At 59.6% G+C, this 57671-nt stretch carries 53 protein-coding genes (1 of these 53 running past the window's edge); 26 read left to right on the top strand and 27 right to left on the bottom strand.

Going from position 1 to position 57671, the window contains the following annotated elements:
- The 3 genes in view from ASC90_RS14735 to dnaQ are tightly spaced (each overlapping or abutting the next) and all read left to right on the top strand, a layout consistent with a single transcriptional unit that may run on beyond the window.
- Positions 1 to 294, top strand: partial view of a shikimate dehydrogenase gene (locus ASC90_RS14735; protein WP_056541737.1) — the end only. 564 nt of this gene lie to the left of the window's left edge; the window shows 294 of its 858 coding nt (coding positions 565–858); the start codon falls outside the window, past its left edge; its stop codon occupies positions 292 to 294.
- Entirely contained in the window at positions 294 to 905 is a 612-nt protein-coding gene (gene coaE, locus ASC90_RS14730; protein ID WP_056541734.1) for a dephospho-CoA kinase, read from the top strand. Before ASC90_RS14735 ends, coaE begins: the two co-directional genes overlap by 1 nt.
- On the top strand, positions 898 to 1608 hold the full coding sequence (gene dnaQ, locus ASC90_RS14725; protein WP_056541732.1) for a DNA polymerase III subunit epsilon: 711 nt from the start codon (positions 898 to 900) through the stop codon (positions 1606 to 1608). Before coaE ends, dnaQ begins: the two co-directional genes overlap by 8 nt.
- A gap of 51 nt (positions 1609 to 1659) precedes the next feature.
- Here dnaQ and secB read toward each other — a convergent pair whose 3' ends face one another.
- Positions 1660 to 2136, bottom strand: coding sequence for a protein-export chaperone SecB (gene secB / locus ASC90_RS14720; protein WP_056541729.1), 477 nt, complete (start codon positions 2134 to 2136; stop codon positions 1660 to 1662).
- 98 nt (positions 2137 to 2234) lie between these two features.
- Positions 2235 to 2738, bottom strand: coding sequence for an FxsA family protein (locus tag ASC90_RS14715; protein ID WP_056541726.1), 504 nt, complete (start codon positions 2736 to 2738; stop codon positions 2235 to 2237).
- A 127-nt stretch (positions 2739 to 2865) separates the two neighbouring features.
- Here ASC90_RS14715 and ASC90_RS14710 point away from each other — a divergent pair, with 127 nt between their 5' ends.
- The 5 genes from ASC90_RS14710 to gyrB all read left to right on the top strand — a co-directional run bounded on the left by ASC90_RS14710 (position 2866) and on the right by gyrB (position 8184).
- Positions 2866 to 3567, top strand: a complete 702-nt coding sequence (locus ASC90_RS14710) for a Tim44/TimA family putative adaptor protein (protein ID WP_056541723.1) — start codon at positions 2866 to 2868, stop codon at positions 3565 to 3567.
- Entirely contained in the window at positions 3560 to 4678 is a 1119-nt protein-coding gene (locus ASC90_RS14705) for a murein transglycosylase A (RefSeq protein ID WP_056541721.1), read from the top strand. Before ASC90_RS14710 ends, ASC90_RS14705 begins: the two co-directional genes overlap by 8 nt.
- A complete protein-coding gene (locus tag ASC90_RS14700) occupies positions 4678 to 5241 on the top strand; it encodes a Smr/MutS family protein (protein ID WP_056541718.1) in 564 nt (187 codons plus the stop codon). Before ASC90_RS14705 ends, ASC90_RS14700 begins: the two co-directional genes overlap by 1 nt.
- Positions 5238 to 5615: a helix-turn-helix transcriptional regulator gene (locus ASC90_RS14695; protein ID WP_056541715.1), complete on the top strand. Its 378-nt coding sequence runs from the start codon at positions 5238 to 5240 to the stop codon at positions 5613 to 5615. Before ASC90_RS14700 ends, ASC90_RS14695 begins: the two co-directional genes overlap by 4 nt.
- Before the next feature lie 133 nt (positions 5616 to 5748).
- Positions 5749 to 8184, top strand: a complete 2436-nt coding sequence (gene gyrB / locus ASC90_RS14690; protein WP_056541713.1) for a DNA topoisomerase (ATP-hydrolyzing) subunit B — start codon at positions 5749 to 5751, stop codon at positions 8182 to 8184.
- 86 nt (positions 8185 to 8270) lie between these two features.
- Here the strand turns inward: gyrB and ASC90_RS14685 are convergent, their stop codons facing one another.
- Entirely contained in the window at positions 8271 to 8864 is a 594-nt protein-coding gene (locus ASC90_RS14685) for a nitroreductase family protein (RefSeq protein ID WP_056541709.1), read from the bottom strand.
- Between the two features lie 341 nt (positions 8865 to 9205).
- On the opposite strand from ASC90_RS14685, the gene ASC90_RS14680 reads away from it, so the two are divergent.
- From ASC90_RS14680 to ASC90_RS14640, 9 genes are all read left to right on the top strand, one after another.
- The gene (locus ASC90_RS14680; protein WP_056541706.1) at positions 9206 to 10048 is read left to right on the top strand and encodes a fumarylacetoacetate hydrolase family protein; all 843 of its coding nucleotides are present in this window, start codon (positions 9206 to 9208) and stop codon (positions 10046 to 10048) included.
- Between the two features lie 202 nt (positions 10049 to 10250).
- Positions 10251 to 11528: a polyhydroxyalkanoate depolymerase gene (phaZ, locus tag ASC90_RS14675; protein WP_056541704.1), complete on the top strand. Its 1278-nt coding sequence runs from the start codon at positions 10251 to 10253 to the stop codon at positions 11526 to 11528.
- 142 nt (positions 11529 to 11670) lie between these two features.
- Entirely contained in the window at positions 11671 to 12105 is a 435-nt protein-coding gene (locus ASC90_RS14670; protein WP_056541702.1) for a DUF2852 domain-containing protein, read from the top strand.
- Positions 12106 to 12189: 84 nt separating this feature from the next.
- Positions 12190 to 12951 (top strand): SprT family zinc-dependent metalloprotease, encoded by a 762-nt coding sequence (locus ASC90_RS14665; protein WP_056541699.1) that lies wholly within the window; start codon positions 12190 to 12192, stop codon positions 12949 to 12951.
- Positions 12952 to 13027: 76 nt separating this feature from the next.
- Positions 13028 to 13696 carry a phosphoribosylanthranilate isomerase gene (locus ASC90_RS14660; protein WP_056541696.1) on the top strand — a complete coding sequence of 223 codons (669 nt, stop codon included), beginning with the start codon at positions 13028 to 13030 and terminating at the stop codon, positions 13694 to 13696.
- Between the two features lie 2 nt (positions 13697 to 13698).
- Positions 13699 to 14919, top strand: coding sequence for a tryptophan synthase subunit beta (gene trpB, locus ASC90_RS14655; protein WP_056541693.1), 1221 nt, complete (start codon positions 13699 to 13701; stop codon positions 14917 to 14919).
- Positions 14920 to 14922: 3 nt separating this feature from the next.
- Positions 14923 to 15762 (top strand): tryptophan synthase subunit alpha, encoded by an 840-nt coding sequence (gene trpA / locus ASC90_RS14650; RefSeq protein WP_056541691.1) that lies wholly within the window; start codon positions 14923 to 14925, stop codon positions 15760 to 15762.
- 39 nt (positions 15763 to 15801) lie between these two features.
- On the top strand, positions 15802 to 16707 hold the full coding sequence (gene accD / locus ASC90_RS14645) for an acetyl-CoA carboxylase, carboxyltransferase subunit beta (protein ID WP_056541689.1): 906 nt from the start codon (positions 15802 to 15804) through the stop codon (positions 16705 to 16707).
- Between the two features lie 28 nt (positions 16708 to 16735).
- Positions 16736 to 18088: a folylpolyglutamate synthase/dihydrofolate synthase family protein gene (locus ASC90_RS14640; RefSeq protein WP_056541686.1), complete on the top strand. Its 1353-nt coding sequence runs from the start codon at positions 16736 to 16738 to the stop codon at positions 18086 to 18088.
- 46 nt (positions 18089 to 18134) lie between these two features.
- Here ASC90_RS14640 and trxA read toward each other — a convergent pair whose 3' ends face one another.
- The 12 genes from trxA to ASC90_RS14580 all read right to left on the bottom strand — a co-directional run bounded on the left by trxA (position 18135) and on the right by ASC90_RS14580 (position 35765).
- On the bottom strand, positions 18135 to 18455 hold the full coding sequence (trxA, locus tag ASC90_RS14635; protein ID WP_056541683.1) for a thioredoxin: 321 nt from the start codon (positions 18453 to 18455) through the stop codon (positions 18135 to 18137).
- Between the two features lie 75 nt (positions 18456 to 18530).
- Complete coding sequence (gene addA, locus ASC90_RS14630; RefSeq protein ID WP_056541681.1) at positions 18531 to 22082, bottom strand: double-strand break repair helicase AddA; 3552 nt, start codon at positions 22080 to 22082, stop codon at positions 18531 to 18533.
- Positions 22075 to 25260, bottom strand: a complete 3186-nt coding sequence (addB, locus tag ASC90_RS14625; RefSeq protein WP_056541676.1) for a double-strand break repair protein AddB — start codon at positions 25258 to 25260, stop codon at positions 22075 to 22077. Before addB ends, addA begins: the two co-directional genes overlap by 8 nt.
- Positions 25261 to 25263: 3 nt before the next feature.
- The gene (locus tag ASC90_RS14620; RefSeq protein ID WP_056541673.1) at positions 25264 to 25995 is read right to left on the bottom strand and encodes a nucleotidyltransferase family protein; all 732 of its coding nucleotides are present in this window, start codon (positions 25993 to 25995) and stop codon (positions 25264 to 25266) included.
- Positions 25996 to 26007: 12 nt separating this feature from the next.
- On the bottom strand, positions 26008 to 27522 hold the full coding sequence (gene tsaE, locus ASC90_RS14615; RefSeq protein ID WP_056541672.1) for a tRNA (adenosine(37)-N6)-threonylcarbamoyltransferase complex ATPase subunit type 1 TsaE: 1515 nt from the start codon (positions 27520 to 27522) through the stop codon (positions 26008 to 26010).
- A complete protein-coding gene (locus tag ASC90_RS14610; RefSeq protein ID WP_056541669.1) occupies positions 27519 to 30101 on the bottom strand; it encodes a PAS domain-containing sensor histidine kinase in 2583 nt (860 codons plus the stop codon). Before ASC90_RS14610 ends, tsaE begins: the two co-directional genes overlap by 4 nt.
- A gap of 201 nt (positions 30102 to 30302) precedes the next feature.
- Positions 30303 to 31703 carry an adenosylhomocysteinase gene (ahcY, locus tag ASC90_RS14605; protein WP_056541666.1) on the bottom strand — a complete coding sequence of 467 codons (1401 nt, stop codon included), beginning with the start codon at positions 31701 to 31703 and terminating at the stop codon, positions 30303 to 30305.
- A gap of 165 nt (positions 31704 to 31868) precedes the next feature.
- Positions 31869 to 32147: an HPr family phosphocarrier protein gene (locus tag ASC90_RS14600; protein WP_056542606.1), complete on the bottom strand. Its 279-nt coding sequence runs from the start codon at positions 32145 to 32147 to the stop codon at positions 31869 to 31871.
- A gap of 14 nt (positions 32148 to 32161) precedes the next feature.
- Positions 32162 to 32563, bottom strand: a complete 402-nt coding sequence (locus ASC90_RS14595) for a PTS sugar transporter subunit IIA (RefSeq protein ID WP_056541663.1) — start codon at positions 32561 to 32563, stop codon at positions 32162 to 32164.
- A gap of 153 nt (positions 32564 to 32716) precedes the next feature.
- Positions 32717 to 33169, bottom strand: a complete 453-nt coding sequence (locus tag ASC90_RS14590) for a serine/threonine protein kinase (RefSeq protein ID WP_082519925.1) — start codon at positions 33167 to 33169, stop codon at positions 32717 to 32719.
- Positions 33166 to 34929 carry a sensor histidine kinase gene (locus tag ASC90_RS14585; protein WP_244480393.1) on the bottom strand — a complete coding sequence of 588 codons (1764 nt, stop codon included), beginning with the start codon at positions 34927 to 34929 and terminating at the stop codon, positions 33166 to 33168. Before ASC90_RS14585 ends, ASC90_RS14590 begins: the two co-directional genes overlap by 4 nt.
- A gap of 107 nt (positions 34930 to 35036) precedes the next feature.
- Positions 35037 to 35765, bottom strand: a complete 729-nt coding sequence (locus ASC90_RS14580; RefSeq protein ID WP_200950916.1) for a response regulator transcription factor — start codon at positions 35763 to 35765, stop codon at positions 35037 to 35039.
- A gap of 341 nt (positions 35766 to 36106) precedes the next feature.
- On the opposite strand from ASC90_RS14580, the gene ASC90_RS14575 reads away from it, so the two are divergent.
- The 3 genes from ASC90_RS14575 to ASC90_RS14565 all read left to right on the top strand — a co-directional run bounded on the left by ASC90_RS14575 (position 36107) and on the right by ASC90_RS14565 (position 38862).
- Positions 36107 to 37717, top strand: a complete 1611-nt coding sequence (locus ASC90_RS14575) for a phosphoenolpyruvate carboxykinase (protein WP_056541652.1) — start codon at positions 36107 to 36109, stop codon at positions 37715 to 37717.
- 97 nt (positions 37718 to 37814) lie between these two features.
- Positions 37815 to 38249, top strand: coding sequence for an alternative ribosome rescue aminoacyl-tRNA hydrolase ArfB (gene arfB / locus ASC90_RS14570; protein WP_056541650.1), 435 nt, complete (start codon positions 37815 to 37817; stop codon positions 38247 to 38249).
- A gap of 1 nt (position 38250) precedes the next feature.
- Positions 38251 to 38862 (top strand): alpha-ketoglutarate-dependent dioxygenase AlkB, encoded by a 612-nt coding sequence (locus ASC90_RS14565; protein WP_056541647.1) that lies wholly within the window; start codon positions 38251 to 38253, stop codon positions 38860 to 38862.
- Here the strand turns inward: ASC90_RS14565 and coaA are convergent.
- The 7 genes from coaA to hisB are packed head-to-tail and all read right to left on the bottom strand — an operon-like array spanning position 38859 to position 43516.
- Complete coding sequence (gene coaA / locus ASC90_RS14560) at positions 38859 to 39854, bottom strand: type I pantothenate kinase (protein WP_056541644.1); 996 nt, start codon at positions 39852 to 39854, stop codon at positions 38859 to 38861. The two genes, ASC90_RS14565 and coaA, sit on opposite strands and share 4 nt — an antisense overlap.
- On the bottom strand, positions 39854 to 40174 hold the full coding sequence (locus tag ASC90_RS14555; RefSeq protein ID WP_056541641.1) for a phosphoribosyl-ATP diphosphatase: 321 nt from the start codon (positions 40172 to 40174) through the stop codon (positions 39854 to 39856). Before ASC90_RS14555 ends, coaA begins: the two co-directional genes overlap by 1 nt.
- Positions 40175 to 40190: 16 nt before the next feature.
- Positions 40191 to 40979 carry an imidazole glycerol phosphate synthase subunit HisF gene (gene hisF, locus ASC90_RS14550; RefSeq protein ID WP_056541640.1) on the bottom strand — a complete coding sequence of 263 codons (789 nt, stop codon included), beginning with the start codon at positions 40977 to 40979 and terminating at the stop codon, positions 40191 to 40193.
- Positions 40976 to 41725, bottom strand: coding sequence for a 1-(5-phosphoribosyl)-5-[(5-phosphoribosylamino)methylideneamino]imidazole-4-carboxamide isomerase (gene hisA, locus ASC90_RS14545; protein ID WP_056541637.1), 750 nt, complete (start codon positions 41723 to 41725; stop codon positions 40976 to 40978). Before hisA ends, hisF begins: the two co-directional genes overlap by 4 nt.
- Positions 41726 to 41751: 26 nt before the next feature.
- On the bottom strand, positions 41752 to 42402 hold the full coding sequence (hisH, locus tag ASC90_RS14540) for an imidazole glycerol phosphate synthase subunit HisH (protein WP_056541635.1): 651 nt from the start codon (positions 42400 to 42402) through the stop codon (positions 41752 to 41754).
- On the bottom strand, positions 42402 to 42884 hold the full coding sequence (locus ASC90_RS14535) for a DUF2628 domain-containing protein (RefSeq protein WP_056541632.1): 483 nt from the start codon (positions 42882 to 42884) through the stop codon (positions 42402 to 42404). Before ASC90_RS14535 ends, hisH begins: the two co-directional genes overlap by 1 nt.
- A gap of 23 nt (positions 42885 to 42907) precedes the next feature.
- Positions 42908 to 43516 (bottom strand): imidazoleglycerol-phosphate dehydratase HisB, encoded by a 609-nt coding sequence (hisB, locus tag ASC90_RS14530; protein ID WP_056541629.1) that lies wholly within the window; start codon positions 43514 to 43516, stop codon positions 42908 to 42910.
- 178 nt (positions 43517 to 43694) lie between these two features.
- On the opposite strand from hisB, the gene hslV reads away from it, so the two are divergent.
- From hslV to ASC90_RS14505, 5 genes are all read left to right on the top strand, one after another.
- Entirely contained in the window at positions 43695 to 44222 is a 528-nt protein-coding gene (hslV, locus tag ASC90_RS14525; protein ID WP_056541626.1) for an ATP-dependent protease subunit HslV, read from the top strand.
- A 33-nt stretch (positions 44223 to 44255) separates the two neighbouring features.
- Positions 44256 to 45563 (top strand): ATP-dependent protease ATPase subunit HslU, encoded by a 1308-nt coding sequence (gene hslU / locus ASC90_RS14520; RefSeq protein ID WP_056541622.1) that lies wholly within the window; start codon positions 44256 to 44258, stop codon positions 45561 to 45563.
- Between the two features lie 189 nt (positions 45564 to 45752).
- Positions 45753 to 46700, top strand: coding sequence for a DUF1402 family protein (locus tag ASC90_RS14515; protein WP_056542603.1), 948 nt, complete (start codon positions 45753 to 45755; stop codon positions 46698 to 46700).
- 50 nt (positions 46701 to 46750) lie between these two features.
- Positions 46751 to 48163, top strand: a complete 1413-nt coding sequence (locus ASC90_RS14510; protein WP_056541619.1) for a cytochrome P450 — start codon at positions 46751 to 46753, stop codon at positions 48161 to 48163.
- Between the two features lie 92 nt (positions 48164 to 48255).
- Positions 48256 to 50427, top strand: a complete 2172-nt coding sequence (locus tag ASC90_RS14505; protein WP_056541616.1) for a malate synthase G — start codon at positions 48256 to 48258, stop codon at positions 50425 to 50427.
- Between the two features lie 78 nt (positions 50428 to 50505).
- Here the strand turns inward: ASC90_RS14505 and ASC90_RS14500 are convergent, their stop codons facing one another.
- Positions 50506 to 51192, bottom strand: coding sequence for a L,D-transpeptidase (locus tag ASC90_RS14500; protein WP_056542602.1), 687 nt, complete (start codon positions 51190 to 51192; stop codon positions 50506 to 50508).
- A gap of 181 nt (positions 51193 to 51373) precedes the next feature.
- Between ASC90_RS14500 and ASC90_RS14495 the strand changes: the two genes are divergently transcribed.
- Complete coding sequence (locus ASC90_RS14495) at positions 51374 to 51868, top strand: MmcB family DNA repair protein (RefSeq protein ID WP_056541613.1); 495 nt, start codon at positions 51374 to 51376, stop codon at positions 51866 to 51868.
- A 2-nt stretch (positions 51869 to 51870) separates the two neighbouring features.
- Here the strand turns inward: ASC90_RS14495 and ASC90_RS14490 are convergent, their stop codons facing one another.
- The 4 genes from ASC90_RS14490 to ASC90_RS14475 form a co-directional block, all read right to left on the bottom strand.
- On the bottom strand, positions 51871 to 52446 hold the full coding sequence (locus ASC90_RS14490; protein WP_056541610.1) for an ActR/PrrA/RegA family redox response regulator transcription factor: 576 nt from the start codon (positions 52444 to 52446) through the stop codon (positions 51871 to 51873).
- Positions 52447 to 52515: 69 nt separating this feature from the next.
- Positions 52516 to 53826 (bottom strand): ActS/PrrB/RegB family redox-sensitive histidine kinase, encoded by a 1311-nt coding sequence (locus ASC90_RS14485; protein WP_056541606.1) that lies wholly within the window; start codon positions 53824 to 53826, stop codon positions 52516 to 52518.
- 26 nt (positions 53827 to 53852) lie between these two features.
- Complete coding sequence (gene hrpB / locus ASC90_RS14480) at positions 53853 to 56309, bottom strand: ATP-dependent helicase HrpB (RefSeq protein ID WP_056542600.1); 2457 nt, start codon at positions 56307 to 56309, stop codon at positions 53853 to 53855.
- A 5-nt stretch (positions 56310 to 56314) separates the two neighbouring features.
- A complete protein-coding gene (locus ASC90_RS14475; RefSeq protein WP_056541603.1) occupies positions 56315 to 57259 on the bottom strand; it encodes an ornithine cyclodeaminase family protein in 945 nt (314 codons plus the stop codon).
- Between the last annotated feature and the right edge of the window lie 412 nt (positions 57260 to 57671).

Raw genomic sequence — 57671 nt, 5'->3', positions numbered from 1 at the left:
ATGAAAGGCGCGGGCCTGTTCATCAATACGACGTCCCTTGGGATGGACGGCGACGAAGCACCACGGATAGACTTTACGCCGCTAGCTGACAGCGCCGTCGTCACCGATATTGTCTATGTGCCTCTTAAGACGCCGATACTTGCCCAGGCCGAAGCACAAGGGTTTTCTATCGTGGACGGACTAGGCATGCTGTTGCACCAGGCGGTTCCAGGCTTCGAGAAATGGTTCGGATATCGGCCGGCCGTCGATGAGACGCTGCGTGCGGCGGTTATCGCTGATATGGAACGACACTGATGTTGAGGATCGGGCTGACAGGCTCTATCGGCATGGGAAAATCGACCATGACACGGCTGTTTGCGGAAGCCGGGATTCCGGTCAGCGATTCCGATGCGATCGTCCATGACCTTTATGCGGGTGAGGCGGCACCGCTCGTCGATGCTGTATTTCCCGGTACCCTAAAGGCTGGGGCGGTGGACCGACAGGAGCTCGGACGCCAGCTGGCTCTTCGGCCGGAGGGTTTCAAGCGCCTCGAGGAAATCGTTCACCCCCTAGTGCGAAGACGTGAGGCCGAGTTTGTTGCTCGCGAGGAGAGCCGCGGCGCGGAGATGGTTCTGCTCGATATCCCCCTGCTGTTCGAGACAGGAGCCCAAGAAAGAGTCGATGTCGTTGTCGTTGTAAGCTGCGATCCACAGATTCAGCGTCGGCGGGTACTTGCGCGGCCCAACATGACGGAGGAAAAATTCAATATGATTCTCGCGCGTCAAACGCCCGATGCGGAAAAACGTGCGAGAGCCGATTATCTGATTGATACCGGTCACAGCATCGAGACGGCCAGAGAGCGAGTCGCTGAAATCGTAGCAGACCTGAAGCGGCGGCTCGCCAGTGGAGATTTTCTGAATGCGTGAGATCATTTTTGATACGGAAACCACGGGTTTGGACAATCGCGTGGACCGCATCATTGAGATTGGCGGCATCGAGTTGGACAACCATTTCCCAACCGGACGGACGATCCATCTCTACGTCAATCCATCGAACCAGAAAGTCCACCCCGATGCGCTCGCTGTGCACGGCATCACAGATGAGTTTTTGAAGGACAAGCCACTCTTTGCGGATCTCGCGCAGCAAATTCTTGATTTCTTCGGCGACGCCAAGTGGATCGCACACAACGCCACCTTCGACATGGGCTTTATGAACGCCGAGTTTGCGAGAATTGGGCTTCCGCCAATTCTTCCCGAGCGTGTAACGGATACCCTCTCCATGGCGCGCCGCAAGCACCCCATGGGTCCCAATTCACTCGACGCGCTCTGCCGTCGATATGGTATCGACAACTCACACCGGGCAAAGCATGGTGCGCTTCTCGATTCCGAGCTGCTTGCGGACGTTTACATCGAAATGATCGGGGGGCGCCAGGCAGCCCTTGGCCTTGGCGTGGCATCGAGCAATTCAAACGGGCAGGAAACGGCAATCGAGGAGATCATCGTTGGCACGATCACACGACCGCGGCAACTTGCGGCGCGTCTGAGCGGCGAAGAGCAGCAAGCCCATGACGCGCTGATCGCGAAACTTGGTCAAAAGAGTATCTGGGCAAAATACGATCTGCCAAATTGAAAATGCCCGGGCTTGTCCCGGGCATCGAATCTCACTCACAAGGATATTGGTTCAGTTTGCCTGAACCTTGGCGCGAGTCTGCTCTTCGGCAACGCGCTGCGCGAACATCTGGGAAAAGTCGATCGGATCGATCATCAGCGGCGGAAAACCTCCATTGCGGGTGACGTCGGCAATGATCTGGCGCGCAAACGGGAACAACATGCGCGGGCACTCGATGAAGAGAACCGGTAGCATGTGCTCCTGCGGGAAGCCGGCGATCCGGAAAACACCGCCATAGACAAGCTCGGTATGAAAAACCGTCTTGTCGTCGTCCTTGGCTTCGGCGTTGAGCGAAAGAACCACGTCGAAGTCCGTGTCGGAAAGCGGATTGGCGTTGACATTGACGTTGATATTGATGGCCGGAGCCTTGTCACGAGCCTGCAACGAACGCGGAGCTCCCGGGTTTTCAAAGGAAAGATCCTTCGTGTACTGGGCAAGGATGGTTAGGCTCGGGCTCGTCGCACCGTTATTGCTGTCTTCGTTGGCCATTGGCTTTTCCTCGAGAGGCTTTGGATAGATGCGGCATCTATCATTTCGAGGGTAGTGTTACAACCCTGAGCCCCTGCCGTCGCAAGGGAGGTCACCCCTTATTCTCCAAGGTTTTTGCCGGACCACGGAGATTTGCCGTCGGATGTGCGCCGGTAGTCCTCCTCGTCCAGATCAACGACCTTTATATCGGGACTCCCACGGTCGGAGCGCTGTGACGATCCGCTGAACCCCTTGGGCTGGCCAACGACGACGAATCGTCGGCTGATATACTTCCAGGCGAGATCGCGCACGGCCGGAATAAAAATGAGAATGGCCAATATATCCGTGATGAACCCCGGGACGATGAGCAACAGCGAGGCGATAACGAGCATCGCCGGACGCAGCAACTCACGGCCAGGCATTGCCCCGGTTCGTCCCTCTGCCGACATGCGACGCAGTATGCCTATACCCTGGCGCTTCAGCAGCGCCATCCCGAAGATAAAGCTCAGCATGACCAGTGCCAGGGTCGGCCAGAGTCCGAGTGCCCGTCCGACCAGCACAAAGCCGGCAATCTCGCCGAGCGGTAATAGTAGCAGGAAAGCGGGTAAGATTTTAAGGGGCATCGTATCCTTCCGGGATTCGTCGAAATCGATTGTAGCAAGCTACACTCGCTGAGCCATTTGAATCATCTGTCTATGAAGACTATATGGGAGTACAAATCAGGGATGCTAACAGCGATTGCGGCGGGATATGGGTTCAAACGACTTCATCACATTGTTTTTTCTCGTGGCGGCAGTGCTGATTTTTTTCCAGCTGCGCAACGTTCTTGGTCGTCGCACAGGAAATGAAAAGCCGCCGCGCGACCTCTATACGCCGCGCGATGCTGCGGGAGCGGACACGCCGGACGCCAGCAAGGTGGTAACACTTCCGCGTCGTGACACTGCCGTAGAGGAAGATCGCTTTGCGGCGATCGATGCGTTCGCGCCGGTTGGCACATCCCTCAACGCATCGCTGCGCGAGATGAACAAGGCAGATTCCTCGTTCAGTCCAAAGGAATTCGTCGACGGCGCCCGTATGGCCTATGAAATGATCGTCATGGCCTTTGCTGACGGTGACCGGAAGGCCCTGAAAAGCTTGCTATCACGCGAGGTTTACGATGGTTTCGATGCTGCCATCTCCGATCGTGAGGCCAAGGGCGAGAAAGTGAAATCGACCTTTGTTGGTATCGACAAGGCCGAAATCACAAATGCAGAGATCAAGGGCAGCGAAGGCCAGATTACGGTCCGGATTATCAGCCAACTGATTTCTGCGACCTACGACAAGGCCGACAAGCTGATAGATGGCGATGCGGAAAACGTAGCTGAGGTCAATGACCTCTGGACTTTTGCCCGTGACACACGCTCGCGCGATCCGAACTGGAAACTCGTGGCCACAGAATCGGAACATGAGTGACGATGTGCGGGGCTTTGCGCTTCAAGCGATAAATTTCGATAAATTGGAAGGCTGGATGGATGATGATCCTTCCAGCCTTTTTGAAGCGATGGCAGCCTGCCTTCGGCAGATCGAGATGATCAAGCCATATCGAACCGGTTCACTCGGGTTGACTGTGGAGGACCTCCTTCCGCTGCTCAGGGCAGCGCGCGACGTCAAGCCATCGACGGCGGCCGATGCCCGCCAATTCTTTCAGGAGCACTGTCGACCCTTCCGCGTTCAGCGTGCTGATGGACATCAGGGCTTCGTTACAGCCTTCTACGAGCCGGAAATTGCTGTATCGGCCGAGGCAGATGGCCTCTACCGTTTTCCCTTCTATCGCCGGCCCGATGATCTGATCGATCTCGATGACGGCAATCGACCCTCGGCATTGACGGCGGACTACGCGTTCGGTCAACTCCGCGACGGCCAGATCGGTGCCTATCCTGATCGACGCGAGATCGACGAAGGTGCGCTCGCCGGCCGGGAATTGGAGATCGCCTGGGCCAAATCGAAGGTCGATGTCTTCTTTGTGCACGTCCAGGGCGCTGCACGCTTGCGTTATCCGGACGGGACCGTTGGACGCATTACCTATGCTGCGAAGGCGGGCCACGCCTTTTCGGCCATAGGCAAGCTGCTGATCGATCGCGGCGAAATCGACCGGTCGGAGATCTCGATGCAGACGATCCGACGGTGGTTGAACGCCCACCCGGACAGCATCGATGAGGTTCTCTGGCACAATCGATCTTATATTTTTTTCCGTGAAATGTTACCCGGCAACCTCGACAAAGGCCCCGTTGCAGCCGCCAAGGTGCCGTTGATCGCCGGTCGCTCGCTGGCCGTTGACCGTCTCATCCATACTTTTGGCACGCCGTTCTTCGTTCGCTCGGACAGTCTTGTTCACCTCGATGACGGGAAGCCATTCCGGCGGCTGATGCTGGCCCTCGATACGGGATCCGCGATTGTCGGTCCCGCGAGGGGAGACATCTTTACCGGATCCGGTGACGAGGCCGGCGATGATGCGGGAACCGTGCGCCATGACGCCGATTTCACGATCCTTCTCCCGAAAGACGTCGCGACGAGGTTCATTTGATGGCGAAGGACCGCAAGCTCAGCACGGACGAGCGCGTCCTCTGGGGGAAGGTGGCGCGGAGCACGCGACCGATGCAGGGAAAGCAGGGGCAACTGACTGAACTTGATATCTTTTTGGCAGCGGAGCAGGCGGAGATAGACAAGGTTGCCGCCCCAAAATCGGGGTCCGAAGTGATATTCCAAACGGTCGTGCCGGCCACACCCAGAGCGCCATCGGGTGTGCACCATCCGTTCGAACGCCCGGTCAAGCGCAAGATCGCGAAAGGTCGTCTGGCGCTGGAGGCACGCATAGACCTGCACGGGCTTGTACAGAGTGAAGCCCATATCATGCTGTTGGAGTTTTTGATGCGGGCTCATGATCGCGGCATGAGGCACGTATTGGTGATAACGGGGAAGGGCAGTTCGCTCGGCAGCGAAGGCGCGCTCAAGCGTGCTGTGCCCATGTGGTTCTCAAAAGCGGAATTTCGTTTCCTGATATCATCGTACGAAACCGCGGCGCAGCACCACGGAGGTGAAGGAGCGCTCTATGTCCGCCTTTCACGCCGTCATGGAGAAAGGGCATGACCCCATTCGGTCAAGCGGTTCGAAAGCTGCGCGAGCGCAAGGGCGTGACGCAGAAGCAGATGGCGGCAGCCCTCAACGTGTCGCCCGCCTATCTATCGGCTCTCGAACATGGAAAACGCGGTCTGCCAACCTTTGATCTTCTTCAGCGCATTGCCGGCTACTTCAACATCATCTGGGACGAAGCCGAAGAACTCTTCCTCCTCGCCCGCGTTTCTGACCCTCGTATCGTGATTGACACGTCTGGTTTGTCGGCCGAATACACGGCATTCGCAAACCTTTTAGCTGGCCGCATTCGTGACCTCGACCCTGCTATCCTGTCGCAACTCACCGCAGTCCTCGAAAATGGCGAAAAAGCGGACGGAAAACGGTCATAATCCCCTGTTTTATGACGAGCTTAAGGGCGCTGGCATTGGGAACCTCGATCAAAAACCCTATATTCTGCCGTGAATAAGGCCGGTGATTCGCAAGTCTCCCCAAGGCTATGACAACAGGGAAATTCTCGACAATATGACCGACATACCCGCGACGGAAAACGGCGTTAGCACCGAATATGGCGCAGACTCGATTAAGGTTCTCAAGGGCCTTGATGCCGTGCGGAAGCGCCCGGGCATGTATATCGGCGACACCGACGACGGATCGGGCCTTCACCACATGGTCTACGAAGTCGTTGACAATGCGATCGACGAGGCATTGGCCGGCCATGCCGATATTGTCACCGTCACGCTCAATCCCGATGGTTCGGTCACAGTCACCGACAATGGCCGAGGTATCCCGACGGACATACACACCGGCGAAGGTGTGTCGGCGGCCGAGGTCATCATGACCCAGCTTCATGCTGGCGGCAAGTTCGACCAGAATTCGTACAAGGTGTCTGGCGGTCTGCATGGCGTTGGCGTTTCGGTTGTCAACGCTCTCTCCGTCTGGTTGAGGCTCAAGGTCCGCCGTCAAGGCAAGGTTCACGAGATGAGCTTCACCCACGGTGTCGCCGACGCCCCACTGAAGGTCATCGGCGATGCAGGCGGTTTGACCGGCACCGAGGTCAGCTTCATGCCGAGCTCGGAAACCTTTACCATGATCGAGTTCGACTACGGTACGCTTGAGCATCGTCTGCGTGAGCTGGCGTTCCTCAATTCCGGCGTTCGCATTCTTCTATCGGACAAGCGACATTCTGATGTGCGTGAGCAGGAGATGCTCTACGATGGCGGCCTCGAGGCATTCGTGTCCTATCTTGATCGCTCCAAGAAGCCGTTGGTCGACAAGCCGATCGCAATCCGCAGCGAAAAGGATGGCATTACCGTCGAAGTCGCGATGTGGTGGAACGACAGCTATCACGAGAATGTGCTCTGCTTCACCAACAATATCCCTCAACGCGATGGCGGCACGCATATGGCCGGCTTCCGTGCCGCGCTGACGCGACAGATCACCTCCTATGGCGACACATCAGGCATTACCAAGAAGGAAAAGGTCACGCTGACCGGGGAGGATTGCCGCGAGGGCCTGACGGCGGTCTTGTCGGTCAAGGTGCCCGATCCGAAGTTCTCGTCTCAGACGAAAGACAAGCTGGTTTCGTCTGAAGTACGCCCGGTTGTCGAAAATCTCGTCAGCGAAGCGTTGAGCACCTGGCTGGAAGAGCACCCGACTGAAGCCAAGGTTCTGGTTGGCAAAGTGGTTGAGGCTGCAGCTGCGCGCGAGGCCGCTCGCAAGGCGCGAGAACTGACGCGCCGAAAGGGAGCGCTCGATATCGCATCGCTGCCGGGCAAACTCGCTGATTGCTCCGAGCGTGATCCCTCGAAATCGGAAGTTTTCCTGGTCGAGGGTGATTCTGCGGGCGGTTCGGCCAAGCAGGGGCGTTCGCGCGAAAATCAGGCGATCTTGCCGCTGCGTGGCAAAATCTTGAATGTCGAGCGGGCGCGCTTCGACAAGATGCTCTCGAGCCAGGAAATCGGCACGTTGATCACCGCGCTTGGCACGGGCATCGGCAAGGATGAGTTCAACGCCGACAAGCTTCGCTATCACAAGATCATCATCATGACGGATGCTGACGTCGACGGCGCCCACATTCGTACTTTGCTGCTGACCTTCTTCTTCCGGCAGATGCCGGAACTGATCGAGCGCGGCCACCTCTACATTGCGCAACCGCCACTCTATAAGGTTTCGCGCGGCAAATCGATCCAGTACCTCAAGGATGAGAAGGCGCTCGAAGAATATTTGATCGCTCAGGGCCTGGAAGATGCGGCGCTGAAGCTCGGCACCGGAGAGGTTCGTACCGGTCAGGATTTGCGCGAAGTCATACTGGATGCTCTTCGGCTGCGTGCCCTGCTCGACAATCTTCATTCGCGCTACAACCGTGCTGCCATCGAACAGGCTGCTATCGCCGGTGCTCTCAATGCGGAGGCGGTCAGCGATCGAGGACGGGCAGAACTGCTCGCAGTCGAGGTTGCCAGGCGGCTCGACATAATTGCCGAAGAAACCGAGCGCGGCTGGGAAGGCGCGATCACCGGCGAAGGCGGTCTTCGGCTTGAGCGTATGGTCCGTGGGGTCAAGGAGGTGGTTGTGCTGGACATGGCGCTCATCGGCTCGCAAGACGCCCGGCTCGTCGATCAGTTGTCAACGCGTCTGAAAGAAATCTATCAAACCCCGCCAGCACTGGCGCGTCGTGATGGCGAGCTTGAGATTGCCGGGCCACGGGCGCTGCTCGACGCCGTATTCGCGACCGGTCGAAAGGGCCTGGCGATGCAGCGCTACAAGGGTCTGGGCGAAATGAATGCCGAGCAGCTCTGGGAAACGACACTCGATCCAAATGTCCGCTCGCTCCTGCAGGTCAGGGTTCCCGACGCAACGGATGCCGATGGTCTTTTTGCGCGCCTGATGGGCGATGAGGTCGAGCCTCGACGCGAGTTCATTCAGGACAATGCATTGAACGTTGCCAACCTGGATATCTGATCACTTGCGCCTGACGAGCCGCAAGTGTGCGTTCTGTCTCTTTGGAAGCTCCGGCATTTCGCGCCGGAGCGTTTGTGTTTAGGCAATCAGTCTGCGATGAACTTGCCTTTGAATGCGACGTCGGAGAGCGACTTGCGCTGGCTCGGAAATTCGCGCTCCTGATTGCGGAGTGACAGCACGCCCTTGTCAGCAAGACGACCAAAAGCGATGCCGGCTTCGACCCGGTAGCCCTCCGGTATAGCAAAGGCTTCCCGGATCTCGTCGTGTTTGATCCCCCCCATGCCATGGGCATAGAAGCCAGAAATGCGGGCCTGCATAGCGAAATAACCCCAGGCGGCCCCTGAATCGAAGGAATGCGTATAACTTTTCCGCCCCTCGGCGAAGTCGCCGCTAAACCCCTTGGAAACGACAAACAGCAGGGCCGACGCGTTCCTCGCCCATTCCTGATTGGAGTCCACCAGCAGGTTGACGAACTTGTTCCAGTCTTCGGAACCGTTCAGGGCATAGATGAACCGCCACGGCTGCTGATTGGCGGAGGACGGCGCCCAATGCGCTGCTTCGAGCACCGCGAGCAGGTCTGCTTCGGCAATCACTTCGCCGGTAAAAGCACGGGGCGACCAGCGATCCAGGAAGATGGGATCGATCGAATAATCGGATTCACGGTTGTTGCTTTTTGTCATCGTTTCTTTCGGCCTGCGTTGTCTTGTTCGAGAGGTGGTGTCAATTTTTCGTGGAACTGTGTGCCGTGGAGGCAGAAAGCGCAAGGCATATCGCCAGTTGCCTTGGAGCTATCTCTTTGCCTCGATTGCACGTTGGAAGACTGCGAGCCGGAACCCGCGGCGGCGGTGAGTTGGTTTCGCAAGCAGGTCACCGGTTGGGGGAGGAATTCAGCCCGAAAGGATCAGGCGCGAGGTGCGAATTTTCTGGCGCCGACGTACTGCTTCGGCGAAAACACGTATTCACACCGGTGAATAATTCGTTCATAGGTGATTGAATTTGATGCCGCTGAGGAGGAAATTCAATGAAGCTGATGCGCGTAGGCCAGATAGGCCACGAGAAACCAGCCATTCTCGACAAAGACGGAAAGATCCGTGACCTGTCGGCCCACTTCGCGGATATCGGCGGTGATGCCATCTCGCCCGCCGGGCTTGCGAAGATCAAAGCGCTCGATCCTCAAAGCCTGCCGGAGCTTGCGCCAAGCCGCATCGGTGCTTGCGTCGCCGGCACCGGCAAGCTGATTTGCATTGGCCTCAATTTCTCCGATCACGCCGCCGAAACCGGCGCGACAGTGCCGCCTGAGCCTGTGATTTTCATGAAAGCGACGTCTGCCATCGTCGGTCCGAATGACAATGTGCTTATCCCGCGCGGTTCGGAAAAGACCGACTGGGAAGTGGAACTTGGCGTCGTTATCGGTAAGACGGCAAAATACGTCAGTGAAGCGGATGCGCTCGACTATGTCGCCGGCTACTGCGTGTCGCATGACGTGTCGGAGCGCGCGTTCCAGACCGAGCGCTCAGGTCAGTGGACTAAGGGCAAATCCTGCGACACGTTCGGCCCGATCGGGCCGTGGCTCGTCACGAAAGACGAAGTCGCCGACCCGCAAAGTCTCGGCATGTGGCTGAAAGTCAACGGCGATACTATGCAGAACGGCTCGACGAAGACCATGGTCTATGGCGTCGCGCACGTCGTCTCCTACCTCAGCCAGTTCATGTCGCTTCATCCGGGTGATGTAATCTCCACCGGCACGCCTCCCGGCGTCGGAATGGGCATGAAGCCGCCGCGGTTCCTCAAGGCCGGCGATGTTGTCGAACTTGGCATCGAGGGATTGGGCATCCAGAAGCAGACATTTTTGGCCGACGGCTAAGGCCGCTTTGGGGCTCAAGAATACGAGAGCATGACCATGTCGGAGGTCAAATCTCCGGCATTTTCCTTTTGCGACGCAGGTGGCGATGTTGCTGCGCAACAAAAACCTGTTAGTCTGCATTGAGGTGCCAGCACGTCGTTGGAAAGAATCCGATGCCTCTCAATCGGCATCATCTTCCAGATTAGAGAAAGGTGGCGCACTCGTGTTCTATCAGCTTTACGAATTGAATCATGCCGCAATGGCCCCCTACCGGGCCATGGCCGACGTGATGCGCATGGCCTATGCAAATCCGTTCAATCCGATATCCCAGACGCCTTGGGGCCGAACAATGGCTGCCAGCTTTGAGATGTTCGAGCGCACCACGCGTCGCTACGGAAAACCGTCCTTCGGACTGAACGAGACTGCCATCGGCGAGCGCAAGGTTGCAGTAAGAGAAGAGATTGTATGGTCGCGCGCCTTTTGTAATCTGCTTCATTTCGCACGTGGCGTTCCCGCCACCCACACGCCTGACCCGCGTTTTCTCATCGTGGCGCCGATGTCCGGCCACTACGCTACGTTGCTGCGCGGAACGGTCGAGGCGCTGCTGCCGAACGCCGATATCTACATTACCGATTGGATCGACGCCCGTATGGTGCCGATGACCGAGGGCACCTTTGATTTCGACGACTACGTCGACTACGTCGTCGAGATGTTGCATTTCCTGGGACCGGATACCCATGTCATTGCCGTCTGTCAGCCCTCCGTTCCGGTGCTTGCCGCTGCGGCGGTGATGGAGGAAGCCAAGGATCCACTGTCGCCGTCATCGATGACGCTGATGGGCGGACCGATCGACACACGGATAAATCCGACCGCTGTCAATAAACTGGCCAAGGACAAGCCGCTCGAATGGTTTGCAGACAATGTCATCATGAATGTGCCATGGCCGCAGCCGGGATTCATGCGCCCGGTCTATCCCGGCTTCCTGCAGTTGTCCGGCTTCATGTCGATGAACCTCGACCGGCATGTGGTTGCCCACAAGGAATTCTACATGCACCTCGTGAAGAACGACGGTGAACCGGCTGAAAAGCACCGTGACTTCTACGATGAATACCTGGCCGTCATGGATTTGACCGCTGAGTTCTACCTCCAGACTGTCGATCAGGTGTTCATCAAGCATGCGTTGCCGAAGGGTGAGTTGGTTCATCGGGGCAAGCTGGTCGATCCTGCTGCTATCCGCAACGTCGCCCTGCTGACGGTCGAAGGCGAGAATGACGATATATCCGGCGTTGGCCAGACGAAGGCGGCACAGACGATTTGTGTCAACATCCCGGATAACATGCGTATGCACTATTTGCAGCCAGACGTCGGCCACTACGGTGTCTTCAACGGCTCGCGATTCCGTCGGGAGATTGCACCGCGTATCGTAAATTTTGCGCGCGAGCATGCGCGGTCGGGAAGGCCCGCGGTGAAAAGGGTCATCAAGGGCGGAAAATCGGCCTGATTAGAGACAGCTGAATTAGCGAAGTCAGTTCAAGGCTTTGTGCGATTTGGGCACAGCCCGCCTTGAAGCCATCGTGACCGGTTACCACATCGATTGTTGCGGCCGGCATTTCGCCGGTTCGATATCGGGAGGATACCGCACGATGAATCAATCAGCTTTGCTTCGCCCGGATTGGACTCCGGCTACCATTGGCCTGATGATCCTCGGCTTCGTGGTTTTCTGGCCTCTTGGTCTTGCCATGCTTGCCTACATCATCTTCGGAGATCGTCTACGTGGCTTAAAGCGTGACGCCAACAACGCTGCCGACGGATTCTTTGCCAGTTGCCGGCGTTCGCATGGACGTTATCGCCCTCATCCTACAACGGGTAACGTCGCATTCGACGATTGGCGCAAGGCCGAACTTGATCGTCTCGAAGAGGAACGCCGCAGGCTCGACGAAATGCGCGAAGAGTTCGATTCCTACGTACGCGAGCTGCGTCGCGCCAAGGACCAGGATGAGTTCGACCGCTTCATGCGCGATCGCAAGAACGCCAAGCGAGACGACAGTGGTCCGATGGCGGAATACCAGACGCCGTAAGATACCAGTACTGAACTCGAGCCGGCATCCCTGATGCCGGTTTTTCTTTGCCCGGAACCCCCGCGAATCATATAGAAAATGCCTATGTCCCCGCTTTTGTCCAAGCCGCGCCGCAGCGTCCGAAAACCCGCTCCGCCCGAGACCCGGACGCTCGATGTGGCCGGCCGACTCATGCCGCTGACGATCAAGCAGCACGAGTTGGCAACGCGCATCACCTTGCGCATCGAGCCCGGTGGACGCGCTTTGAAAATGACCATTCCGAGCGGACTGGCTGAAAGAGAAGTAAATGCCTTCCTGGATCGCCACCAGGGCTGGCTTCTGACCAAGCTTGCAAAATTCTCGACGGAGGTGGGTCTGCGCGACGGGAGCAGTATTCTCCTGCGTGGCATCTCGCATCGGATTCAGCACACCGGAAGCCTTCGCGGGTTGACGGAAGCAGTCGTCGTTGACGGCACGGCTATCCTCAGGGTCAGCGGCATGCCGGAGCATCTTGGCCGGCGAATAGCGACCTTCCTGAAGAAGGAAGCGCGCTCCGATCTGGAGCGTCTGGCAAGATTTCATTCTCGATCGATCAATGCGCCGATCAACTCTATCGCGATGAAGGATACACGCAGCCGATGGGGCTCGTGCTCATCGCAGGGCAATCTGAGCTTCTCCTGGCGCATCGTGATGGCGCCGCCATCGGTGATTGACTATCTCGCAGCCCACGAGGTCGCGCACCTTAAGGAAATGAACCACGGACCTAAGTTCTGGGCGCTCTGCAACAAACTGTGCCCGCACATGGACGAAGCGAAGTACTGGTTGAAACGGCACGGAAGCCTGTTGCACGCGATCGATTTCGATTGAAAACACAGGTGCTCAAAATGCAGCCTCCATCGCAAATTGGCTCGACTCCCAGCGCTTTTCGTGTCACTTCGCTGCCATGAAAACGGATATCAAAATCTGTGGCCTGAAGACCGCCGAGGCGATTGATCGCGCGTTGACGCGCGGCGCGACTCATATCGGCTTCATCTTCTTCGAAAAGAGCCCACGCTACATAGAGCCGGATGTTGCCGGGACGCTGGCCGATAGGGTCCGCGGCAAGGTCAAGATCGTTGCCGTTGTGGTCGATCCGACCAACGATGATCTCGATGAGATTGTAACGTTGCTGCGACCCGATATTCTGCAACTGCACGGCGACGAGAGCCCTGAACGCGTTCTGACCATAAAGGCGGTCTACGGTCTGCCTGTAATGAAGGCGTTCTCGGTGCGCAGTGCTGACGATCTCAAGCGCGTGGAAGCCTATGTCGGCATCGCGGATCGCTTCCTGTTTGATGCAAAGCCGCCGAAGGGGTCCGATTTGCCCGGCGGCAATGGCGTTTCCTTTGATTGGAGTTTGCTCACTTGGCTTGACGGCAACGTGGATTACATGCTTTCCGGCGGTCTCAACAAGGGCAATATTGCCGAGGCGATCAGCCTGACCAAGGCCCCCGGGATCGACGTGTCCTCGGGTGTCGAAAGCGCGCCGGGCGTAAAGAGCATCGCGATGATAGATGAGTTTTTCGATGCGGTCGAATTGGCTTGCCAGCCTGAAACGGCCTCAGGGAGTTGAAATTGAACGAGACGCCAAAACCGAATTCCTTCCGCTCCGGTCCCGACGAGGATGGCCGTTTCGGCATCTACGGCGGCCGCTTCGTGGCGGAAACCTTGATGCCGCTCATTCTGGAACTCCAAGCCGAGTGGGATAAGGCAAAGAGCGATCCGGAATTCCAGGCGGAACTGAAGCATCTCGGCGCCCACTACATCGGTCGTCCGAGCCCGCTCTATTTCGCCGAACGCCTGACGACGGAACTCGGTGGCGCCAAGATTTATTTCAAGCGCGAAGAGCTGAACCACACCGGTTCGCACAAGATCAACAACTGCATCGGCCAGATCCTGCTCGCCAAGCGCATGGGCAAGACGCGCATAATCGCTGAAACAGGTGCCGGCCAGCACGGCGTTGCCTCGGCAACCGTGGCGGCCCGCTTCGGCTTTCCATGCGTCGTCTACATGGGCGCGACAGATGTCGAGCGGCAGGCACCGAACGTGTTCCGCATGAAGCTCCTTGGCGCCGAAGTGAAGCCGGTGACGGCCGGCCACGGCACGCTGAAGGACGCGATGAACGAAGCCCTGCGCGATTGGGTCACCAATGTCGACGATACCTATTATCTGATCGGTACCGCTGCCGGTCCTCACCCTTATCCGGAGATGGTGCGCGATTTCCAGGCCGTCATTGGCACGGAAGCCAAGCAGCAGATGCTGGAGGCCGAAGGTCGTTTGCCCGACCTCGTGATAGCCGCCGTCGGTGGCGGTTCGAACGCGATCGGCATATTCCACCCGTTCCTGGACGATGCCGGCGTCAAGATCGTCGGCGTCGAGGCGGGCGGCAAAGGGTTGCAGGGCGACGAACACTGCGCCTCGATCACCGCCGGATCGCCCGGCGTTCTGCATGGCAACCGCACCTATCTGTTGCAGGACGGCGATGGTCAGATCAAGGAAGGACACTCGATTTCGGCGGGGCTCGACTATCCGGGCATCGGTCCGGAGCATTCCTATCTGAACGATATCGGACGCGTGGAATACGTGCCGATAATGGACCACGAAGCGCTCGAAGCGTTCCAGACGCTAACGCGGCTCGAAGGCATCATACCGGCGCTCGAGCCGTCACATGCGCTGGCCGAAGTCATCAAGCGCGCGCCGACGATGGGCAAGGATGAGATCATCCTGATGAACCTCTCGGGCCGAGGCGACAAGGACATCTTCACTGTCGCGAAGATTCTCGGAATGGATGCTTAAGTCATGACCGCACGTATGGACAAACGCTTCGCCGATCTGAAGGTTGAGGGCCGCCCGGCACTGGTCACCTATTTCATGGGCGGCGATCCCGACTACGACACCTCGCTCGGCATCATGAAGGCGCTGCCGGAATCCGGCTCCGACATCATCGAGCTCGGCATGCCGTTCTCCGATCCGATGGCAGATGGCCCGGCCATTCAGCTGGCGGGCCAGCGGGCGCTGAAAGCCGGACAAACACTTAGGAAGACGCTGCAGCTCGCCGCCGATTTCCGCAAGACCGACGATGCCACGCCGATCGTGATGATGGGTTACTACAACCCGATCTACATCTACGGCGTTGAAAAGTTTCTCGACGACGCGCTTGCCTCGGGCATTGATGGCCTGATCGTTGTCGACCTCCCGCCTGAAATGGACGACGAGCTCTGCATCCCGGCGATCCGCAAGGGCATAAATTTCATTCGCCTGGCGACGCCGACCACCGACGAAAAGCGGCTGCCGACGGTACTGAAAAACACCTCAGGCTTTGTCTACTATGTCTCGATGAATGGCATCACCGGGTCGGCCATGCCGGATCCCTCGCTGGTCTCCGGCGCTGTCCAGCGCATCAAGCAGCATACCAATCTGCCCGTCTGCGTCGGCTTCGGCATCAAGACCGCTGAGCACGCAAGGCTCATCGGCGGATCGGCCGATGGCGTCGTGGTTGGGACGGCAATCGTCAACCAGGTAGCACTCAGCCTGAGCAAGGACGGGAAGGCGACGGCCGATACCGTGCAGGCGGTCGCAACGCTCGTTCGCGGGCTGTCATCGGGAACACGTTCGGCACGCCTTGTTGCTGCCGAATAGTTTCCCCACATTGGCAAGAGTTAATCAGGAGTTTTCGACTTGAACTGGATCACCAACTACGTTCGCCCCCGCATCAATTCAATGCTGGGCCGCCGCGAAGTGCCGGAGAACCTCTGGATCAAGTGCCCGGAGACTGGCGAAATGGTCTTCCACAAGGATCTGGAAGACAACAAGTGGGTTATCCCGGCTTCCGGCTATCACATGAAGATGCCGGCCAAGGCCCGCCTTGCCGACCTCTTCGATGACGGCGCTTACGAGGCATTGCCGCAGCCGAAGGTCGCGCAGGACCCGCTTAAGTTCCGCGATTCCAAGAAGTATACGGACCGTCTGCGTGATAGTCGTGTCAAGACCGACCAGGAAGACACGATCGTTGCCGGCGTCGGTAAGGTTCGCGGCCTCAAGCTGGTTGCCGTCGTGCACGAGTTCAATTTCATGGGCGGTTCGCTCGGGATTGCCGCTGGCGAAGCGATCGTGAAGGCTTTCGAACGTGCGATCGCCGAAAAGTGCCCGCTCGTCATGTTTCCGGCATCGGGCGGCGCCCGCATGCAGGAAGGTATCCTGTCGTTGATGCAGCTGCCGCGCACCACCGTTGCCGTCGACATGCTGAAGGAAGCCGGCCAGCCCTACATCGTCGTGCTTACGAACCCGACCACGGGAGGCGTGACCGCATCCTACGCGATGCTGGGCGACCTGCATCTCGCCGAGCCGGGCGCTGAAATATGCTTCGCCGGGAAGCGCGTCATTGAGCAGACCATTCGCGAAAAGCTGCCGGAAGGCTTCCAGACGTCGGAATACCTGCTCGAGCATGGTATGGTCGACATGGTGATCAAGCGTCACGATATCCCCGACACGTTGGCGCGCGTTCTGAAGATCCTGACGAAAAAGCCTGCGGCCAGCCTGTCCAAGGAAAACAGCGGGACGCTCGCGATGGCCGCGAGCGCCTGATCGATCTCATTCGAAGGCGGGTTGAGCGATGATACCCAGAGGTCAAACCGCAGTGAGCGAGGCTGCGCAGGAAATCGACAAGCTCCTGGGATTGCATCCCAAGGGCTTCGACCTGTCGCTTGACCGTATTACCCGGCTCCTTGCCGTCCTCGGTGATCCGCAAAAGAAGCTGCCGCCCGTCATTCATGTGGCTGGTACCAACGGCAAGGGGTCAGTCACGGCTTTTTGCCGTGCTCTGCTCGAGGCTGGTGGCTATAGCGCCCACGTCCACACCTCTCCGCATCTCGTCAACTGGCATGAGCGTTACCGTATCGGCGTCGAGGGCGGGCGCGGGCAGCTCGTCGACGACTCCATCTTCGCCGAGGCCGTGCGTCGCGTTGCGGCTGCCAATGACGGCCAGAAGATCACCGTTTTCGAAATCCTGACTGCCGTCACCTTCATTCTCTTCTCCGAGCACCCGGCCGATGCCGCGATCCTGGAAGTGGGTCTCGGAGGTCGTTTCGACGCCACGAACGTCATCTCAGATCCGGCGGTGTCGGTCATCATGCCGATTTCGCTCGATCATCAGCCTTATCTCGGCGATCGAGTCGAGCTAATTGCTGCCGAAAAAGCGGGCATCATGAAGCGTGGGTGCCCGGTGGTCATCGGCAAGCAGGAATATGATGCGGCGCTTGAGGTACTGACGTCGACGGCCGAACGCTTGAACTGCCCGACGGCCACCTTCGGCCAAGATTACATGGCGCACGAGGAATATGGCCGACTCGTCTACCAGGACGAATTCGGACTGGCGGATCTGCCGTTGCCGCGACTACCCGGTCGCCACCAATATGCCAATGCCGCCGCCGCTATCCGCGCGGTAAAGGCCGCAGGTTTCGTTGTGACCGAAGCCATGATGGAGAAGGCGATGACCTCGGTCGAGTGGCCCGGTCGCCTACAGCGGCTGAGCGACGGTCACCTGATGGCAAGCGCCCCGCCGAGAGCTGAGATCTGGGTCGATGGCGGGCACAATCCGGGCGCGGGCGAAGTCATCGCCGAAGCCATGGCGAGTTTCGAGGAGAAGCAGCCTCGGCCGCTCTTCCTGATTATCGGCATGATCAACACAAAGGATCCGGTCGGCTATTTCAAGGCTTTCAAGGGGTTGGCCGAAAAAGTGTACTGCGTGCCGATCCGCGGCAGCGATGCGATGATCGACCCAGTCATCCTAGCCAACGCCGCTTATGATGCCGGTTTGATCGCCGAACCGATGTCGACAGTTGCCGAGGCGCTGGAGGCTATCAGGGAAGGGGCGGTCGAACAGGCGCATCCACCGCGAATTCTGATAGGCGGATCGTTGTATCTCGTTGGCGACGTCCTTGCCGACAACGGCACACCGCCGCAATAAAAAAAGCCCGGTCACGCCGGGCTTTCTCTTTGAGATCGAAACCGAATTAAGCGGCGTTCGAAATCCAGCTCGCGAGAGCGGTTTTCGGTGCAGCGCCAACCTTGATGTCGGCAACTTCGCCAGCCTTGAAGATAGCAAGCGTCGGAATGGACCGAACGCCGAACTGTGCAGCGAGTTCCGGGTTTTCGTCGATGTTGAGCTTGGCGACCTTCACCTTGCCCTGAAACTCGACGGCGAGCTCTTCGAGACTCGGAGCTATCATCTTGCACGGGCCGCACCATTCAGCCCAGAAATCAACGACGACAGGTTCGGCAGATTCCAGAACTTCTGCCTGAAAATTATTGATATCGACTTTTACGGTAGCCATAAGGCCGCTCCTTTACGGGATTTCCTGTTGAACCACATGTGAGTGTGCGGTGTCGGGATTTCAATGTCCGATATTTCACTTTGTCTTGAGCTGCGCAAGCGCCAATGCCATTGCATCCGGCGTCAGGATATGCACGGCAGCGTTCTCTGTATAGACGAGTACGCAATCGATGCGTTTGCCGGGATAAAGGGGCGCGAGGAGGTTTCGATAGATTGCGAGCTGCGCACGATGCGCGAAAGGTATGGTTTCCGCGGTCCGCGGCGGTACGCGATTTGTCTTGTAGTCAAGGATCACAACTCGATCCCCGATTACGGCCAGCCGATCAACGCGGCCAGACACCGCATACTGCCGGTCGTCAAGCGACAGCGTCCCCATGATCGAGACTTCGGACTGCGCATGCGCCTGGAAGATAGGAGCCAGTTCAGGCTCCGCCAACACCTCCAGAACCGAAGCGACCAGCGTCTGGCGCTCGATGTCGGTCCAGAAGCGAGCGGCCCGCTCGACGTAGCGGTTGGCAGCATCCGCCCGCTCCTCATGCGCTATCTCAGGCAGAATCTGCAACATACGATGGAGCAATCGGCCCTTCTGCAGCGCTCGGTCAGATTTTGGTTGCGCGCCAAACAGCGGTGAAACCACCAGCAGATCGTCGGCTTCCTCATCAATGATCGTGCCTGCGCCGGATGGGCTGAGCGGCCGTGGCAGCTGTTTCTGTGGTGGTAGTGGCCGATTGAGATCTATCGGCAACGCTTGGCGTATTGCGGTCGACTCAGCCCGCTCAGCCCGCTCGAAGCTGCGGTCGATACGCGGTACCCGCCATTTGATTCCCTGCCAATCGCCATCCGGTCCTGAAAATGCAGCGACGGAAACATGCGGATGGCTATTGGTCATCGCGGCGGAAATCATAGCGTGCCAGGTATCGGTGTTGGTGCGGACGCCGCGATAACCGCAAACAACCAGTCGATCAGCGGCGCGGGTCATGGCCACGTAGAGAAGGCGGCGATACTCTTCCTCGGCTAGGACCTGAATACGGGTTGCATCCGCCTGCGTCAGCGAATTGCCGAGATCACCGAGCGGAACCCAAACAGGCATCGGTGGACCGCTGCCCCGCTGCTCCAGCATTCGAAGCTTCGGCATATGCGTGTGCGTGAACGCCTTGGAGCCACCGTCAACCAGGAAAACGATCGGAGCCTCCAAGCCCTTGGAAGCGTGCACCGTCATGATCCGCACTTCATTGCGGCCCTTATCTTGCTCGCGTTTCACCTCGGGTGCTTCCAGTTCCAGGGTCGAAACGAACGATTGCAGTCCCGGCAGACCGGAGTTTTCGTGATCGAGCGAGAAGGTGAGGAACTCATCGAGAATGTCGCTGACTTCGGTGCCGAGCCGGGCGAGAAACTGTCGCCTCCCACCATGGCTACCGAGCACTCGAGCATAGAAATCATGCACCGAGAGATTCTTCGATTCGGCCAGAAACAGTCTTAGCCGCTCAACGGCGGCGCCCAGTCGCACGTTGCCGTCTGCCGCGAACTTGTTGATATGAGACCAGACGCTGTCGCCGTCGCCGCGAAGGGCGGCAACCGCAAAGATGTCGTCCTCGCTGAGGTCAAGCAACGGGCTCTTCATCAACGCAGCCAGGGAAAGGTCGTCTTCCTGTAGAAGCAGGAAGCGGCCGAGCGCCACGAGATCCTGAATGGCGATATGGCTGGTCAGGCGCAAGCGGTCGGCGCCCGCAACCGGAATGTTGCCGCGCCGTTTCAGCGCCCGTGTCAGAGCATTGACGAAGGAATCGCGCTTCCGGACCAGAACAAGGATATCACCGGCCTCGATCGGGCGCTCTTTGCCCTTGTTGACGATTGTCTCCTTGCCGACCAGACCGTCGATCGCATGTGCAATGCGACGAGCAAGAATGGCCGCCGGCGCGCTCTCCGGGGTCGCATCGAAGGGTGCCGTCCAATCCTCTTCCTTGATCGCCACTTCCGGCGCGATCATCTCCCAGAGATCGACGGCACCGGGGTGGCCGATGCGGTTGGAGCGGTGTACGACCGGTTCTCCGTCGGCACTGAGGCCGCGCGCATTGTCGGCTGGCCCGAAGATGTGATCCACGGCTGCCAAAACATCGGACGTCGAGCGGAAGGATAGCGGCAGGCGTACCGAAGAAAAAGCCAGACCGCTTTGCGACACGCGGTGCCGCGTGCGTTGGCTCTCCTCAGAAAAGCGCTCCGGTCGTGCGCCCTGAAACGAATAGATGGATTGCTTCTCGTCGCCGACTGCAAACAGTGTGCGAACGACGTCGCGCGCGCTCTCGCCGGAAAAGAAGTCTTCGGCGAGTGATTGGATCACACTCCACTGGACAGGACTGGTATCCTGCGCCTCGTCGACCAGAATATGATCGATGCCTTGGTCAAGCTTGTAGTGAATCCATGGTCCGACATCGCTTTTGGTCAGCAATTCGGCAGTGCGCGTAATCAGATCCTCGAAATCGAGCTGGCTTCGTTGCTTCTTGAGATCCTCGTAGTCCCGGTCCAACCGGGTGGCGAGAATCAACGCGGCCCGCGTCGCGTCGTACATCCGGACGATCTTCAGGCGGTCACGACAGGAGACGACATGCGCCCGGGCTACCGCCATAGCCTCGGCGAGTTCGGGAGCTTCGCTCAGCATCGCTTTCACGAAGAATTGGGAATCCGACTTGGGTTCGCCCTTGGTGGTGAGAAAAACCCGCTCCAGCATGGGGACGCGCCGCGCAGGATGGCGCTCACGTGATACCGCGTTGAGGCCGGCGGCGATATCCTGCGCCTTTGCTCCGCCTTTCTGCTCTGCAAGGGTGACATAGCGCTCAAGCGCGTTGCCCCTGAGACTGGGCAACGGCCAGTATTCTTCGAAAATGCTCGCCTCCGTGTCGTTACCGGAAAGGCCCAGTCTGGTCCTGAGGACGCCTTCAACACCACCACTTTGCTCTGCCACCCGTGTGAAAATCCGGATCGCATTGCGATTTGCGACGATCTCTTCCAGCAGCCTTTCGAGACCCGATTCGTCACCGAGGTTGAGAACGTAGGAAAATGCCTCGGCGAGAACCCGATCTCCCTCGGGCGTCGTTGCCGTCAGCAGCGATCGCCGTGCATCGGAGAGCAACGTTGCGGCCGCCCGGTCGTCGAGCACGGAAAAATGGCCGGCAACGTTCGCTTCCAGCGGAAACTGATGGAGCAGGGCTTCGCAGAAGGCGTGAATCGTCTGGATCTTCAGCCCACCCGGTGTTTCCAGCGCCTTGGCAAACAGGCGGCGGGCTTGCGCGAGCTTTATCGTATCCGGCGACCTTCCCTCTATCTCGGCAATTCGCTGGATGAGATCATCGTCGGAAAGCACGGCCCACTCCGCCAGCCGATCGAAGACCCGAATCGACATTTCAGAAGCTGCAGCCTTTGTGTAGGTCAGGCAAAGGATCGACGATGGGCGTGCACCGGCAAGCAGAAGTCGGATTACCCTTTGCGTCAGCACGTGCGTCTTGCCGGAACCGGCATTGGCGGAAACCCAGGCGGAGCGCTTGGGATCCGATGCGATCGACTGCTGGATCGTCGTCCAGCTGGTCCAGGCTATAGGATCGTCGCCGTCCGGCAGTCCGGTGTCGCTATTCATCGCCGCTGGCCTCGTCGCTTTCAGCGGTCGACCACTCCGCCACACGTGCAAGGTGATCATAGTCGCCGCCGAATTCGAACTGCTGCGCGGGAATCAGGCGTGAGGTAAAGCCCTTCTCGCCGGATTGCAGCAGGGACACGAACTTTACCAGCCGGTCTATAGAGTCGGTCGCCAGATCCAGCGCCGACTTCGCCTTGTCACCGCGGGTCGAGAACTCGTTGTTGACTGTATCGACCTGGAACCGGGTTCCTGGTCGCAGTCGAACATAAAGAAGATCCTGAGGTACAAGGCTCCCTGCATCGCGGAACGCACCGGCGTTAAGAGCCGCCGCCTCAAGCGCCAGCTGCGGATCGAGAAGCGCTCGCGCCTGGGCAGGCGAAGGATTGAAACCCGTCTTGTAGTCGATGATATCGGCCGCGTTCGGTCCCGTGATGTCGATCCGGTCCGCAACGCCGTTGAGGCGGATGCCGATCTGCTCGAGCTCGATACCGCCGCGCACCTCAGTCAGCGTCTTCCGGATGCTTGGCCGCCTTTCCGCTTCCCAATCGAGGAAGGAGCGGGCGACTTCGCGGAAACGCGGTCTCCATACGGCGTCGATATGCGGCGGCAGCTGCTCGATATCGAACAATTCGCTAAGAATTCGCTCCATGGCGGTGGCCGCATCCGCCGTGCCCGCGACGTTCCCCTCGCGAACGAACCGGTCGATTATCTTGTGGTAGAGCGTACCCCGTTCGGCGACACCCGGATCGCGGTTAAACGGATCGACGGGATGCAGCCGCAGAACACGCCGCGCGTAGATCGAATACGGATCTCGGCGCAATCGGCCGACTTCGCTGAATGAGTAGGATTTGGGCTGCAGATCGCGCGGTGGAACGGGACTGGGCCGCTGCGCCGGTGCCTGCCGCTCACCCTGATCAACGGCGCTCGCCCAACGGACGTAATGCTCGCCACGATCCTTCAGCTCCGCCTCGAATGCTTTGCCGCCTAAGGCGAACAACCGCTGCAGCCAGCGGGAGGCGACCGTTGGCGTCGAACCCTGGCGCAGTGCCCGCGAATAGACGAGGTGCCGCGTTCCGTTGGCCATCTCGAAATCGTGCGCCAGCTGCCCGATCCGGCGTTCCGGTGGCTCTAGCCCGATCTCCGTTTTCATCGAACGGGAAATGAACGGATTGTTGGCCGTCTGCCCCGGCCACGAGCCTTCGTTCAGTCCGCCCAGGATCAGTGTGTCGACGCTCTGCAGGCGTGCTTCTAGCGTGCCAAAAATGAAAAGCCGTGGATGGTTGAGCGCACGGGGTTTCACCGACTGCCCGGCCGAGAGCGCGGCCATGATATCGATCCACTGCGGCCCGTCGGCTTCGATCTGGCCTTCGGTCTCGATCACTTCGCTGAGGAGTTTGACCAGCGCGTCGCCAGCCTCGCCGGCCCAGAGGCCGGCGAGATCACCGCGTTCGTCTTGAGCTACCGCCTCGATCGCACGCCCGGTGCGCTCCGCCCATTCGGAAAGTGTAAAGCCCGTTGTCAGCCCGCAGTCGCTTGATTGACGCCGCACCAGCGCTGAAGCAAGGGGTCCAGCGGCTTCTCCGACCCGGCGAGCAAGATCACGGGCTCTTTCGGCAGCGTCCGGCGGAAGGGCCTTGCGCCAGTTCGGCGCGTGCCGCTCGTTCGCCTGTTCGGTCAGCTGCTGATCGAGGAGCGGTTCGAGTGAGCAGACATCAACTTCCCCCACGCCGCCGCGCAACGCAAGAAGCTCGAGCGCGGCCACGGCCTCGGCGAGTGCCTGCTGATCGAGACCGAAGCGCGCCAGTGGATGCTTGAGTAGACCAACAATCGCGACCGGATCTCCGGGGCGCAACGTTGCCTCCAGAAGCAATTGCAGCAGCGTGCCTTGCGGGGTTGCGGAAAGCGGCGTGCCACCGGAATCATCGGCAACAATATCGAAGCGCGAAAGCTCCGCCATGACGCGCCGGGCGAGATTCCGGTCCGGTGTAATCAAGGCCGCCCGGCTCTCGCCATCCATTCCGGGGCGTTCGAGCGCCAGACGGAGGGCAATGGCGATGGCCGTCGCCTCTTCGCGTTCGTTGCCAGCCTCGATCAGAGCGACGTCCTCAAACGCCGTGGATAGGGCGTCGTCCGCCAAACTGCTCTTCCAGGCTCCCCATTCGCTCGTCGCCTCCGCCGGGCAAAGTGCACGGGAAAGAATCTCGGCGCGCTTTTTTAAGGCCGATGGCGCTTCGCCGATCACGGTGACATCGTTTCGCGTCAGCTGCAGGCTCCTCAGGAGCACGGAAAGGCCATACTGCGAGTGGCTTCGGCTGGCGGAATCCGACGTGCCGTGTTCAGGCGCCACCATCCGCCAAAGCTCCTCGGGCATTCCAACGTCGAGCCCGGGGAGGACGATGACGCCCTCTGTCCTCTTTGCGACCGCGCCTATGAGATCCGCCGTGGCAGGAACAGAGCCGGTCGAACCTGCAATGATAATCGGCCCTGTCGGTGGCATTGCCGCAATTCGATTTGCCTCGGCACGGAGGATGGCATTGCGGTGCCGCGCCGGCGAGGATTTGCCGAGTTCGCTCAAACGCTCCGGCCAGAAGGCGCTGGCGATCTGTAGAAACTCCGCGGTCAATTGCCACCAGAGTGCATGATCCCTGGCGGTCAACCGACCAAGCTCGCTCCAGTCGCGGTCCTCGGTCTCGACCGAATCGATCAGTTCGGCGAGGTTCCGGGCCAGCCAGATCGCATCGGCAGGACTTGCCGGCGCTACCAGCGGCGTATCGGAGTGAATACTCCGCACGATCTCTGGCAGCTTGTTACGCCAGGCGAGGATCAGTCGCGCCAACTCCAGTAGGCGCGCGGCGTTCGAGAGCGGCTGAGCGAGATCGAGCGAAGCGGGAAGCGCCTCGTCGAAGTAGCCGCTATCGTCATCCGTTTCGCCAAGCGGCCTGATCACCGGCAGGATAGCCGAGCGTCCGCCAAGCAAATCGACGAACGCCGAACGGAGCACGCGCACAGCGCGCCGCGTGGGAAGATAGATCGTGACCTTGGATAGCGAGAGCGGATCGGCGGGATCATGACGGAAGATTGGCGTGAGCCTCCCGTCGCAAAGCGTTTCCGCCAGGGTTGCCAGAAACGGTAGCCCTATCGGAATCGTCAAAACGCGTGGGCGGTGACGCTCGATCATCGTCTAAGCAAACGTCCGATAACGTCGGATCGTTTCCTCCGCTTCGCCGATCGCCTCGGGCGTACCGACTGTGAGCCAGTGGCCCTCCAGAACCATGCCGAAAAGCCGCCCGCGAGCGATCGCCTTGTCGAAATAGAGGTTGAGGTTGAATGGCTCCGCTGGCGCATCGCCGAGGAACGCCGTGTTCATCGCGATCGCACCGGCGTAGACGACCGGGGCTTGGCTGTCTTCGCCATACCGGTTGAGCTTGCCGTCGGCCGAGAGGTTAAAATCGTTCTTGCCGTTGTGTCCCGTTGTGTCCTCGAGATTGACGCACAGCATCGCCATATCGATGCTGCAGGGATCGAAGATACCGGCCAAGCGGCGAAGGTTGCTCGGCTTGCCTGCACGCTCGCCGATCCAGAAGAGATCGGCATTGGTCACGAAAACGTTGCCCGGTTCAAGAAGCTTCAGGCCTTTCGCCAAGCCGCCGCCGCTGTTCATCAGCCGCTCGCGCTCATCGGAAATGATGACTTCAAGCCTCCTGTAGCCACGCAGATGTTCCAGCATCTGGTCAGCGTGGTGGTGCACATTTACGACCGCTTTTTCGACGCCGGCTTCGACAAGCAGATCCAGCGCGTAGTCAATCATGGCCTTGCCGTCGATTTTCACCAGCGGCTTGGGGATGGCATCGGTAATCGGGCGCATGCGGGTGCCGAGACCGGCAGCCAGCACCATGGCTTGTTTGATGGTCATATCATCCGGAACTTATGATTCGCTGGTTACTATTCCAGCCCTTAAGCACCAGTCGCGCAAGGGGGCAAGCGCTTCGTGCTTCAAGGCAACCCCAAGATACGAGAGCGTGCGCGGCATATGTTTCATGTAGACGGGCTTGCCGTCGCGCTGCATCAATCGAACCCAGAGGCCGGCAAGCTTACAGTTGCGCTGTGCCGACATGATCGCCCAACTCTTCAGGAAGCTCGCCTCCTCGAAATTCCCTCCAGCGCGTCGCAGCGACAGGTAGTGCTCCATCAGTTGGTCGAACAGGTCGGGTTCGATGGTGACGCGGGCATCCTGCGTGATCGAGGCGAGATCATAGGCGGTGGGGCCGATCATCGCATCCTGAAAATCAATCAAGCCGATCCGCCGAACCCCGGTCTCGTTCCCGCGCCAGATGATATTGGGTGAGTGGAAATCGCGAAGCAGCAGATTTTTCTCTACTGTTTCCAGCTGGTCGATCAGGCTGTCCCATATCGCAAGATAGTCATCCCGCTCGGCGTCGCTTGCTGGCGCGCCTTCGCGTCTCCAAGGCAGATGCCAGTCCAGAACGAGGCGAACCTCCATCTTCATCGCGGTTCGGTCGAAATCCGGGATATGGTGGATATGCGCGTCGGACACACGAATATCCTGCGGTATCGTGTGTGAATGCAGCTTTGCCAGGCAGGCAACGCTTTCTCGATAGCGCTCGGGGATTGGTCGGCCAGCAGCGTCGAGAACGCCGTCGGTGCCAAGATCCTCCAGCAGCAAGATTCCCTGGTCATAGTCGACGTCGTAGATTTCCGGCGCGGCAAATCCATCGTCGCGCAGCGCCGCGGCGATAGCCACGAAGGGGTAGGCGTTCTCGGCAATGTGCGCAACCTTTGGGTAGGGCTTGCCGTCAAGAACGGGCGGCCCTTCCGGCAGCGGCGGCCAATCCATCAGGATTCGACGAATGCCATCGCCCGCGTAGACTGCTTCATAGGCGCGAAGAGATGCATCGCCGGTCAGAAACCTGCGTTCAGCCTCTGGAAATCCCGCCTTGCCGAGAAACTGGCGGATGGCAAGAACCCGTCGAATGCGGGACGCCTGTTTCCCCAAGGCCGCAATCGTGACCCGACGCCCTGCACCCTCGTGGGTGAGTCTTAGGGTGATACGATCTGCCGGCATTTCGCCGTCGGCCATCTCAGGCCACTCGACAAGGCAGATGCCACTCTGCAGTGCTTCTTCGAAGCCAAGCTCGTTCAGCTCTCCCGGATCGGCCAGCCGGTAGAGATCGAAGTGGGAGATCGGAATACGCAGATCGTAGGACTGAACCAGGGTAAAGGTCGGGCTCGGTACTTCCAGCTCGGCGTCATCGGCGAGTGCACGCAGAAACGCACGGGCTAGAGCGGATTTTCCCGCACCGAGTTCGCCTGAAAGCGCAAGGCAATCGCCCGGCTTCAGCGCCAATGCCAAGTCTTCGCCGAGGCGCAGGGTTTCCGCCTCATCCTCCAGATAGAGCGAGATGGCGGTAGCCGTTGTCATTCGGCGGCGACTGAGGAAGGCAGATTGGCGGAGGGAATGCGGCAGGTTACGGTCGTTCCCTTGCCCGCTTGGCTGTCGATCGCGACCTGGCCGTTATGCAGGTTGACGAAACTGTCGACGATGGAAAGACCCAGTCCGGCGCCACCGCGTTTGCCGCTCTTTGCGCCGGTGGCGAAGCGGTCGAAGACGTTGGAGATCACGTCCTGCGCGATTCCGGGGCCGTGATCGCTGACGGAAAAAACGAAGTCAGTCCCCTCGCGCTGGCACTTCAACGAGATTGCAGCGCCTTCCGGCGAGAAATTCGCCGCATTTGACAAAAGCTTGACCAGAATCTGCTTCAGTCGCTGCGGGTCTGCGACAATTGATCCAAGGCGGGCGGGCGCGATGATCTCCAGCGTTACGCTGCTCTCCTGAAGCCGGTCGGCGATCTGGATCGACACGTCGTCGAGCAGGTCGCCGAGATCGATCTCGGAATAGTTCAACCGCATGATCCCGGCATCGACGGTCGCCAGATCGAGAATGTCGTTCACCAGCGTCAGCAGCACCGATGAGGATGTCGAGATGTGATCGATATACTCGGCCTGTCGTTCATTGAACTCGCCAACGCCGGGCGTGCGCAAGAGGTCGGTGAAGCCGATGATATTGGTAAGCGGTGAACGCAGTTCGTAGGAAACGTGCTGGACGAAATCGTTCTTCAATTCGTCGGCCTTGCGCAGCGCTTCGTTTTTCTCGGTCAGCGCGCGTTCTGCGCGAACGCTGTCCGTCATGTTGACGAAGGTCAACATCGTCTGGGCGTTCGGCAGCGGTATGATCGCGTAGTCAAGGACAAGGCCGGAGAACAGTTCAAGCGTTCCCTGGCTGGAGCGCCGCTCGTCGTCGAAGCTGGTAATCAGTTCGGCAAAAGCCTTCCAGCCATCCGGCCGGTCATAGGACGGCGCACACGCCTCGCCCAGCGCGCGAATATGCGTTCCGGGCTTGGCCTCGACCTCGGTGATACCCCAAAGGGCGCGGAAGGCGGGGTTCGAAAGGCGGATGCGTCCGTCAGCTCCGAACACCGCAACGCCTTCGGAAAGGTGGTCGATGGTCTCGCCCTGTACTTTAAGCAGCGTATTGTAACGTGTCTCGAGGTCGACCTGTTCGGTTAGGTTCTCGAAGACCCAAGTCGCACCACCCTGAGGATGGGCGGTTGCGAAGACACGCAGCGTCTGACCGTTGGGGAGATGCCAGAGATCGGACTGGGTATCGAGCGCGCGATAGACCGAGAGGGCGGTCTCCTTCCAGGTCTTCCAGTTAAGCTGATCCGGCAGCTTCTTGGCGGCGCGCAGACGCTCCAGCAGTTCAGCATTGTCCGGCCGGGCTTCCAGGAAGGCGATATCAAGCTCCCAGAGCGAAACGAAGGCCTGGTTGTAGAATTGCAGTCGCCGCTCGCCATCGAAGATCGCAACCGGCGTTGCCAGATGATCGAGCGTCTCAGCATGGCTCTTCAGCGTGCGCTCCAACTCGGCGCGCACGGCCTCGATGCCGGAGACATCGACAGCTATCCCGGCCGAGCCACTCGGAACCTTGACGTCAACCACGTCGAAAAACGTTCGGTTGCCGCTGACAACGGTCGAGATCTTGTCGTGAAAGGGCGATTCTGGCGTGGAGGTGGCGCGAATACGCTCGCGTGCGATCGTCGTGAGGAATTCTCGGCTTTCGTCGACCGCCTGCGCCGGCGAGCTTGCTTCCACGGCGTCACCATAGGCGTGGTTGACCCATGTCAGCCGTCCCTCGGTATCGCGTTGCCACGCAGGCAGATCGATGGAATCAAGCAGGCCCTGGAATGCCGAAATCGAGCCCATGAGCCGGTCGCGCTCGATCTTCAGCTCTGCAAGCTCGGCGCGAAGATTGTTGAGGGCGACGAAGCGAACGAAGGCGCGGCCGCCGGACACGCGTCCCTGCGCTTCAAGGATCTCGTCGCGATAGGTTTCCACGACCATGTCGAAGCTGTGGGCCGACTGGCGAAGACGGTCTATCGATCTGTCGAGTTCTGATGCCGAACGCGGTTTCAACCACAGGCCGAAGGCCAGAAATTCGTTGTCCTGGGGTGCGCCGGTTTCGGCTGGTAGCTGGCCCAGCAACTCAGGACGCTCGTCACCATCCCAGATGACGATGCGGCGGTTCTTGTCGGCGATCAGTGCTTGGTACTGGGAGATGCGTTGCTGCGCATCGGAAAGTGCCGACCGGATTTGGCGGCTCTCGCTTTCAAGGTTGCCGCGCTGGCGAACGACCCACAGTGTGGAGAGCAGAGCCGCCGAAATCACGCCGATCACGACGGAAAGGCCGACAACTTGTGTGGATGTGAAAAGATGAGCGGACACAATCGCTTCCGCTTCGGCCTGCGCGAGCACTGGCCGGGCAGTCGATGCAATGGCGGTACCCGCAGCAAATATCTTCACCACGCGGGTCAACAGCCCTGGTTTCCATGTCGATGCCCTGATTGGGCCGACCGGTATCTCTCTAGCCGGGGGAAGCGGGCAGGGAGAGGCATGAGCGCCGTCCTCTGCCTGTTTGACCAGGCTGTGCATCATTTCCGACATGCGCGGTATGTCTCCGTCCCTCATGTGCCGCATTACGACAAGACATCCCATTTTCGAAGCAAACGGACGCGTCCGTGGCCCGAATCGAGTTCTAAAACAATACTTCGGAAGGGAATCGGCGGGAAGGTGCGCACCAAAAAATAAGGGCGCGGCATTTGTCAATGCCGCGCCCTCTACATGTTGTGGAAATTGATATCTTGGTTAATATCTGTAGTGGTCCGACTTGAATGGACCCTTGGGCGCTACGCCGATATAGGCGGCTTGCTCCTCAGAAAGTTGCGTCAGCTTCACGCCGAGCTTTTCGAGATGCAGGCGAGCGACCTTCTCGTCGAGGTGCTTCGGCAGGATGTAGACCTGGTTCTGGTACTGGTCGGGCTTGGTGAACAGCTCGATCTGCGCCAGCGTCTGGTTGGTGAACGAAGCCGACATGACGAAGGACGGGTGGCCCGTTGCGTTGCCGAGGTTCAGCAGGCGGCCTTCCGAGAGAAGGATAATGCGGTTGCCCTTCGGGAACTCGATCAGGTCGACTTGCGGCTTGATGTTGGTCCACTTCAGGTTACGTAGCGACGCAACTTCGATTTCGTTGTCGAAGTGGCCGATGTTGCCGACGATCGCCATGTCCTTCATAGCGCGCATGTGGTCGATGCGGATGACGTCCTTGTTGCCGGTCGTGGTGATGAAGATGTCGGCCGAAGACACCACGTCCTCGAGCGTGACGACTTCGAAACCGTCCATCGCAGCCTGCAGTGCGCAGATCGGATCGACCTCCGTAACCTTGACGCGGGCGCCGGCACCGAGAAGCGATGCAGCAGAACCCTTGCCGACGTCGCCGTAACCGCAGACGACAGCGACCTTGCCGGCCATCATCACGTCGGTGCCACGGCGGATGCCGTCGACCAGCGATTCCTTGCAGCCGTACTTGTTGTCGAACTTCGACTTGGTGACCGAATCGTTGACGTTGATCGCAGGGAAGGGAAGAAGGCCCTTCTGGCTGAGCTGATAAAGGCGGTTGACGCCCGTGGTGGTTTCTTCGGTCACACCCTTGATCGCATCGCGCTGCTTGGTGAACCAGCCCGGCGAAGCGGCAAGGCGCTTCTTGATCTGTGCGAAGAGGATTTCTTCTTCTTCCGAATGCGGGTTCGACAGCACGTCCTCACCGGCCTCGGCACGGGCGCCGAGCAGGATGTACATGGTGGCATCGCCGCCATCGTCGAGGATCATGTTGGAGAGGCCGCCATCGGCCCACTGGAAGATCTTGTCGGTGTAGATCCAGTAGTCATGCAGCGACTCGCCCTTGATGGCGAAAACAGGAACGCCGGAGGCTGCAATGGCAGCAGCGGCATGGTCCTGCGTCGAGAAGATGTTGCACGAGGCCCAACGGACTTCGGCCCCGAGCGCGACCAGCGTCTCGATCAGCACCGCCGTCTGGATCGTCATGTGCAGCGAGCCGGTGATGCGCGCGCCCTTGAGCGGCTTGGTCGTGCCGAATTCTTCGCGGCAGGACATCAGCCCCGGCATTTCGGTTTCAGCGATCGTGATTTCCTTGCGGCCGAAGTCTGCGAGGCCGATGTCGGCGACGACATAATCTTTTTCAGTGCTCATTGGTTCTCCACCTGAAAAGCGTCTCAAAAGGCAAGGCGCGAAAAGGGGTCGCGCGGTGAAAGGCTCCGCGCAGGGCGCGGGTATTCCAGCCGTTTAGCAGGCTTCCATGACGAAGGCAACAATGATATAAAGAAGTCTTTATATGTTTATATGTGCTCGAAGGCGCTAAATTTCTTCGCCAAACTTGTTCTGAATAAGCTGATCAAGTGCTTCCAGCGCCTGAGCGGCCTGGTTGCCGCTGGCGGATACCACAACGCTGGAGCCCGGGCTCGCCGCGAGCATCATCAAGCCCATGATCGAGGTTCCGCCGACCGTCATCCCATCCTTCGACACGGTAATAGCAGCATCGAAATTCTCGACCGTCTGGACGAACTTGGCCGAAGCGCGCGCGTGCAAGCCCCGCTTGTTGATGATGAGGATTTCGCGGAGGAGCGGGGATGTCATGGCGGGGGAGCTCATTATTTGCCGCTCAGAACGCGGCTGGCCACATTGATGTATTTGCGGCCGGCTTCGGACGCTTCGACCAGCGCCTTTTCCATGTTGTTTTCACCGCGCACGCCCGCAAGCTTGATCAGCATCGGCAAATTCATACCGGCAATAACCTCGGTATGGCCGCTGCTCATGACCGATATCGCCAGGTTGGAAGGCGTGCCGCCGAACATGTCCGTCAGAATGACCACCCCATGGCCATCATCTGCGGCTGTCACTGCTTCCAGAATATCCTGACGCCTCTGATCCATGTCGTCTTCGGGACCGATGCAGACCGTTTCGATGAATTTCTGAGGACCGACGACGTGTTCGACCGCATGACGAAACTCTTCAGCCAGCTTGCCATGCGTGACAAGCACAAGTCCGATCATGATATTACTGCTCCTAGTAACGTATTCAAACGGAGGGCCCAATATCGCAATGCAGCAATCGCGTCCACCGTGGGGGCACATCTTGGCGATGAAAAGTCGAAGTGCAAGACAAAAATCAGACTTTATCGGCTGGATTTGCTGATTTAGCGGGCATTATCGTCCTATATCCAGTGCCTTTGCCATTAATACTGCCAGCGGCAGAGGGGTGTTGGACAGCAACCTGAGGGCAGGCAGATCGATGCCGCTGGCAATGGTCGCGCGTTCTCCCTCTGGCGGAACGCGGTCTTCGCCTGAAGTGCTGCCGGGAAGAACCGCATAATGCATAGGGGCTTCAGTGATGTGCGGCAGACGAACGATGCCCGTGCCGCGCAATTCCATCAGTCCCGCGATCGAGGCTGGGCATTCTGCAATCACATCGCCGCCGCGTTGCGAGATCAGAACCTGATCGTCGGCGACAAGAACCGCGGCGATACCAAGGCGCTGAGCTTCGCTGATACAGGCAAAGGCGAGCATCGATTTTCCCCATCCCGAAGGCCCCACAAACAAAAGCCCGGTCTTGCCGACCACGACGGCAGTCGCGTGGACGTTGGTGGGAGCATTCATCATGCCGCGGGGTCGACGGGCAAAGCAAGAATGAAACGGGCGCCGACAATCTTGTCGGTCTCGGGGTCGATGATGTTTTCTGCACGAAGCGACCCGCCATGTGCTTCGGCGATTTGCCGGCTGATCGACAGCCCAAGCCCCGAGTTCTGACCAAAACCTTCGGCTTCCGGTCGGTCGGTGTAGAAGCGTTCGAAGATGCGGTCGATATCCTCGGCCTGGATGCCTGGCCCATTGTCTTCGATGTAAACGACGCAGCGCGAGCGGGTCCGCACCAGCCTGACGGTTATCTTGCCGTCCTTGTCAGACACGAAGGAACGCCCATTCTCGATCAGGTTGGTGATGATCTGGCCAATCCGCAGATCATGGCCGCTCACCACGAAACGGGTCTTGACGCCCGGCTTTCGCTCGATGGCGTATTCGATCTGAACCTCTTTCTTGCGACTACGGATCTGGCGCGAAACATCGACGAGATCGCGCAGCAATATCTCAAGGTCAACCGAGCCGGCGTCGACGCGGGCAAGCTCTGCATCGAGGCGGGAGGCGTCCGAGATGTCGCTGATCAGACGATCGAGGCGCCGAACGTCATGCTGGATAACATCCATGAGACGTTTCTTGGACTCGTCCGTCTTGGCGAGAGGCAGCGTTTCGACAGCGCTGCGCAGAGAGGTGAGCGGGTTCTTCAGTTCATGGCTGACATCGGCGGCGAAGCTCTCGATAGCGTCGATGCGATCATAGAGCGCAGTCGTCATTTCGCGTAGCGCGATGGAAAGGTTGCCGATTTCATCCTGGCGGGCCGAGAAATCAGGGATTTCCTCGCGCTCCTTGGCGCCGCGGCGAACCCTGATGGCGGCAGCGGAGAGGCGCCGCAATGGATTGGCGATCGTCGAAGATAGTACAAGCGACAGAAGCACATTGACGAGCGTTGCTACCCCGAACACGCGCATGATACCGAGGCGTTCAGCGTGAACGATATTGTCGATATCTCCCGCCTGGGTCGACAACAACAGGACGCCGAGTACGGCGCGGAAACGCTGGATTGGCACTGCGACCGAAACGATGAGCTCGCCTTTTTCCGTCGTGCGCACGACCGCACCGCGCACGCCGGTCAAGGCGTTCATCACTTCCGGATAGATCGAACCGTCACCGCCCGGCGCCTCCTTGTAGAGCGGCAGATTCCCGGGTTGCAGTACCTTGTTGAAGATCGTCGTGAACCAGTCACTCCATGTCTGCTGTTCTTCTGCGACTGGCGGTAGATCGAAACGGAGAACCTGGCCACGTGAATAGAGATGCCTGGAGTCGAGCAAAAGGTTGGCATCAGCGTCGAAGATGCGGGCACGCGTCCGTGTCGGGGAGATCAGCCGGCGCAACACCGGGGCGACCTTTTCCGGATCAATTGGAAATTCGAGATCCTCGTCGTTCGGAACAGGGGTGATACTCTGCCCGGCTTGCAATTCGAGCAGCTTTTCGGGATCGATGGTAATCGAGTTGGTATCGACAGACGCCGAGGCCGAAATAGCGCCCGCGATGATTTCGCCCTGTGTGAGCAAGCTCTCGACGCGCGCGTCGATCAGTCCCTCGCGGAATTGGTTGAGGTAAAGAATGCCGCCGACGAGAACGACCAGCGCCGCGAGATTGAAGAACAGGATTCGCCGGGTAAGGCTTGAAAAGACAGCGTTGCCGAAGATGCGCCGGATGATCGTGAAGGGGTGCGACCAACGCCGTCCCGTGACGCGACGGCCGCTTACGCCCTCAACGTCATCCAAATCCCTTTCCTGCACCAACTGCGCCAACGACAGCCCTTTCGGAGAGCGGACCGCGCTGAGCGCGGCCTTAGCCCTCGACAATTCTCATACGCCGCGCCGCTCGGGCGTCAGGCTGCTTCGCGGAAGCGGTATCCCACTCCGTAGAGCGTTTCAATCATATCAAAGTCGGTGTCGACCATCTTGAATTTCTTCCGCAGCCGCTTGATGTGGCTATCGATGGTGCGGTCGTCAACGTAGACTTGCTCGTCATAGGCCGCATCCATGAGCGCATCGCGGCTCTTGACCACGCCAGGACGCTGCGCAAGCGAGTGCAGGATCAGGAATTCGGTGACCGTCAAGGTGACAGGCTCGCCCTTCCAGGTGCAGGTGTGGCGTTCCTGGTCCATGACGAGCTGGCCCCGTTCCAACGACCGAGCAAGCTGCGCTGCCCCCGGCTTCGGAGCTGAGCCACCGGTCGCTGCCACAGCTTCGCGACTGGAGGCCCGCCGCAGAACAGCACGGACGCGCTCGACCAGAAGCCGCTGCGAGAATGGCTTGGTGATGAAGTCATCGGCGCCCATCTTCAGGCCGAAGAGTTCGTCGATCTCCTCGTCCTTGGACGTCAGGAAAATGACCGGTATGTCGGATTTCTGACGCAGGCGGCGCAGCAGTTCCATCCCGTCCATACGAGGCATCTTGATGTCAAAAATGGCAAGCTGTGGTGGGCGGGCGAGCAGACCGTCAAGGGCCGAAGCGCCATCCGTATAGGTCTCGACCTTATATCCTTCGGCTTCCAGCGCGATTGACACTGAAGTCAGGATATTGCGGTCGTCGTCAACGAGCGCGATTGTCGGCATGGTGTTCGTCTCCGTCATCTATGCGCGTCTCCCGGATTTTGGAAGGTCCCCCAGGCGGCTGCTATGAACCGGGTGCGCTTATGGGGATAAAGGTGGAACAAATTGTGGCAAAGATAAAGAGGAAGATTGCCGGACGATCCAATGATCAATCAAGGGTTGTTCCATAAATTTACGCTGCGCTGTATGTTTCAAACGATTTAAAATATTCGGAAATAATTTAAATCGATTAATAGTTTGATATTGCTACATTTTATCTGATTTCCCCTATTGTGTTTTAAAAATCCTCCCCGTACGGTCGCGCCCAGTTCTTAACGGCACGAGCCTCAAGGGAAGGAAAGACCATGGAGCTGTTCGGAGTCCACAACCCGGCGACGGAGTTGGCGAAGGCTGGTTTTGCGAGCGCAAAAAGCGTTCGATATAACTTTACCGCCGCGTCTCTCTATGAAGAAGCGATTCGCCGAGGAGAGGCCGAACTCACCGCTCATGGAGCTCTGCGTGCGTTGACGGGGCAGCACACCGGTCGCTCGCCGAAGGATAAGTTTGTCGTTCGGGATGCCAACACCGAAGACGAAATCTGGTGGGACAACAACAAGCCGATGTCGCCTGAGCATTTCGCGCTGCTCAAGCAGGACATGCTCGCGCACGCGTCGGGCAAGGACCTGTTCGTCCAAGATCTGATCGGCGGCGCCGACGAAGGCAACGCCCTGCCAACCCGCGTCGTCACGGAGCTTGCCTGGCACTCGCTGTTCATCCGCAACCTGCTGATTCGCCCGGATAGGTCGGTGCTTGAAAGCTTCGTTCCGAATCTGACGATCATCGACCTCCCGACCTTCAAGGCCGATCCGGAGCGTTACGGCTGCCGTACCGAGACGGTCATCGCTTGTGACCTCACGAACGGCGAGATCTTGATTGCCGGCACCTTCTATGCCGGCGAAATGAAGAAGTCGGTCTTCACCGTGCTGAACTACCTGTTGCCGGCAAAGGGTGTCATGCCGATGCACTGCTCGGCCAATGCCGGCCCGGACGGCGATACTGCGGTCTTCTTCGGCTTGTCAGGCACCGGCAAGACGACATTGTCTGCCGATCCTGCCCGCACGCTGGTCGGCGATGACGAGCATGGCTGGGGCGAGAATGGAATCTTCAACTTCGAGGGTGGCTGCTACGCCAAGACAATCCGTCTGTCACCCGAGGCGGAGCCGGAAATCTACGCGACGACACAGCGCTTCGGGACGGTTCTCGAAAACGTCGTGCTTGATGCCAACCGGGAGCCCGACTTCAACGACGGCTCGCTGACGGAGAACACGCGTTGTGCTTATCCGCTGGATTTCATTCCCAATGCGTCGAAAACGGGGCTCGCCGGCCACCCGAAGACGATCATTATGCTGACGGCCGATGCCTTCGGCGTGATGCCGCCGATTGCCAAGCTGACGCCCGACCAAGCCATGTACCATTTTCTCTCGGGCTACACCGCCAAGGTGGCGGGCACCGAGCGCGGCGTGACAGAGCCGGAAGCGACCTTCTCTACCTGCTTCGGCGCGCCATTCATGCCGCGGCATCCGTCGGAATACGGCAACCTGCTGAAGGAGCTGATCGGTCGTCATGGCGTCGAGTGCTGGCTGGTCAACACCGGCTGGACCGGAGGCGCCTACGGCTCCGGCAAGCGCATGCCGATCAAGGCGACCCGCACACTGCTGGCGGCTGCGCTGTCGGGGAATCTGACCAAAGCAGATTTCCGCATCGATCCGAACTTCGGCTTCGCCGTTCCCGTCGCCGTACCGGGCGTCGATGGCGGGATTCTCGACCCGCGGTCGACATGGCAAGACGCGGTTGCCTATGACGCTCAGGCGACGAAGCTTGTGACGATGTTTGTCGACAATTTCGCGAAGTTCGAGAACCATGTCGATGGCGGGGTGCGCGATGCGGCTCCGGGTTTTCGGGTGGCGGCGGAGTAAATTAGCAGTAATGCATTGATGATTCACGTGAAACCCGGCCACATCGGCCGGGTTTTTGCGTGTTTCCAAGCAGCCGGTGATGTGAGATAGAAATCTCATGGCCAGCGAACCGCTCTACATCAGTGACAGGATTACCATCGCCGGATGGGAATTGACGGAGCAGTTCGTTCTGGCGGGCGGTCCCGGCGGGCAGAACGTCAATAAGGTTTCGACGGCCGTCCAGCTGTTCTTCAACATCCAGACTTCGCCGGCGCTGAACGAGCGCGTCAAGATCAATGCCATGAAACTTGCGGGCCGGCGCATGTCCAAGGAGGGCGTGCTGATGATCGAAGCCAGCCGTTTCCGCAGTCAGGACCGCAACCGCGAGGACGCGCGCGAGCGGCTGAAGGAGTTGATCCTCGAAGCTGCCAAGCCGCCACCGCCGCCGCGCAAGAAAACCAAACCGACGAAAGGTTCGGTCGAGCGCAGGCTGAAGGCAAAATCCGGTCGCTCTGACGTGAAGAAGATGCGCGGTCGCCCCAGCGGAGATTAAGTTGATGCAGCTGCCGAACGGCGTTCGCCATAGGCTGGACTATCTGAACCGCTCGCGGCAGGAGGCGCTGGTCGACATTGTCCGCGCGATCGTTGCCGAAGCACCGCTGTTTGTCCCCGCCATGCCCGGCACCGGCAAGCCTATGTCGGTTCGCATGACCAATTGCGGCTCGCTCGGCTGGGTCACCGACCAGGAGCGTGGCTATCGCTATCAGCCGGCTCATCCGCTGACCGGCAATCCATGGCCGGCGCTGCCACAGGCGCTGCTCGATCTCTGGGACGATGTATCCGGTTATGCAAAACCGCCTGAAGCCTGCCTCGTCAATTTCTATTCCGACGAAGCAAAAATGGGTTTGCATCAGGACAAGGACGAGCAGGATCTGGAAGCACCGGTCGTCTCCATCTCGCTCGGAAATGCCTGTCTCTTCCGCGTTGGCGGCCCGGTCCGCACGGACAAGACCATGTCCTTCAAGCTCTCCAGCGGTGACGTCGTTGTTCTGGGCGGGAGGGGGCGTCTGTGTTTCCACGGCGTCGACCGGATCTATCCGTCGACGTCGACGCTGCTGAAAAACGGCGGTCGCATCAACCTGACGCTCCGCCGCGTCAGTCTCTAGAGCTTGCGAAGCGCGACCTGCTCCGTGAGGTGATTCTGCCCCTTGCGCAATATCAGGTCAGCGCGCGGTCTGGTAGGCAAGATGTTCTCGCGCAGGTTCTTGAGGTTGATGTTCTCCCATAGCCCTTCGGCTATCGACACGGCTTCCTCCTCGCTGATCGAGGCATAGCGGTGGAAGAACGAATTCGGATCGCGGAACGCCGTCTCGCGCAGCCGCATGAAACGCGTCACGTACCAGTTGTGAATCCGGCTTTCTTCGGCGTCGATATAGATCGAGAAGTCGAAGAAGTCCGATACCATAGGCACGATTTTGCCACCGGCGGGCAGATCACGCGACTGCAGAACGTTGATCCCCTCGAAGATCAGGATATCGGGCCGGTCGATGATCTTGTGTTCGTTGGGCAGCACGTCATAGACCAGATGCGAATAGGACGGCGCCCTGACATTTGGCTGCCCCGCCTTGATCGCCGCCAAGAAGCGCAGGATTGCACCCGTATCATAGCTCTCGGGGAAACCCTTGCGTTGCATGAGGTTCTCACGCTGCAGAACGGCGTTCGGGTAGAGAAAACCGTCGGTGGTAACCAGATCAACCTTCGGGCTCGACGGCCAGCGGCGCAGTAGCTCCTTGAGGATACGAGCGGTCGTGGACTTTCCGACAGCAACCGAACCGGCTATCCCGATGACGAAAGGCGTCTTCGCCACGTCGGACAAGCTCAGGAAACGGTTGCGCTGCTCGAAAAGCAGTTGCGACGATTCCACATGCGCGGAGAGAAGGCGCGATAACGAAAGATAGATGCGTCGCACTTCGCTGAGATCGATCGGGTCGCCCATAGAGCGCAGGCGGTTGACTTCGTCGCCCGTCAGGGTCAGCGGCGTATCGGCGCGGAAATGAGCCCATTCCTCTGACGAAAAGAAGTGATAGGGCGAATAGGCATTCGCCTCGAAATGGTCGAGCGCTTCAGGCGCTCCGGTGATCTGTCTTGCGATGCTCATCAGCTTTGCCGGCTGGCCTTTTCCATGAGGCCGGACTGAGCGGTGCGATGCTCAAGTTCCGCCATAACATTTTGTAACGGAATGCCTGCGATCTTCAATACGACCAATAGGTGATAGAGAACGTCGGCAGCTTCATAGGTGAGGTTGTCACGATCGCCAACAACGGCTGCCATCACGACCTCGATAACCTCTTCGCCCAGCTTCTTTGCCGCTTTCGGCTGTCCTGCAGCAACAAGTTTCGCGGTCCAGGACGCGTCCGGTGAGGCTTTCGATCGTTCGCTGACGATCTTTTCGAGGTCAGCCAGGGTAAATTCGCTCATGATTCCGCTTTCAAGCTTAGTCGAGACGCATATCGATGCCGCAGGAAGACATATAGCGCTTCGCCTCGCCGACGGAATAGGTGCCGAAATGGAAGATGGAAGCAGCTAGAACCGCCGTTGCATGGCCTTGCTTGATGCCGGCCACCAAATCGTCGAGATCGCCCACTCCACCGGAGGCGATAACGGGAACCCGCACCGAATCCGCAATCGCCCGGGTCAGCTCGAGATCGTAGCCGACTTTGGTTCCGTCCCGGTCCATCGAGGTAACCAGCAGTTCGCCGGCGCCGCGCTCGACCATCTTCAGCGCAAATTCGATGGCATCGATGCCGGTAGGATTGCGGCCGCCGTGGGTGTAGATCTCCCACGCACTGATGTTGTCGCCGCCAACGCCCCGCGTCAAACGGCGCTTGGCATCGATCGACACGACGATGCACTGGTCGCCGAACTTGTCGGCCGCTTCGGCCACGAAATCAGGATTGCTCACCGCAGCCGAGTTGATCGACACCTTGTCGGCGCCACAAAGTAGCAGCTTGCGGATGTCGGCAATAGTGCGAACACCACCGCCGACCGTCACCGGCATGAAGCATTGCTCGGCCGTGCGAGCCACCACGTCGAAGATTGTCTCGCGATTGTCGGACGACGCGGTGATGTCGAGGAAGCACAGTTCGTCAGCGCCGGCCGCGTCATAGGCCTTGGCGGCTTCGACTGGATCACCGGCATCGACCAGGTTCAGGAAGTTGACGCCCTTGACGACGCGGCCGTCCTTGACGTCGAGGCAGGGGATGACACGAGCCTTCAGGGTCATTGCGCAGTCTCCTTCGCCCGCGCCGCCTTGATCAGTGCCAAAGCTTCCCGGGGATCGATACGGCCATCATAAAGTGCCCGGCCTGAAATAGCACCTTCGAGCTTGCGCGCGTCGGGCTGCAGCATACGCTTCACGTCGTCGATCGAGGCCAAGCCACCGGACGCGATGACCGGTATGGAAATCGACGCGGCGAGGTGCAGCGTTGAATCCCAGTTAATACCGGTCAGAATTCCGTCTCGATCGATATCGGTGTAGATGATCGCCGCTACGCCTGCGCCTTCGAATTTCTTTGCCAGCTCGGTGATCCCGAGTTCGGAGGCTTCCGCCCATCCCTCGACGGCCACCTTGCCGCCCTTGGCGTCGATGCCAACGGCGACGTGGCCGGGAAACTTCTTGCAGGCTTCGATGACCAACGCCGGATCACGCACGGCAACGGTGCCGAGGATCACCCGCGACAGCCCGCGCGACAGCCAACTCTCGATATGGTCAAGCGTGCGAATGCCGCCGCCAAGCTGGACCGGGCTCTTCGTCGCCTTCAGGATAGCATCCACGGCCGTGCCGTTTACGCTTTCGCCGGCAAAAGCCCCATTCAGGTCGACCACATGCAGCCATTCAAAACCCTGGTCTTCAAAGGCTTTCGCCTGTGCGCCGGGATCTGGATTATAGACGGTGGCCTGCTCCATGTCGCCAAGCTTGAGGCGAACGCACTGGCCGTCCTTGAGGTCGATGGCAGGAAATAGGATCATTCAAGCGGTCCTTGGATGGCGCGAGCTCAGGGCTTCCAGCGCAGGAAATTGGCAATCAGGGCGAGGCCGAGCTTCTGGCTCTTCTCCGGATGGAACTGCGCGCCGGCCATGTTGTCGCGCCCGACAAACGCCGTCAGCGGTCCGCCGTAGCCTGTGGTCGCGATCACATCGGCGCGGTTCTTCGCGGCCAGATGATACGAATGCACGAAATACGCATGCAGCCCATCCGGCCCTGTTGAGATTCCGTCGAACAACGGGTGAGGGTTGTGCAGGTCGAGCGTGTTCCAGCCGATCTGTGGAATCTTCAGATCGGCATCATCAGGCGTCATCTCGACGACATCACCCGGAATCCAGCCGAAGCCTTCGGTGGTCGTCTTCTCCAATCCGCGCGACGACATCAGCTGCATGCCGACGCAGATGCCGAGGAAAGGCCGCGCCTTCTTCTCGATCGTCTCGATCAGCACCTCGGTCATCCCGGGCACCGCATCGAGCCCGCGCCGGCAGTCGGCATAGGCGCCGACGCCCGGTAGTACGACGCGGTCGGCAACGGCGACATTCTCGGCCTTGTCGGTGAGGTCGATCACCGCGTCGATGCCGGCCTCGCGGGCCGCGCGTTCAAATGCCTTCGTTGCCGAGCGCAGGTTGCCGGAGCCGTAGTCGATAATTGCGACGCGCATCAGCGTCCTCCATCAAAGCCGAAGAGACCGAGCGACGTGGCACTGCCGCGATCGCCACGGGACGCGCTGTCCCATTGCGGCGACGGCATCGCTTTTTCGTCACGCATATCGGTCTGAACATCTGAAAAATAGATCTCCTCGGCCACATCAAGCGAGTCGGCCGAGATCAGCGCATTCTCGTCCCAGCCCTTGGAGACGAGGTTGCGAACACGAAAATTCTGCCCTTCCAGCGCCACCAGCAGGCTGGTGCCGAAGGTGACTACGGCACCGACGATCCAGAGCCCCGGCCGGTCCATCAGCGCTCCGCCGATGCTCTGAGCCAAGAAGGCAGCGATCGCGTGCAGCCAGAGCCGATGCGATGCCAACCAGATCCATGGAAAAAGGAAGCCGAGCATGGTAAAGCCGTCGCGAATGAACCGCGTCTTCTCGTGTGCCTTATCGGCTCCATCGGGCGTTGTCAGAACCAGATAGCTGGAAGTCATATCGTCAAGCTCCCTGAAGGGGCTCAGACGAGCGTGCCCTTCGTCGAGGGTACACGGCCCGCCTGCCTCGGATCGATCTCGGTCGCCGTGCGCAATGCGCGGGCAACGGCCTTGAAGCAAGTCTCGGCAATATGGTGATTGTTGGCACCATAATGGTTGAGAATATGCAAGGTGATGCCGGCATTCTGGGCAAGTGCCTGGAAGAATTCGCGCACCAGTTCGGTATCGAAGGTACCGATCTTCGGCGCGCTGAAGGCGACGTTCCAGACGAGGAAGGGACGGCCGGAGAGGTCGACGGCAGCTTTCGTCATCGTTTCGTCCATCGCAAGGTCGATCGATGCATAGCGGGTGATGCCGCGACGATCGCCGAGCGCCTTGGCGATGGCCTGGCCGATGGCGATGCCGGTGTCTTCGACGGCATGATGATCGTCGACGTGCAGATCACCCTTGGTCTCGATCTCCATGTCGATCAGCGAATGGCGCGACAACTGGTCGAGCATATGGTCGAAGAAGCCGACGCCGGTCGAAATCTTCGATTGTCCGGTGCCGTCGAGATTGACGGAAACGGATACCGAAGTTTCGTTGGTCGTGCGCGATACTGCGCCGGTGCGGCTTGCTGCGGTCTCGGCCATATGGCTGCTCCATCCGGTAATAAGCGGGTTCCTTATCAGGCGAGCCGGGAAATATCCAGAACCGCGGCCGGAGAAATTGTAGCCATTTGCAATCGGCATTTACCAACTTACATAGGGCTCAACGGGGCCGATGCACGGCCCGAGGTAACGGCCCGCCTGACGGGCCAAGGTGTATTGGATGACAACGATTATTACAGTTCGCAAGGGCGGCAAGGTCATCATGGCGGGCGACGGTCAGGTCAGCCTCGGTCAGACCGTCATGAAGGGCAATGCTCGCAAGGTGCGCCGCATCGGAAAGGGTGAGGTCATTGCCGGTTTCGCTGGCGCCACCGCCGACGCTTTCACGCTGCTCGAGCGGCTTGAAAAGAAACTCGAGCAGTATCCCGGCCAGCTGATGCGCGCCGCCGTCGAGCTCGCCAAGGATTGGCGTACCGACAAATATCTTCGCAATCTCGAGGCGATGATGTTGGTCGCCGACAAATCGGTGACGCTGGCAATCACCGGCAACGGCGACGTGCTTGAGCCCGAACATGGCGCGATCGCCATCGGCTCCGGCGGAAACTATGCCTTTGCGGCTGCCCGTGCCCTCATGGACAGTGACAAGTCTGCCGAGGAAATTGCCCGCCGTGCGCTCGATATCGCTGCCGACATCTGCGTCTATACCAACCACAACATCGTGGTCGAAACGCTGGATGCCGACGCCTAGTTCAAAGACATTCATCCTGATGGGATATAGACGATGACGACATTTTCCCCCCGCGAGATCGTTTCCGAACTCGACCGCTACATTATCGGCCAGCATGAGGCAAAGCGCGCCGTTGCAATTGCGCTCCGCAACCGCTGGCGCCGCCAGCAGCTCGAGCCCGACCTGCGCGACGAAGTCATGCCCAAGAACATCCTGATGATCGGCCCGACCGGCGTCGGCAAGACGGAAATCTCCCGTCGCCTTGCCAAGCTCGCCGGCGCACCGTTCATCAAGGTGGAAGCCACCAAGTTCACCGAAGTCGGTTATGTCGGCCGCGATGTCGAACAGATCATCCGCGATCTTGTCGAAGTTGGAATCGGCCTCGCTCGCGAAAAGAAGCGGTCAGAAGTGCAGGCGAAAGCCCACATGAGCGCTGAGGAACGCGTTCTCGATGCGCTCGTCGGATCGACCGCTTCTCCTGCGACTCGCGACAGCTTCCGCAAGAAGCTGCGCACCGGCGAACTGGATGACAAGGAAATCGATATCGAAGTGGCCGACACCAATACCGGTATGGGCGGCTTCGACATTCCCGGCATGCAGGGCGGCAATATCGGCGTGCTCAACCTGTCGGAAATGTTCGGCAAGGCAATGGGGGGCCGTACCAAGAAGGTCCGTACCACCGTCAAGGCGTCCTATGCCGACCTGATCCGCGACGAATCCGACAAGATGATCGACAACGAAGTCATCCAGCGCGAGGCGGTGCGGGCCGTCGAGAACGACGGCATTGTCTTCCTCGACGAGATTGACAAGATTGCTGCCCGTGATGGCGGCATGGGCGCGGGGGTGTCCCGCGAAGGTGTGCAGCGCGATTTGCTGCCCTTGGTCGAAGGCACGACGGTTTCGACGAAGTACGGGCCGGTGAAGACAGACCATGTCCTCTTTATCGCGTCGGGCGCTTTCCATGTCTCCAAGCCCTCGGATCTGCTGCCGGAATTGCAGGGCCGCCTGCCGATCCGCGTCGAGCTGCGCCCGCTCACCAAGGAAGACTTCCGCCGCATCCTCACAGAAACCGAGGCGAGCCTGATCAGGCAGTACGTGGCGCTGATGCAAACCGAAGGCCTGAACCTTGAATTCACCGATGACGCGCTTGATGCGCTCGCCGATGTAGCAGTTCACCTGAACTCGTCGGTTGAAAACATCGGCGCCCGCCGTTTGCAGACGGTGATGGAGCGGGTGCTGGATGAGATTTCGTTCAACGCACCGGATCGCGGCGGCACCGCCGTCACGATCGACGCGGACTATGTCCGCAAGCATGTCGGCGATCTCGCCCAGAATACGGACCTGTCGCGCTTCATCCTGTGATGCGGCAGCACCGGTCTCCATCTTTACCGATGCGATGACGGGATTTTGACAGGGTCTACTCTCGACAGCGGGCCTTTTACTTTTTAGTGAAGGGCCCGTTTTGTTGTATGCGCCAGCATTATTCGGCCAAGATTGTGGTCCAGTCAGCGCGCTTCGCGACCAATGCCAGGAACGATGGGAACGCTGATCTTGCGACGCCTTCTGACGAGCCTTTTGATTGCTGCCGCCGTGCTGACCGCGGCGCCCGCTTTTGCTATCGAGCTGGTGCCACCGGGCAATCGCCATGTGGAGCAACCGGATATTCCGGGTGCGTCCGTTCGCCGGACCAAGGGTACGAAGACGTCATTCGATCGCAAGTACGACAAGGTTCGCGAGCTGCTCGCCACCGACCACGAGCTTATGGGCAAGATCAAGAAGATGTCGGCAGCCTACGGCATCGACCCGATCCATGTGGTCGGCGCCATTGTCGGCGAGCATACCTACAATGTCGACGCCTATGACCGATTGCAGTCCTATTACGTCAAGGCTGCGTCCTACGCCGGCGAAAGCTTCCGCTTCGCCTACAACGGCGAGGACGTGGATGATTTCATCCGGCGGCCGCAGTTTGCAGAATGCAACGGCAAAGGCGACTCCTACACGGTCTGGACCTGCCGCGAGAATGTCTGGGATCGCGATTTCCGTGGCAAGAACGTCGATGGCAAGGGCTTTCCGAACAATCGCTTCAGCGCCGTGTTCTTCCAGCCCTTCTATGCCGGGCAGACTTTTGGCCTCGGTCAGATCAATCCGCTGACGGCGCTAATGCTCTCCGATCTCGTTACCAAGGTCTCGGGCTACGAGAAGCTGAACGAGAAAGATGCCGGCAGCGTCTATAAGGCGATCATGCAGCCGGACATCTCGCTCGCATTCGTCGCGGCCTCTATTCGCCGGTCGATCGACGACTACAAGCAGATTGCGGGCATGGATATCTCCAACAATCCCGGCCTGACGGCGACGCTCTACAATGTCGGCAGTTCGCGCCAGCGCGCAGCCGCCCTTGCGGCCAAGAACCGGGCCGCAGGCCAAGCGGTCTGGCCGGAAGAGAACTATTACGGCTGGCTGGTTAATGACAGGCTGGACGAGCTCGAAAGCCTGCTCTAGTTCTAGCCTTGCCGGGAGGTTCGATCTCTTCCGCGAAAAGGCTGAAGCTCATGGACATGCGTCCGGATCCGTTTGTACCGCCCGCGCCGTTGCCTCGCTCCGTGCCGCCGAGCCGGATTGAAATCATCCGTACCATCCTGCGCAATCCCCTGGAGCTGTGGGGCGAGCCGTCCTATACGCTGCCGTGGATCAAGACACGCTTCTTCAGGGAAAGCACGATCATCGTCAACGATCCCGGGCTCATCAAGCACGTGCTCGTCGACAATGCCGCAAACTATCGCATGTCGGACATTCGCCAGCTGATCCTGCGCCCGATCTTGCGTGACGGACTTTTGACGGCCGAGGGCGAGGTCTGGAAGCGGTCTCGCAAAGCCGTCGCGCCGGTCTTTACCCCGCGCCACGCCAACGGCTTTGCCGGGCAGATGCTGCGCCAGTCCGAGGAGTATGCTCGAAAGTACGAAACTGCCGGCAATGAGGGTGAAACGTTCGAGATCGCCAGCGACATGACGGAGCTGACCTTCGCAATTCTCGCCGATACCCTGTTCTCCGGCGAAATCGTCACCTCTTCGAACAGTTTCGCAGATGATGTGAACAGCCTTCTCCACCGCATGGGCCGCGTCGATCCGATGGATCTCCTGCGGGCGCCGTCGTGGGTACCGCGATTGACCCGCATCGGCGGGCAGAAGGTCCTTGAGAAATTCCGCGGCATCGTGAGGCAGACGATGGATGCACGCCTTAGGCGCATGAAAACGGACCGGTCTTCAACGCCCGAGGACTTCCTCACCCTGCTTCTTGACCAGGCAACGACAGGCGGTCTCTCCAATGAGGAAATCGAAGACAACATCCTAACCTTCATTGGTGCGGGTCACGAGACGACCGCCCGGGCGCTTGCGTGGACGCTCTATTGCGTCGCGAATACTCCGCATTTTCGCGACGCAATGGAAGAAGAAATCGACCGTGTTCTGGCAACTGGCGCTGAACCGGTGCAATGGCTCGATCTCATGCCCTGCACTCGCGCGGCATTCGAGGAGGCCCTGCGCCTCTATCCCCCGGCACCTTCAATCAACCGTGCGGCCATCGCACCAGATTGCTGGACCGACGCGAATGGCGAAGCGGTCGAGATCGAAGCCGGCGTCACCATCCTCATTATGCCCTGGACATTGCATCGCCACGAGCTCTACTGGGAAAAACCCCGCGCCTATATTCCGGAGCGATTCCTACCGGAAAAACGGACAAAGATCGGCCGCTTCCAGTTTCTTCCCTTCGGTGCCGGTCCGCGCGTCTGCATCGGCGCAACCTTCGCTCTGCAGGAAGCTGTGATCGCTCTCGCCGTAATGATGCATCGCTTCCGTTTCGATACGACGGACCAGACCAAGCCTTGGCCGGTTCAGAAGCTTACGACTCAGCCACAGAACGGCCTGCCGATGCGCGTGACGCCGCGAATGATGTCCAGAAACGCATAAATCTTTCTAACTATTGCATAATTGACTATAAATGAAAGCTGGGCAAAGTGGCAGCATGCGAAATGCCGCTGCGGGTCCGAGGAGACAATTGTATGAGCCGAGTCGAGAAAAACGGTCTAGCGATCGAAGCTATCCTTCATGAGTTTCTGGTCAAGGAAGTCCTGCCAGGGCTGCATGTCGATGCGGAAACGTTCTTTGCCGATTTCTCTGCAATCATTCACGATCTTGCGCCGAGGAACCGTGAGCTGTTGGTCAAGCGCGATGCGCTCCAGCTTCGCATTGATGACTGGTATCGTCAGCACGGCGCTCCGACCGATATGGAAGCCTATCAGAGCTTCCTCCGCGAGATTGGCTATATCCTGCCTGAAGGCTCCGACTTCAATGTGTCGACGACGAACGTCGATCCCGAGATTGCGTCCATCGCCGGGCCGCAGCTTGTTGTGCCCGTCATGAACGCCCGCTATGCACTCAACGCCGCCAATGCTCGCTGGGGCTCGCTCTATGACGCCCTTTACGGCACCGATGCGATCCCTGAGAGTGATGGTGCGGAGAAGGGCGCAGGCTACAACCCGAGGCGCGGCGACAAGGTCATTGCCTGGGTTCGCAATTTCCTCGACGCGGCTATTCCGCTGACGGATATGAGCTGGAACGAGGTCGCCGGCTTCACGGTCAGGGACGGCGTGCTCGTGATTGCTTCCAGCGACGGTGAGGACGCCTTCCTTGCTGACCAGGCACACTTTGCCGGCTATCGAGGCGATGCCGCCGCGCCGACCGACGTTCTCCTGACGAACAACGGCATTCATATCGACATCGTGATCGATGCGTCCACTGCCATCGGCAACGGCGATGCGGCAAACATTTCAGATGTTTGGCTTGAATCCGCCATCACGACCATTATGGATTGTGAAGACTCGATTGCCGCAGTGGATGCCGAGGACAAGACGGAAGTCTATCGCAATTGGCTGGGCCTGATGAGGGGTGACCTTCAGGAAGAAGTCGTCAAGGGAGGTTCGAGCTTCATCCGCAAACTCAATCCGGACATAGACTACAATGGCCCGGACGGAGTGCCCTTCGAGGTGCATCGTCGTTCGCTGATGCTGATTCGCAACGTCGGCCATCTCATGACCAATCCGGCTATTCTCGATCGCGATGGCAATGAAGTGCCGGAAGGCATCATGGATGCCATGATCACGGGTCTGATTGCCCTCTACGATATCGGGCCGAACGGCCGCCGCAAAAACTCGCGCACGGGCTCGCTCTACGTCGTCAAGCCGAAAATGCATGGACCGGAGGAAGTCGCGTTCGCCGTCGACATATTCTCCCGCGTCGAGGATGCACTCGGCCTCGCACGCAACACCATCAAGATGGGCATTATGGACGAGGAGCGCCGCACGACGGTCAATCTCAAGGAATGCATACGCGCCGCACGCGAACGCGTGGTTTTCATCAATACGGGTTTCCTCGACCGTACCGGCGACGAGATCCATACCTCGATGGAAGCAGGCCCGATGATTCGCAAGGGCGACATGAAACAGGCTGCCTGGATCGCCGCCTACGAGAACTGGAATGTCGATATAGGTCTCGAATGCGGCCTGTCCGGCCATGCGCAGATTGGCAAGGGCATGTGGGCCATGCCGGATCTGATGGCGGCAATGCTGGAGCAGAAGATCGCGCATCCGAGAGCCGGCGCAAACACTGCCTGGGTGCCATCGCCAACGGCGGCGACGCTGCACGCCACCCACTATCACCGCGTCAACGTGGCGCGCGTCCAGCAGGGCTTGAAGGATCGCGCTCGCGCCAAGCTGAGCGACATTCTGTCCGTGCCGGTCGCCGTCCGTCCGAACTGGACGCCCGAAGAGATACAGCGCGAGCTGGACAACAATGCGCAGGGAATCCTTGGCTACGTCGTTCGCTGGGTCGATCAGGGTGTCGGTTGCTCCAAGGTTCCTGACATCAACAATGTCGGCCTGATGGAGGATCGGGCAACCCTGCGCATCTCTGCCCAGCACATGGCCAACTGGTTGCACCACAAGGTCGTCAGCGAGGCCCAGGTCACCGAGACGATGAAGCGCATGGCGGCGGTCGTTGATCATCAGAATGCTTCCGACCCGGACTATCATCCGATGGCTGCCGATTTCGACGCTTCGGTCGCCTTCCACGCTGCACTCGAGCTTGTCTTGAAGGGCAGGGAACAGCCGAATGGCTATACCGAACCGGTACTGCATCGCCGCCGCCGCGAGCTGAAGGCGAGGCAGGCCGGCTGATTGCCGCGCCGCGGATATGCAAAGGCCGCCGAAACGCAGGTTCAGGCGGCCTTTTTTATACCGAACTTCAGGTCCAGCTTACTGGATGACGATGACCTTGGATGTCGCCTTGCCCGGACGGACGCGGCTGTAAAGATCGATGACGTCCTGATTCATCAGGCGAATGCAGCCAGACGAAGCGGCGGTGCCGATCGATGCCCATTCCGGCGTGCCGTGCAGGCGAAAGAGGGTGTCCTGGCCCTGTTCATTGAAGAGATACATGGCGCGGGCGCCGAGCGGGTTGGTGAGGCCCGGACCCATGCCGTCCTCGACGTATTTGGCAACCTCGGGCTTGCGCTCAGCCATTTCCTTCGGCGGATGCCAGGTGGGCCATTCCTGCTTCCATGCGACGTAGGCGGTGCCGGCCCATGCAAAGCCCTGCTTGCCGACGCCGATGCCGTAGCGCATCGCCTTGTTGTCGGGCATGATGTAATAGAGGAAGCGCTCGCGCGTGTTGACGATGATCGTGCCCGCGCGTTCGGAGGTTTCATATGAGACGACCTGCCGGCGGAACTGCGGCTTGACCCTCTGGATCGGAATCGCGGGCAGAGAGTATCCGGCATCCGATGTCATGCCATAGGCATCGTCAAAGATTTGCGCGGTCTGGACGATCGGCCCGGGCGTGCTCGGGTTTTGAACGGAGGCGCTTTCGGAAGTCGTGGAGCAACCGGCCAGAGCGAGCGTCGCCATCAGGCCGAATACAGGAAGTGCATTGCGGATGCGCATGGATGTCTCTTGGGAAAAGGGCAAGGGAGGATCGTTCTTTTGAACCATCTTTGATTATGGTTTATTTTCGATTAACTTCGCCATTGCAAGCTGTTGCAGTGCGGCAAAACGGATACGCGGCGGCAAACTAGAATCTCATGGTTTTTTTGCAACAACGCGCGCCCTAGACACACGGTTATCCATGACGATTTTGAGTGTTTACAATAACAACCCGTTAATAGATGGCCGGCAATCAGACAGAGCCATGCTAGTGCGCCGCGGGACTCAGATTCTACTTCACGAGATGCGCCACGCGGTGCTGCCGGAATTGTCGCTGGCCAGCGGACGGCGTGCCGACCTGATCACCATTTCGGCGAAGGGTGAGATCTGGATCATCGAGATCAAGACCTCGATCGAAGACTTCAGGGTGGACCGCAAATGGCCGGACTACAGGCAGCACTGTGACCGTCTGTTCTTTGCGACACACAAGGATGTGCCGCTCGATATCTTTCCGCAGGAATGCGGCCTGTTTCTGTCCGACGGTTACTGCGCGCACCTGATCCGCGAAGCGCCAGAGCATCGCATGGCATCTGCTACCCGAAAATCCGTGATGCTCGATTTCTCACGCGCTGCTGCCCAGCGCCTGCTGGTCGCCGAGTGGGCAAGCGGCAAGCCGTTGGATGTCGACGACAGCTGATCTTATTTCGGAGCGCGCTTCGCCAGAATCCGCTGCAGCGTCCGGCGATGCATGTTGAGGCGTCGTGCCGTCTCGGAAACGTTGCGTTCGCATATCTCGTAAACGCGCTGGATATGTTCCCACCGAACGCGGTCGGCCGACATCGGATTCTCAGGCAGTTCGGCCTTCTCGCCGGCCCGTTGGGTCAGCGCCGCATAGACGTCGTCCGCATCGGCGGGCTTCGCGAGGTAATCGACCGCACCAAGCTTTACCGCCGTCACCGCCGTCGCGATATTGCCGTAACCTGTAAGCACAATGATGCGCGTATCGTCACGACGCTGCCGGATCGCCTCGATGACGTCCAAGCCGTTGCCGTCGCCGAGGCGAAGGTCGACCACCGCATACTTGGGCGGATGGCTCTTCGACTTCGCGACCCCTTCGGCAACCGACTCTGCCGTCTCGACCTGAAAGCCACGCGTCTCCATGGCACGCGCCAGCCGTCTCAGGAACGGCCCGTCGTCGTCGACGATTAACAGGCTTGCGTCAGGACCGATGTGATCGGCGTTCGCTGCAGCAATTTCGTGGTCGTGCTCGCTCATTGTCGTTGGTCCTGGCGTTTATCCGCCTGATATAAGTCAACTGTTCCATTCTTCATTATGCCGATAGCGTCACTTTGTCGAATTTGCATCGAGCAGCATGCGCGGCCATTCGACACGGACACGGGCGCCTGCGCTCTCCGGTGCCCGGTTCTCGAATATCAGTGATGCACCGGATCGTTCCAGGAGCGTTTTGGCGATGAAGAGACCCAGGCCGAGCCCGCCGGCCCGGTCTTCCCGCTGCCGTTTGGTGACATACGGTTCGCCAATTCGCGTCAGGATATCGGAAGAGTAGCCTTCGCCGTCATCCTCGATCGTGACGCGAACTCTTCGGTGGTCGTGTTCCACGGTCACGACCACGTTCTGCCGGGCGTAGTCAATGGCGTTTTCTATCAGGTTACCAAGCCCGTACATGATGCCGGCATTTCGATCGGTAATCGGTTCTCCTTTGCGGGGGCTCTTTTCGATCATTTCGAGTTTGATCCCGAATTCACGGTGCGGCGCAATGACCTCCTCCATCATCGATGAGAGGGGCAGTCGCCGCAAATGCGCCTCGCCTTCCGCCGACAAGGTCGCCAGTCGTCGCAGGATATCGCGGCAGCGCTCGCTCTGGCTGCGCAGCAACTGTACATCCTCGCGAAACCGGTCGTCATCCTTCAATTCCCGCTCCATCTCCTTGGCAACGACGCTAATGGTGGCAAGGGGGGTGCCGAGTTCGTGTGCAGCCGCTGCAGCCAGACCATCGAGTTGCGAAAGATGCTTCTCCCGTTGCAGCACCAGTTCCGTTGCAGCCAATGCGTCCGCCAACTGGCTGGCCTCCATGGAGACCCGGTATGCATAGAAGGCGGCGAAGGCCATGGTCGACGCGATCGAGCACCAGACCCCGAACTGCATGACGGTGTGGACGTTGATTTCCGCGCCGTTGAACCAGGGCAGGGGAAAAGGCGAAAAAGCCAGGATCGAGATGCAGATCATGGCGACAATGATAAGCGCTGTACTGTACCGAATGGGCTGCGATGCGAAGGAAATGATGACAGGTACGCAAACCAAGGCAGCGAACGGGTTGGCAAGGCCGCCGGTGATGAAGAGCAGCGCGCACAATTGCAGGAGATCGAATCCGAGAAGCGCAAACGCCGCGCCAGGATCGATGCGGTGCGTGGGTGGGTAGCGGATCATCAAATAGAAGTTGACCGACGCCAATGCAGCGATCAACACCACGCAGGCAACGAGTGGCAACGGAAACTTCAGCCAGAAGGCAACAATGAAAACGGTTAGCGCCTGACCGCCGACGGCAAGCCATCTGAGGCGCACCAGCGTCTGCAGCCGCAGTCGCCGGCTGCTGTGCCTGTCTTCCACTGACACGTTATCGATATGATCGACCATCGGTACTCCCGGAACCTTCTTATGGCTCATGTACCACGCGGCTTCACGCGTGTCGTTGGCGCGGCCTCTTCGGGATGCTCGGGCCAGGGGTGTCGGGGATAGCGGCCGCGCATGTCGGCGCGCACATCCTTCCATGATCCGGCCCAGAATCCGGGGAGATCGCGCGTGGTCTGGATCGCACGATGCGCCGGCGAGGTCATCTCGAGAACCAGCGGCAGCCGACCTCCACCAATCGTCGGATGCTGCCTCAATCCGAACAGCTCCTGCACGCGGATCGTCAGCAGCGGCTCCTCGCCATCATACTGTATCGGATGACGGTGCCCCGTCGGCGCCTCGAAGTGGGTGGGGGCGAGGCGGGCGAGGTCGCGCTGCAAGTCGTGCGGCACGAGCGACATCAAACCATTCGAAAGGCCGCCGGCGGAAATGTCGGAAAGGCCGCGTGCCTCTGCCTGGAAGGGGACGAACCAATCATCGAGCCGCGCCAGCAGCGCGTCATCCTGCATGTCGGGCCAGGGCTCACCGATGCTTCGGTGCAGAAAGCCGATGCGCTCGCGAAGCTGCTTTGCTTCCCTGGAGAAGGGCAGGTGGTCCAGTCCGAGCTCCCGCAGGCCTTCGGCAAGTGCCCTGCCGACCGCTTCCCCCGACGGGCGCGGAAGCGGCGTTTCCTCGAAGACGATCGCCCCCAGCCGGGTCGCGCGTCGTGCCCGCACCTGGCGGCTCTGCTGGTCGAAAAAGGTCTGGTCATCGGTTCTGATCTCGCCGGGAAGCTCGGCCTCAACCATGGCACGCGACACTTCCGCCGCTGCCAGAATGCGCCCTTGCGCCGCGCGTCCCGTCACATCAGCGATCACAAGCATCGTGCTGCCGGCAAGCCGCTCGGTCTCGGGGAGTTCCGCGCCACGGCCGTTCGCCATGACGAAGCGCCCCCTGCCACCACGTTGCAGGGCGGTGCGGTCCGGGAAAGCATGCAACAGCAGTTGTCCAACCAAGGCCGGTTCGCTGGCCTTGACCGTGTCGAGACCCATTGCCAATCGCGCCGCAAGTTGCCGTGCGCCCTCCGCCCGGTCAGTCTTCTCTCCCTTGAAACGCCGCGACCTCTCTTCGAGATCGATGCTGGTGCCGCCGAGCCCCTGTTCAGTCAAAAGCACTGCAAGCATCGCCGCATCCCGCGCGTGTCCGCTTTCCCCGGCCGACACAACCATTGCTGCCAGTCGGGGTGGCAATGCCAGGTCGCGCATCATCCGCCCGCGCGACGTGAGCGCGCCGTCCTTGTCAAGCGCGCGAAGTTGCCGAAGCAGGGTGCGCGCTTCGGCAAGTGTCGTCTCGGGAGGTTGGTCCATGAAGGCGAGAGACCGAGTATCCTGCACGCCCCAATGCGCAAGATCGAGCATCAGACCGGAAAGATCCGTCGACAGAATCTGCGGTGGCGTAAATGCCGGCAGCGCAGCTGTCTGGCCTTGGTGCCAAAGGCGAATGGCAATGCCCGGCTCTGTTCGTCCGGCGCGCCCGGCGCGCTGGTCCGCAGATGCGCGCGATACCCGCACCGTCTCCAGCCGCGTGATACCCGTCGATGGCTCGAACACCGGCAGTCGCTGCAAGCCTCCATCGATGACGATCCTAACGCCGTCGATGGTAATCGATGTCTCGGCGATCGATGTCGCAAGCACGATCTTGCGGGTGCCTGGCCGCGCTGGCCGGATGGCGGCGTCCTGTTCTTTCTGGCTCAGGTTGCCGTAAAGCGGCGCGATCACGGATTGATCGCCGAATCGTCCCGCCAGCCGCTCGGCCACGCGCCCGATCTCGGCCTGCCCCGGCAGGAAGGCAAGGATGGACCCGGCTTCGCTGCCGTGCGCGTCTATGATCGCCCGCGTCACCGCGTCCTCGATTCGCTCGCCGGCCGGCCGGTCCTTGTAGCGGGTATCGATCGGAAAGCTCCGCCCCATACTCTCGATGACAGGCGGATGGTCGAGCAGCTCGGCCACGCGCGCGACGTCGAGCGTAGCCGACATCACGAGAATCCTGAGGTCGTCGCGCAAGGCTGACTGCACGTCGAGTGACAGCGCCAGCCCGAAGTCGGCGTCGAGCGAGCGCTCGTGGAATTCGTCGAAAATTACCGTTGAGATGCCGGCGAGCTCGGGGTCGTCAAGGATCATCCGCGCGAAGACGCCTTCGGTGACGACTTCGATGCGGGTCCTCAGCGAAACCTTGTTGTCCAGGCGCATCCGGTAGCCGACCCTCTCGCCGACCGCTTCGCCCAGCAGCGAGGCCATTCGGCCGGCTGCCGCCCGCGCCGCCAGACGCCGCGGCTCCAGCAGGATGATCCTACCGTCGCCGCGCCATGCCTGAGCGAGAAGATAGAGTGGAACCAGCGTCGTCTTGCCGGCACCCGGCGGCGCTGACAGCACGGCGCGCTTCTGGCTCGCCAGCGCCCCGGCAATGTCGGGGAGAACGTGCGAAACCGGCAGTTCCGGCAGCGGCGGCATCGTGGTCACCGCGGCACCGTCGTCTCATAGGCGAGAATCGCTCCCGCCAAGTCCTCCAGAGCGGCGCCGACCGACTTGAACAGAGTGATCTCCGAACCGTCGGTCCGCCCGGGATGTCGGCTGGCGACCAGCTCGGCGAGTTCCGCCTGAATCCCCGCCTCGGTTAGCACACCACTCTTCAAAGGCTGGACGATATCGCCCGCCTCGGCCATGGCCCCGGCGCGGGTGTCGACGAAGACACTTGCTCGGCGGATAGCCGCATCATCGCTTTCGCGCATGCTGGGTTTGAACGCGCCGATAAGATCGAGATGAGCCCCTGGCTTCAGCCAGTCTCCGGAAACGAGGGGTTCAGCTGAAAGCGTCGCGCAGGAAACGATGTCGGCAGTGCGAACGGCGGCTTCGAGATCAGCGGCAGTCTCGACCTCCAACCCGACCGCGCGCGCCTGGCCGGCAATCCTCTCGGCGTTGTCGAGGTTGCGCCCCCATATGCGGAAGCGTTGGAGCGGACGCGTTACCGCGTGTGCCTGCAGCAGATTGAGCGATAGCCGCCCGGTGCCGCAGACCAGCAGTTCCTTTGCCTCCGGATGCGCGAGTGACCGCGCGGCCAGCGCCGAGGTCGCTGCTGTGCGTCGCGCCGTCAGCTCACCTCCATCAATGGCAGCCAGCATTTCGCCCGTCTTGGCGGAAGACAGGAGATAGGTCCCGAATATCGCGGGCAGCGACCGTTGTGCGTTGTCGGGGAACACCGACAGGATCTTGACGCCTGCGTAGCGTCCGGGCACCCAGGCTGGCATCAACAGAAGCGTGGCGGCGCGCTCGCCCGGAACCTCCATGTCATGATGGTGCCGTACCGGTGTCACGCAGTCGCCCGCGAACATCGTTGCCAGTGCCTCGATCAGTTCCGGCCACGGCAGTGCCGCGCGCGTCTGTTCAGCGTTCAGGACAAGCATGCTGTATTCCCCTTGTATGTCGCTTTCGCCACCAAACTATCGATGGGTGGCCACCGCACGCAAGCCGTCTTGCGTTTGCCAGCCGGCTGTCCAGTCAGGAATGGCAGGATTTCTACCGCGTGAAGTGGAGGAGAGACGAACAATGCAAGCAGCGGCGGTAATTTGCCGCCCGAATTTGACCGAAACTTATGGTCCCCGAAAATTTCCAATAGAAAACAGCGTGTTACAAAAATGTCAAAAAACTTTTGCGCGGTGTGTTGACTTGGAAAAGGGGTAGGCCTTATAAGCCCACTCACTGAACGAGGGCGGCGGCGCTGCTGGCGACGATGTCCTTCGCTTCTGAGTTTCCGGATTGGCTGCGATGCTGATGAGGGTTTGTTTCCGGATTGGCTGCGATGCTGATGAGGGTTTG

This window comes from Rhizobium sp. Root1220, assembly GCF_001426265.1.
Taxonomy (GTDB): domain Bacteria; phylum Pseudomonadota; class Alphaproteobacteria; order Rhizobiales; family Rhizobiaceae; genus Rhizobium.
The sequence above is the reverse complement of the archived record's forward strand: the minus strand, read 5'-3'. Positions and strand labels throughout refer to the sequence as shown.

Coding starts and splice junctions, on each gene's coding strand:
- hslU (WP_056541622.1), top strand. CDS start 44,256: ATGACGACATTTTCCCCCCGCGAGATCGTTTCCGAACTCGACCGCTAC.
- ASC90_RS14685 (WP_056541709.1), bottom strand. CDS start 8,864: ATGACAAAAAGCAACAACCGTGAATCCGATTATTCGATCGATCCCATC.
- ASC90_RS14490 (WP_056541610.1), bottom strand. CDS start 52,446: ATGAGCGAGCACGACCACGAAATTGCTGCAGCGAACGCCGATCACATC.
- trxA (WP_056541683.1), bottom strand. CDS start 18,455: ATGGCTACCGTAAAAGTCGATATCAATAATTTTCAGGCAGAAGTTCTG.
- ASC90_RS14510 (WP_056541619.1), top strand. CDS start 46,751: ATGGACATGCGTCCGGATCCGTTTGTACCGCCCGCGCCGTTGCCTCGC.
- ASC90_RS14670 (WP_056541702.1), top strand. CDS start 11,671: ATGAATCAATCAGCTTTGCTTCGCCCGGATTGGACTCCGGCTACCATT.
- trpA (WP_056541691.1), top strand. CDS start 14,923: ATGACCGCACGTATGGACAAACGCTTCGCCGATCTGAAGGTTGAGGGC.
- ASC90_RS14680 (WP_056541706.1), top strand. CDS start 9,206: ATGAAGCTGATGCGCGTAGGCCAGATAGGCCACGAGAAACCAGCCATT.
- ASC90_RS14640 (WP_056541686.1), top strand. CDS start 16,736: ATGATACCCAGAGGTCAAACCGCAGTGAGCGAGGCTGCGCAGGAAATC.
- ASC90_RS14500 (WP_056542602.1), bottom strand. CDS start 51,192: ATGCGCATCCGCAATGCACTTCCTGTATTCGGCCTGATGGCGACGCTC.
- ASC90_RS14505 (WP_056541616.1), top strand. CDS start 48,256: ATGAGCCGAGTCGAGAAAAACGGTCTAGCGATCGAAGCTATCCTTCAT.
- ASC90_RS14610 (WP_056541669.1), bottom strand. CDS start 30,101: ATGTCGGAAATGATGCACAGCCTGGTCAAACAGGCAGAGGACGGCGCT.
- ASC90_RS14580 (WP_200950916.1), bottom strand. CDS start 35,765: ATGCCGACAATCGCGCTCGTTGACGACGACCGCAATATCCTGACTTCA.
- ASC90_RS14695 (WP_056541715.1), top strand. CDS start 5,238: ATGACCCCATTCGGTCAAGCGGTTCGAAAGCTGCGCGAGCGCAAGGGC.
- ASC90_RS14710 (WP_056541723.1), top strand. CDS start 2,866: ATGGGTTCAAACGACTTCATCACATTGTTTTTTCTCGTGGCGGCAGTG.
- hisH (WP_056541635.1), bottom strand. CDS start 42,402: ATGCGCGTCGCAATTATCGACTACGGCTCCGGCAACCTGCGCTCGGCA.
- hisF (WP_056541640.1), bottom strand. CDS start 40,979: ATGACCCTGAAGGCTCGTGTCATCCCCTGCCTCGACGTCAAGGACGGC.
- ASC90_RS14485 (WP_056541606.1), bottom strand. CDS start 53,826: ATGGTCGATCATATCGATAACGTGTCAGTGGAAGACAGGCACAGCAGC.
- ASC90_RS14555 (WP_056541641.1), bottom strand. CDS start 40,174: ATGAGCGAATTTACCCTGGCTGACCTCGAAAAGATCGTCAGCGAACGA.
- coaE (WP_056541734.1), top strand. CDS start 294: ATGTTGAGGATCGGGCTGACAGGCTCTATCGGCATGGGAAAATCGACC.
- ASC90_RS14700 (WP_056541718.1), top strand. CDS start 4,678: ATGGCGAAGGACCGCAAGCTCAGCACGGACGAGCGCGTCCTCTGGGGG.
- tsaE (WP_056541672.1), bottom strand. CDS start 27,522: ATGACAACGGCTACCGCCATCTCGCTCTATCTGGAGGATGAGGCGGAA.
- addB (WP_056541676.1), bottom strand. CDS start 25,260: ATGATCGAGCGTCACCGCCCACGCGTTTTGACGATTCCGATAGGGCTA.
- ASC90_RS14495 (WP_056541613.1), top strand. CDS start 51,374: ATGACGATTTTGAGTGTTTACAATAACAACCCGTTAATAGATGGCCGG.
- coaA (WP_056541644.1), bottom strand. CDS start 39,854: ATGAGCATCGCAAGACAGATCACCGGAGCGCCTGAAGCGCTCGACCAT.
- hrpB (WP_056542600.1), bottom strand. CDS start 56,309: ATGCCGCCGCTGCCGGAACTGCCGGTTTCGCACGTTCTCCCCGACATT.
- ASC90_RS14705 (WP_056541721.1), top strand. CDS start 3,560: ATGAGTGACGATGTGCGGGGCTTTGCGCTTCAAGCGATAAATTTCGAT.
- ASC90_RS14620 (WP_056541673.1), bottom strand. CDS start 25,995: ATGACCATCAAACAAGCCATGGTGCTGGCTGCCGGTCTCGGCACCCGC.
- secB (WP_056541729.1), bottom strand. CDS start 2,136: ATGGCCAACGAAGACAGCAATAACGGTGCGACGAGCCCGAGCCTAACC.
- ASC90_RS14600 (WP_056542606.1), bottom strand. CDS start 32,147: ATGACATCCCCGCTCCTCCGCGAAATCCTCATCATCAACAAGCGGGGC.
- arfB (WP_056541650.1), top strand. CDS start 37,815: ATGGCCAGCGAACCGCTCTACATCAGTGACAGGATTACCATCGCCGGA.
- ASC90_RS14590 (WP_082519925.1), bottom strand. CDS start 33,169: ATGATGAATGCTCCCACCAACGTCCACGCGACTGCCGTCGTGGTCGGC.
- ASC90_RS14665 (WP_056541699.1), top strand. CDS start 12,190: ATGTCCCCGCTTTTGTCCAAGCCGCGCCGCAGCGTCCGAAAACCCGCT.
- dnaQ (WP_056541732.1), top strand. CDS start 898: ATGCGTGAGATCATTTTTGATACGGAAACCACGGGTTTGGACAATCGC.
- ASC90_RS14535 (WP_056541632.1), bottom strand. CDS start 42,884: ATGACTTCCAGCTATCTGGTTCTGACAACGCCCGATGGAGCCGATAAG.
- gyrB (WP_056541713.1), top strand. CDS start 5,749: ATGACCGACATACCCGCGACGGAAAACGGCGTTAGCACCGAATATGGC.
- ASC90_RS14575 (WP_056541652.1), top strand. CDS start 36,107: ATGGAGCTGTTCGGAGTCCACAACCCGGCGACGGAGTTGGCGAAGGCT.
- hisB (WP_056541629.1), bottom strand. CDS start 43,516: ATGGCCGAGACCGCAGCAAGCCGCACCGGCGCAGTATCGCGCACGACC.
- hslV (WP_056541626.1), top strand. CDS start 43,695: ATGACAACGATTATTACAGTTCGCAAGGGCGGCAAGGTCATCATGGCG.
- ASC90_RS14475 (WP_056541603.1), bottom strand. CDS start 57,259: ATGCTTGTCCTGAACGCTGAACAGACGCGCGCGGCACTGCCGTGGCCG.
- ASC90_RS14660 (WP_056541696.1), top strand. CDS start 13,028: ATGAAAACGGATATCAAAATCTGTGGCCTGAAGACCGCCGAGGCGATT.
- hisA (WP_056541637.1), bottom strand. CDS start 41,725: ATGATCCTATTTCCTGCCATCGACCTCAAGGACGGCCAGTGCGTTCGC.
- ahcY (WP_056541666.1), bottom strand. CDS start 31,703: ATGAGCACTGAAAAAGATTATGTCGTCGCCGACATCGGCCTCGCAGAC.
- ASC90_RS14595 (WP_056541663.1), bottom strand. CDS start 32,563: ATGATCGGACTTGTGCTTGTCACGCATGGCAAGCTGGCTGAAGAGTTT.
- ASC90_RS14715 (WP_056541726.1), bottom strand. CDS start 2,738: ATGCCCCTTAAAATCTTACCCGCTTTCCTGCTACTATTACCGCTCGGC.
- addA (WP_056541681.1), bottom strand. CDS start 22,082: ATGAATAGCGACACCGGACTGCCGGACGGCGACGATCCTATAGCCTGG.